The sequence below is a fragment of the Salinicoccus carnicancri Crm genome (assembly GCF_000330705.1).
Lineage (GTDB): Bacteria > Bacillota > Bacilli > Staphylococcales > Salinicoccaceae > Salinicoccus > Salinicoccus carnicancri.
Window position 1 is genome coordinate 173,015 of the sequence record NZ_ANAM01000003.1, and the last position, 55,980, is coordinate 228,994.

The window sequence follows — 55,980 nt, forward strand, 5'->3', positions numbered from 1 at the left end:
GCTGCGGCTAGATCTTCGGTATTGGCTTCAAGTGCCATGGTGGATGCTTCAAAGTCTTCTGAGCCGTCGATGCCGTTCTGCATCGCAACTGCGGCGAGTCCTGCGTGTTCACTGAACAGATGGTTCAGATTGGAACGGAGGTCTGCAGCCGGTGTGGCAGGGTCAGTATTGTTGAACTGATCCGGGAACTGGTCGGCGATGGCTGTAGAGAGGCCTTTGCTGACCATATACATATGGCCGATTGCTTCCCTTTCATACATATACGCTGTTTCATAGTCTCCCATTACATATGCGTCAAATGCACCGATCAGCTGATCGACGTGCATCTGAAGTCCTTCAGCCAGTCCTTCAGCGTCTACGCGTTCTTCAGTGGCGGTTTCAAGGAATTTGGAGAAATCATCGCGGTACTGTGACAGCTGGTTGAGCGCTTCTTCCTTCATCGCTTCATCGCCTTCAGCTGTGCCGTTGACGTAGTCCACGAAGTAGCCGATATGGCTGCTCCACATCTCTTCAAACTGCTGTCCGGCTTCTTCACCGTACACGGATGCGATGGTATCCGAAAGTTCCATCGTGTTCTGCTCCAGTGCTGCGGCCGACTGATCGAAATCCTCAGCACCGTCGGCACCTTTTCTCATCGTCTCGACAGCAAGGAATGCGTGTTCACTCAGCAGATGATCGAGCGTCGACCTCAGATCTGCGGCTTCAGTTTCAACTGTCGGCGTATGTTCCTCTGTGTCGTTTGCCTGGGCCATCCCTGCATTCGAAAATACGAGCAATGCTGCCATGGGAATGACGGCCAGCTTTTTAAAATCCATCCTTCTCACTCCTTTTGTTTGTTTTCACTATGTATACGCATGGAGATTACAAATGGATCACATGATTTCATAAAAAAATTAAAAAATCTCCATTCCAGCCTGTCCAGAACTGAAATGGAGATGATATTTAGAAGTCGGCTGACATGACGATGTCACCCTGAGGTGCCTGGTTCTGGGGGGATGCTTCCACTGTGATTGCAACCGTGTCCCAATCCACATCTTGAGCATCATCCAGTGTGAATACCGTGTATCCTTCACCGCTGTCGTTCGGCACGAGCGTGCCTGCACGGTACGGCTGTTCATCCTTCAGGAGCCATACCTGGTAGACTTCGCCTTCATTGAGATCCGTGAAGTTCTGTGCCTGGAGTACAAGCGTCTGGCTGCCGTTCGTTTCATGCATCGCGATTTTCGCATTCATGCCTTCCGCCTCGGACGTCGGTGCCAGGTTGATCGTCTCACCGTCCTCGAGCAGTGCCTGCGAAAGCGACTCGGTCTGCTGCTGGGCGTTCCACAGATAGATGTTGCCGATCACCGACAGCAGCAGGGCGGCGGCGAGCGGAATCAGCAGTTTTTTATAGAAGCCCGTTTTCGTTCTTTTTTCGTTTTTATATCGCGCAGTATCCCTGTCATCCACCGGGTTTTGCTCCTGTTTTGTATCTTCCGCGAAGATGTTGCCGAGAATCCGGTCTTCCATGCCGTCAGGCGGGTCCAGCTGTTCGGTGTTACGGGCCAGTTCCGCGTTCAGTGCCTCCCATTCGGCCAGTTCAGCCTGGCAGTCGGGGCACTCTTCGAGATGCTTTTCAAATTCCGCTTCTTCCTTCTGGTCCAAGTGTCCGTTGTAATAGTCGATCAGTCGATCGCAGTGTCTGCTATCATTCATTTTGAGTGCCCCCTTTCCGTGCGGGATCCATATTTTCCCTGAGATGTCCGAGCGCGAGCCGCAGCCGGCTCTTCACCGTGCCGAGCGGCACATCGAGTGCTTCGGCAATCTGGGACTGGGAATACGCCTTGAAATAGAACAGCGTGACGATCCTGTGCTGTTCGTCGTTCAGTTTCTGCATTGCGTCATTTATGATTTCACGGTCTTCATGGTGTTCCGCCTGTTTTTCCACCGGTGAATTGAAGTGGTCACTGTCCGGGTTCACATCATCACGTTCATCATATTCATAAGTATCGATCTTTTTACGTCTTGAAATGTCAATCGCAGAATTCCGGGTGATCGTAATGAGCCACGTCGATAATTTCCCCTTGTTTTCGTCGTAGGCCCCTTTCTTCTGCCAGACTTTCATGAAGACATCCTGCACCACTTCCTCGGAGCGTTCATGGCTCGAGGTCATCTTGTAGGCATAGGAATAGAGCAGCTTTTCGTATTTCCGGTAGAGCATTTCCAGACAGGCCTTATCACCTGCCCGGAGACCCTCGTACAGTTCCGAGTCGGTCCTTGTCATACGATTCTCCTTTGTTTGTGCGTCATTCGTCCATTATATATTAATCGGAACAAAAAGGCATGGATGCCGCAGATATTGGCCTCCATGCAATAATCAGCTCTCAGTATCGAGTTCAGTATAGATGACCCAGCGGTTCGGTGTGCCGCCGACGTCGTAGTCATACGGTCCTTCGCATGTAATCAGGTTCAGCAGGCTGTTGTGGGAGTAGCCGAAAATCTTGTCAACCGGCGCCTCGTCCGCATCGAACAGCTCCTTGTCATAGACCGTGAACGTCAGAGTATCACCATCCTCACCGTGGACGATGATCTCATCGCCCGGCTCCAGGGTATGCAGCTGCTTGAACACACCCGGATTCACCGTATCATCAACATGTCCCGCAATCACCGCGTTGCCCGGCGCCCCGACCTCATATCCCGGTTCATACCACGAAGTATCATTAAGCGTATCCGGCACTTCCATCTCACCATTGTCCTTCAGACCGAGATGCTGTACCGGCGCATCCACATCAATCGCCGGAATCTCAATCCGCTCCGGGACGATGCCCTCGCGCTCATCCTTCAGAATCTCCACCTGCTCAGTCGGTATGGTGGAAGGCTGTTCCTCTTCTGTTTCAGGTTCAATACCAGATTCATCTTCCGATGCTTTTTCAGAAGATTCCTCAGCAGTGTTTGTTTCAGATGCGACATCCTCATTCGTATTTTCCGTTTCCTCCCCGGCCTGTTCACCCTGATTGCCGCAGCCGGCAATGACCAAAATCATTGTCAGTAAAAATATAAGTCTGCGCATAACCCGCACCCCGCTTCATTGTTTATCATAAGTTATACAGTATACGCAGGAAAAGGGGAATTGGATCACCTGAGACTGAAATCCCGGGATGATAATCGTGCTTTCATCCCGGGAAGTGATTTATAGGTTTTTATAGTGTTTGACTACATTTTCAACAGTAAACCCCTTTGCTTGAATAACATCTTCACCGGCTCCGGATTCACCGAATGAATCCACACTCATTACTGAGCCGTCTTCTGTAACATATTCTCTCCAGCCCAGTTTCGAACCCAGTTCAATCGAGAGTCTTTTACGCAGTGAAGGAATCAACACTTTATCCTTATATTCTTTGTTCTGGTTTTCGAACAGCTCCCATGATGGCATACTCACGACATTAACTGCTATGCCTTCGTCATCTAGTCTTTTCTGTGCCTCAAGCGCCAGATGGACTTCTGAGCCTGTCGCAATCAGAATGCCCTCGGCCTGTTCTTTTTCAGAGAGTGTGTAAGCGCCTTTTCTGGTGCCCTCGACAATCAGATTGTAATCCTGTTTGAGAACTGGAACATCCTGCCTGCCTAAAGCCAACAGGGTAGGAGTGCTGCTGGATTCTGAACTTATCATCCAGGCACCGATTGTTTCAATGGCATCAGCAGGGCGTATGACATTGATGTTCGGCATCCCTCTGAATGAAGCCAGATGCTCCACCGGCTGGTGGGTTGGTCCATCTTGCCCGACTGCAACACTGTCATGTGTGAAGACGTATGTGACAGGCAGTTTCATCAATGCAGATAACCTGATTGCTGGTCTGAGATAGTCAGAGAACACAAAGAACGTGCTGATATATGGTCTCAAATGGTTGAGGGCCAAGGCATTGCCTATTGTTCCCATTGCGAATTCTCTGACACCGAATTTAATATTTCTTCCCTGGAAATGATTTTCTGCAGTGAAATCAGGGAATTTCTCCAGAGTCGTTTTGTTGGACTTGGATAAATCGGCAGAACCTCCAAGGATGGCCGCATTATCTTCCGCCAAGTGGTTGACTATCTTGTGCGATGCAACCCGGGTGGACATCTTCTCCGTCCCTTCGAATAACTCAGATAGATCTGCAGTAGCTGTATCCAGCTCTTTATCGATGATTTTCAGAAGTGCCGAGTGTTCATCCGGATAGGATTCTTTATAACCACTAAGAAGTGTATTCCACTGAGTTTCTGTCTTGCTTCCTTCATAAGCAATCTCAGCAAAATGACTGTAGACACCATCCGGTACAAAGAAATCTTCATCATGTTTCCACCCATATAGTGCTTTCGCTTTTTGTATAGCGTCTTGGCCAACCGGATCGCTGTGAGCATTATGTGTACCCTCAACATGTTCGACGCCAAAACCAATCGTATTTTTCACTTCGATGATTGTTGGTTTCTCTGTTTCGGATTTTGCTTCGTTTATAGCGGTGTTAACTGCATTCAAATCATGTCCGTCGTCAACAAAAAGATGCTGCCATCCCATACTCTCAAAACGGTTTTTAATGTCTTCTGAGAAAGAATCGGTAACATTGCCGTCCAGGACAACATCATTGGAATCGAAAAGTATAATAAGTTTTCCAAGTTTCAAATGTCCGGCCAGTGAAGCAGATTCGTATGATACGCCTTCCATCAGGTCCCCATCACCACATATACTGTATGTGAAATGATCGATGATATCATATCCAGGTCTGTTGAAAGTGGCACTCAAATATTTTTCGGCCATGGCAATCCCGACGCTGTGACCGATTCCCTGTCCGAGTGGCCCCGTGGTGGCTTCTATACCTTCTGTATGTCCATATTCAGGATGGCCGGGTGTTCTGCTGCCAATTTGTCTGAATCCTTTAAGGTCGTCCAAAGTGACATCATATCCGCTCAAATGAAGTAGTATATAATTGAGTATGGATCCATGTCCGGCGGACAGGACGAACCTGTCGCGGTTAAACCATTCTGGATTTTCCGGGTTGACTTTCAAGTGGTTCTTCCAGAGTTCATAAGCCATCGGTGCGGATCCAAGAGGCATTCCCAAATGGCCGTGCTGGGCCGCTTCCACGGAATCAAGTGCCAAAGCCCTTATGGTATTTATGGATAGGTTACTGATAGATAGGTCAGTTGTATTCTTCATTGTGAATCCCCCTCAGTTTATTTTGCTTCTTCACTGTTGACCTTTTTGTTCCCAAACTTTTTCTGAAGCATGATACTTCCGATGAGAACAAGTACAATCAATGCAATAACGCCAATTTCACCAAGGTACTTGGCGATATATCCGAGTACTATTCCTACAAGAAGGAAATCAGTATCGGAGAAAGTCGTGCTTGCGGCGCCGAGTTCTCCAAGGTATGGAAGGAAGAGCAATGGCAGGAAGGTGATGAGTATGCCGTTCAAGGCGGCCCCTGCGACAGCACCTTTTATCCCCCCGGTTGCGTTGCCGAATACTCCAGCAGTTGCGCCGAGGAAAAAGTGGGGAACAACACCGGGAAGAATAACAACGCCACCTGTCAAAAACAGCGCAAACATGCCGATGACCCCAGCTACGAAACTGACGAAGAATCCGATAAGTACTGCATTTGGAGCATATGGGAACACGATGGGACAATCGAGTGCCGGTTTGGAATTCGGCACAAGCTTTTCGGAAATCCCTTTAAATGCCGGGACGATTTCAGCAAGGATCAGACGGACACCGGACAGGATGATGAATACCCCGGCGGCGAATGTCACGCCCTGAATCAGTGAGAAGACAAGATAGTTGGTCCCGCCGCTGAGTTCACCTTCAACAAATGCCGGGCCGGCAAATAATGCAGCAACAATATATATGACGACCATTGTCAGGGAGATACTGACTGAACTGTCTCTCAGGAAGCTCAGCCCTTTCGGAAAATTGATATCTTCCGTTGAAACAGATTTCTTTTTGAATAAAGAACCGACAGCAGAGGAGGCAACGTAACTGACTGTTCCGAAATGTCCCAGTGAGACCTGGTCGTTGCCTGTAATCTTTTTCATGGTCGGCTGTGCAAGAGCGGGGAATATCGCCATGATGATACCGAGAGCGATGGAACCGACGATGATGAGTGGAATACCTGACCAGTTGCCTACAGTCAGAATTATGGCGAGAAAAGCGGCCATATAGAATGTGTGGTGCCCCGTCAAAAAGATGTATTTCAAGTTTGTCAAACGCGCGATGAGTATGTTGGCAATCATACCGAATATCATGATCAATGCAGCCGTTGAGCCATACTGTTCAAGTGCTATGGAAATGATTGCCTCATTATTTGGTACGACGCCCTGTACACTGAACGCTTGCTGGAACATGCTTCCAAATGGCTCCAATGAACCAGATACGACTCCTGCGCCAGCACTCAGCACGATGAATCCAAGTATTGTCTTTGTTGTTCCCTTTGTAACTTCAGACGATGGTTTTTTCTGAATTAACAGTCCAATAAGTGCGATGATGCCGACAAGAATAGCTGGCTGGCTGAATATATCAACCAATACAGAAAGTAAAGTTTCCATTTATACCCCTCCAGTTTTTTAAGTTTAAAGCGCTCCCTTTTCTTTCAGTTTCTCTTCTATTTTTGTTTTGAGTTCGTCCTTATCCAAAATGTTGTCCAGTACAATAAGTTCACCGAAGCTTGCCACATTATCCGCAAGATCTTTTCCACAGATGAATACATCTGCCATATCCGGCGAGGCTGAACCGAGATCACTATGATCCACTTCGATATGACTCTCATTGATGTCCAGTTCTTTCAATGCTTGTTCAATGTTCATTTCAATCATGAAACTGCTGCCCAATCCGTGACCACATACAACTAAAAACTTCATTTTCAATTCCTCCGATTAACTAAGTATTTTATATATATCTTTTTTGCTTGTTGCTGATAACAGTGCGTTCACAATATCCCGATCACCAAGTTTTGTTGCCAAATCCCGCAGTATATCCAAATGTTGCTCGTTATCCACAGCGGCAAGGACAAATACTAAAGAAGCCTCATGGTCCCCTTCCGAAAAATTAACCGGGGTGTCAAGCTTCAACAGACTTAACGAAATTTCGTTTACTGTTCCGTCCGGCCTTGCATGTGCGATGGCAATCTGAGGGGAAATGACAATGTAGGGTCCAAGTTCATGGACATTCTGTATCATTCTATTTACATAACCTTGTTCGATTTTCCCGGATTCAAGAAGGGGGAAGGAAGCTGTCTCGATGGCAGCCTCCCAGCCGTCTATTTCATCTTGGATCTGTATATTTTTTTCAATCAATACGTCTTTTAACAAAAATATCACCACCTCTACAGTTTGCTGACCTCATTTATATTCTCTATCAATCCCGGCTTCCCGTGGTTCTTGACCCGCTCCATCCTTACTTTGTCCATTAGGATGAAAGAAAGTTGCCTGAGTGCATTCAAATGAATTTTAGGTGAGGTGGTCGCCAGACATATGATATATCTGACAGGGTCATAATCTTCATGTCCAAATCTGACCGGTTCATCGAGTGATACAAAGCTGTATCCCGTCTGATTCACATAATTGAAAGATGAAGCGTGTATTAATGCGATCTGGCTGCCTATTACCATATAGGGGCCATGTATGTTGAACTGTCTGATGATTTCATCTGCATATTCGGGCTGGACAATTGAATCTTCAATCAATGGCTCAACTGTTTTTGAAATTGCTTTTTTCCATGTGTCGGCTGAAACGTTCCACCTGATATGCTCAGCATGCATCAGCTGATTTAGGACAGGGCCGAGTTCCATGGTCTTCTGGACAACAGTTTCTCTGTGGGAATTGATTGCCGAATTCAGTTTGCTCCTGTCATTGCTGTCAAGAAAAGGACTGACATTGATCATTTTTACAGGCTGTTCCTCCATTTGGATTGTACTGATAATGAGATCAAGGTCATGTCTCTCAAAATATGAAGGTTCCAGTTTGGACAGGGAAAGTACTTCGATTATATTAAGTTCCGGATAGTAACTTTCAATCCGTGTTTTTAGTAATTGTGAAGTGCCGATACCACTTCCACAGATCAGTACTATGTTCAAATCAGTGTTTCTGCTCATGTTTTTTCTTTCGATGGAAGAACCAACATGAATGGCGATGAATGCTACTTCATCATTGCTGAATGTCACCTCGAAGGTGTCCTCGAGCAAATGGATATTCGCTTCTATTGCGTAGATGATGTCCGGATATCTGTCGTTAATTTCGCCCAGGAGTGGATTGTCGTTTCTAAAACCATATTTCATCCTGTAGATGGCAGGTCTCAGATGCACAAGCAAACCTTGTATCAGTTCCTTATCCTTATCGATGGTGACACCGATCTGTTGTGTTATATTTCTAAGAAAATAAATGATTGTACTCTTTAAAACATCATCCTCTTCGAATTCAACTGTTTTCTCATTGAATGATTGTCTGGCTCCGAGCAGATGAAGTGCTATATAACCGGTTTCAGAAACCGGCAGTCTGAGATTAAATGTCTGTTCAATTTCTTGCTGAAGAATGGCAGCAATCTCAAACTCTTTTTTTTCACTTAATTTCTCAAATTCTTCCCGGGGCATTACTATTTCATAATCATTTCGGAGACGGTGCAGCGAAATAGCGATATGGAATACCAGTCCGTCAATCGAACTCTGCATCAGAGAATAATTGGCTTTGTTCAATCCGTTTTCAATTGCTTCATAAATCTTGGGAAGCGAGTTCTTTCCCACATATTTCAGGTGTGGCAGTGTTTCAATATGTCTGTAATGCTGAATGAGTATTTCCACATAGCTTTCCCGGAACTTCTGTTCATCACCTTTGATATTGAATCCCTTATTCCGGACATAATTCAGTTCAAGTTTACGTCTCTTTAGCCATTGGTGGATAGATTTCAGGTCATCGACAATTGTTCTGCGTGTGACATTCAAATCGGTTGATAACTTTCCAGAAGAGATAGGGTTCAGTGATTCAAAAAGCATCAATAATATCTGCTCAAAACGCTCTTCTGCAGAATAATATTTAAGATGTTCCTCTGTAACATCAGATACTATCCCGAGTAATTCATCGTCAGCTTTGACTATCACTCCTTTGCCTTTATTTCTGGTGATTCTCACTTCAGGACGCTGAAGCGCATCCTCAATATGTTCCAGATCATATTGGATTGTCCGGTCACTTACATTGAACATTTCCGCCAGGAATCTGACTGAGGTGAAATCCTCCTGCTGCGTTAGATACTTGATGATGCGTTTTTGTCTAGGAGTAAGCATTTGATTACCTCCCTGATTTAATTGTAAGCGTTTCCTAACGTATATGGATGTGTAACCTGTTGCGTATCGGAATCTGAAGAACTTCACATTGAATGTAGTTATTATGAGGTAGCGAAAATTGCATTTCAAATAGTTTTTATATATAAATGATGTGTTGGTAAGAAAAACTGGGAGCGATGATAAAATGAAACAAATAAAACTGCAGATGATAAGAGAAGACCTGGACGATATCCCGGGATATGAACTGCCGGAGGGCTACAGCTTCAAAATGTTCCAGCCGGGGGATGAAAATATCTGGGCGAACATTGAAACGCGGGTGGATGAATTTGATAGTGAAGCGGCTGCGCTTGAGCGGTTCGGGCGCGAATTTGGTGAACACATCGATGAAATGGGCGACCGATGTTTATTCCTCATGGACCCCCGCGGCGAAGCGGTCGGTACGGCGACTGCCTGGTACGGTGACCTGGAAGGGGACGGCAATGTCCGCGGGCGGATCCACTGGGTTGGGATTGTGCCTGAATATCAGGGCCGGGGGTTGTCGAAACCGCTGCTCGGCGGGGCGATGGCGATACTGGCGGGCTTTCATGATGCGGCGTACCTGACATCACAGACGACGAGCTGGCAGGCGGTGAACATGTACCTCGATTTCGGGTTCCGGCCGGTACGGCTGGATGATGGTTACGAGGCGGCGTGGTCATTGCTTGAGGAGAAGCTGGGAAGGGTGATTGGCTATTGAGACAGGATCCGATGCATATTATTCATAATATTTTCACATTTGGCTAAATTTATGATATGTTTCAAATAATATGCAAAAAGGAGAGTTATTTCATATGATGGACCTGATCTATATTATTTTTATCCTTGTACTGACAGGGGCAGTCTATTATCTTTTCCAACAAAATCAGAAAAATGTAAAGCTGGTCAATGATGAAAGAGGCAGAACAGATACGAAGATTCAAACACTTCATCAAGAACAGGATGATAGAGTGCATGAAATAACAGATTTGAAAGAAAAAGAATTGTCTTTGGCTGAAGAGAACGAAAAATTAAAGAAAAAATTAAATTATATTGAAAATACGAATAAGAACAAAGGCGAGCTGATGGCAGCGAGACAGCTGGATGATATTCTTCGGGAATTTAAACGGCAAGGCTTAATATCCCGCTATGACATATTCAATAATGTTCTTCTTTATGACAGTAAGAATCCCAGACAGATTGATCATTTGGCAGTTTGTGATAAAGGTATATATATCATCGAAACAAAGTGCTGGGAAGGCGATATCTACTACAATGTGAGTAAGGACACGCTGAAGAGCAAAAACATGCAGATATTGAACAGATATGTATTCCATGATGATGTCAAAAAAGACTATAAAACATTTGTGCTGAAAACCAACGAAAAAGGATTGATAAGCTATAAAGATTACGGTCATCCTTTTGAGCAGGTTTTGGATACTATTAAAATTTTAAGAAAAGAATTGGAAGAGGCACAGGGTTTAAATGCATTCATCAATGGTATAGTGTATTTCAATTATGAGTCTGGTGGTAAATATACTTTTATAGATGGAACTGCAGAGAGTACAAAAATCAGGGTTGCCAACCAAAAAGAAAACTTGAGAAAGCAGTTTGAAGAAGATTTCACCAGGGTCAGATACTCCCCCATCAATCAGGAAAAATACGGAAGATACATAGAAGCCTTAAAACGCTATGTCTTTAATCAGTAAATAATCTGATATTCAATGATTGTTGTGTAGAACTATAGTCATTCCTGATTATTGGCGTACACTAAAACGTACGCTGTAATTATGGTAATCGGAAAAGTATCTGATGTCCATTTTTTGACACTTCAATAAAAACCGGCATGACAATGGTGTGACTTTTAATTGGAAGCGTTTCAATATGATATAATTCAACCCATAAAGAATATGGGAGTGTGTGTAAATGGGCAGAAGATTGATTGTTTTTTTGAGTTTACTGATGATGAGCGCTGTGTTCGGAGGTGTGGTGCAGGCGCATTCGACAATGGTGTCGTCGAGTCCTGAGGAAGGATCCGAGATGCAGGAGGAAGTGTCCTCCGTGACGATGACTTTCGACTCTGAAATCCAGCAGGAAGAGGAAATCTATCTGGAAAATGCTGATGGTGAGCGTTTCGATTACGAAAATATCACTGTTGAAGGGGAGACGGTGGAACTCACTTTCGCTGAACCGCTTGTCCCGGGGGATTACACTGTCGTCTGGGAAGTCTACGGTGCTGACGGCCACTTGATCAGCGGGGATTACGGATTTACTGTAGCCGGGGATGCACCGGATGAATCTGGAGAATCTGAAGATACAGCGGAGGAACAGACTGAAGAGGGGCAGCCTGAGGAACAGACGGATGAAGTGCCTGCCGAAGAATCGGAAGGTGCTGTTGAAGATGCGGCAGTCGAGGACGAGGGCGGCATGTCCGGTGGTGTGATTGCGCTGATTGCCGGACTTGGTATTGTGGTGATTGCGATGATCATTTTCTTTGCCCGCAGGCGTAAATAGGGAGGACTATTGATGGTTATTGTCTCCCAGCTGCTTTTATACCTGTGTCTCTCCCTGCTGATGGGAATGATGACCGCAGGCGCAATGCCTCGGGGCTGCATGCCGAAGTTCCGTGTGCCGAAGTGGCTGATGATTGCGGCCGCGGCAGGTGTCATCGTCTTCGGGGCGGTGCCGGTATTTTCTATCATTATGAATATGGCCGGCAATCTGTCATTTGCCGGGGCGTTCGGCCAGGTGCTGTTCGGCTTCAATGCCGGGCGGGCCTGGCTGGTCATGTACTTGATTTCCATCGTATTCATCGCGTTTTTCGCTTTTGACATGATGGAGGGGCGTGCAATGGCCCGCGGCGGGGTGGTTCTCATGGTGGCTGTGGCCGTTGCCCAGAGTTTTGCCGGTCATGCCTTCGAACAGGCGGGGCTATGGGGTGTGACGGTGCATGCCGTGCATCTCATTTCGGTTATGGTATGGAGCGGTCTGCTGATGATCCTCGGCTGGTTTACGTGCGGGAGAGTGAAGTGGACCGCTGTGTTATCCTGGTTCACGCCGTTTGCGCTGATCTCCATCATCGTGCTCGCTGTGTCCGGAGTGTTCATCTCGGATGTGGTGACGGCCGGACAGGGCGCGGGCGTCAGCATATTCCGGCGGCTGGCGGATTCTTTGCTGACAGACTACGGCCAGTCCCTGCTGTTCAAGCAGCTGCTGCTCGCGGCGGTGCTCGGCTTCGGGATCATCAACGGCATCCTGTACAGGGCGAAATTGCGGCTTGATCCGGATTTGGAGATCCGGCCGTGGATCAGGGCGGAATCTTTCATAGTGCTGATGATCCTGGCGGTGACCGCCTTCATGGGCGAACAGCCGATACCGAGCCGGCTTGATACAGTCATCGGGCGGGACGGGGTCTCGCCTCTGTTCGCAGCGGTTCATGGAGCGGGCGCACCTGCCGGCACAGGGGTTTCGTTCGGTTTTGATGCAATTGGAGTGCTGCTGATCCTGTTCGCAGCGGTATTCTTCGGCTTCATGCTGTATGCGGCCAGAATGCGGATGCATGCAGTGCTGCCGTTTGCTATGGCCATGTGTTTCGTGGCATCGGCGTATCTTGGAATGATGCTGAGTGTTGTTTGAGAAGCATAGAATGAAGGGTTCCCGGGCATATCGCTGTCCGGGAATTTTTATTGGGCCGATGTTTGGCGGGGCATCGGCCATTGTGGAGGGATTGATGCCCGGCAGACGGGTCCCCCGGCATTAATCCCGACTTTTTAGAGTAATCTGTAAAAATAGTTTTCATTGTTCATGAACACGGCTGAAATTATGATTTCGCTATGTTAAGTTGGCAAGGTATTACATTTAACTTGGCAAAGGGGAGAAAGATATGGAATTTACGAATCAGCCGATACTGATATGGTTTGTTGTCGGATACGGGATATTCATGCTGGCCCTCGGGGTGATCTATTCGAAGAAGATCAGCACGAGTGAGGATTTCATCCTCGCGGGGAAATCGCTCGGACCGGTCGTCCTGATGGGGACGCTGCTTGCGACGTGGGTCGGCAGTGGTTCGGTGACGGGCGGCCAGAACTCACTGGCCTATTCGTTCGGGATATGGCCGGCGCTGATGTCGACGGTGCCGTCTCTGATAGGTATCGGGACGATCTTCCTGATTTCGTCGAAGATCAAGCATTACGGCAAATATACGGTAGCGGAAATACTTGAGGTTAAATACGGGAGATGGGCGAGTGTGCTGGCGGCGCTGATCATCATTCTGGCATTTGTCGGCATCGTTTCCTACCAGTTCCAGGGGCTCGGTTTCATCCTCAACATCTCAACGGGCGTCTCGCCTGAGATGGGCACGATCATCGGTGCGGTCATCATCATCTTCCTGGCATGCGTCGGGGGTCTCATGTCTGTGGCACCGACGGATGCTGCGAGTGCATTCCTCGTCATCATCGGTCTCATATTCGCACTGCCGATCGCTTTGTCTGCCGGCGGCGGCTGGGGAGAGATCACGTCGAACCTGCCGGACAGCCACACGTCATTCACCGGCGGGCTGACTTTCATCCAGCTGATGGGCTACTATCTGCCGACATTGTTCCTGCTGCTCGGTGACCAGAACATCTACCAGAGGATGACGGCCGCAGGCAACGACAAATCGACGAAGCTCGGCACTGCCGGGTGGATCATCGGTCTCGTGATCGTCACGCCGATCATTTCCATCCTCGCATTCATCTCGCGCTCGCTATTCCCTGATATTGAGCCGGGCATGGCATTGATTGCACTGACGAGCATCCTGCCGGTTGCGATCGGCGGCATACTGATCGCGGCGCTGACGGCATTCATCGTCACGACCGGCAACTCATACCTGCTGTCCGCGGCGACAAGCGTCATCTACGACTTCTTCGGCAAATATATGAAAAAGGACATCAGCGACCATCAGAAGCTCGTATATACAAGGGTGCTGATTCCGGTGCTCGGTATCATCTCATTTCTGCTCACGATGTACTTCCCGACGGTGCTGTCCGTCCAGATGTACGCCTACACCGTGTACGGCGCGGGCATCACACCGGCACTGCTCGCCGTGTTCCTGTTCCCGCAGGTCACCAAACAGGCCGGCCTCGCATCCATGGGCACAGGCCTTGTGGCGACACTGTTCTGGGAATTCTTCTACGTGCAGTCGACCGGCATCAACTCGGTCATCATCTCCGTGCCGGCCGCAATCATCGTCCTGATCGCCGTGACCTTGTTTACGCAGAATAAAAACCAGGGGCGAAAAGAGGTGACTGAATGATGGATACACGCCAAAGGATCGAAAGTCTCAGGGAAGTGTTGGAGGCGCGCGGCATTGACGCCGCCGTCGTCTTCAACTTCGAGAACCAGTTCTACTACAGCGGGCTGCGCGCGATTACGTATTCGCGCCCGATCATCCTGATAGTGGAACGGCAGCGGCAGAGTCTCATCATCCCGAGCCTCGAGGAGAACCATGCGAAAGAGAAGACGGATGTCGACCATCTGTATGTCTATCATGAAGTGGCGGGCAAAAGCGGTGATGCGACCGATTACCGGGAACTGTTTGATGAAGTGCTGTCAAAATTGGACCCGGGTGCGACGGTCGGCATCGAATACGGCGCGCTGCCGGCGGACTATATGATGAGGATCCAGGATCAGGGGTTCCCTGTCGCAGATATCGGCGGTGAGATTGTGCGGCTCCGGGCGATCAAGACGGAGGAGGAGATCAACATGATCAGTGAATCCGGAAAGCTGGTCAGCGGGGCGCTCCGCCGTACCATCGAACAGAGTGCCGCGGGGCATTCTGAGCTTGAGATCGACGACTACGGCAACCAGTTCCTGTTCGATGAGGTTTCAAGGAATTATACAGATTCGACACTGGACTATTTCGTCATGTCGCCGTCCGGCGTCCGCCGCACCAACATGCCGCACGTGTTCTCCAACACGAGGAAACTGGAAGCGGGTGACGTCATCATCCACAGCCGCCAGGTGGGGCTCTCCGGCTACCGGGCGGAGTGTGAACGCACATTTTTTGTGGGCGGGCCGACAGAGCGCCAGCGCGAAGTGTTCGAAGTCATGCTGCGGGCACACATCGCAGCACTCGACTTCATCAAAGCGGGCGTGAGGGCCTCGGAAGTGAACGAAGCGGCGCTTTCAGTCATCAGAGAGGCGGGACTCGGGGAATACGTCTCACATCGTACGGGGCACGGCATCGGGATCGGCCAGCATGAGGAGCCGTCGCTCCGGTTCGACAACGACCTCGTGCTCGCGCCCGGCATGGTATTCTGTGTGGAGCCCGGGATCTATGTGCCGGGCGTCGGTGGATTCCGGCATTCGGATACCGTCGTGCTGCGTGAAGACGGGACCGACATCATCACCGAATACCCCCGAGATCTTGAGCACCTGATAATCAAATAGGCATTTGTGATGGAGACCTTGGGTCTCCATCTTTTTTTGTGCTGTGTTGTTGCGGACAGCCACCGGTTTTCATTCCAAATGAAAGTAACTGATCATTATTAATATTAAATTGACAATAACGGGTCATGATGATATATTGTATGAAATCGTTTGCGAGAGAGGGGCAAATCAATGGATATTGTGGAAAGTCTTAAAGGGAAGCTGATTGTATCATGCCAGGCGCTTGCGGATGAGCCGCTGCATGATTCGTACATCATGGGCAGGATGGCATACGCTGTGGCCGAGGGCGGTGCGCAGGGGATCCGGGCGAATTCCGTCGCGGATATCCGGGAGATAAAAAAGCAGGTCGATCTGCCGATCATCGGCATCATCAAGCAGGATTATCCGAAAAGCGGGGTGTACATCACGCCGACGATGAAGGAGGTCGATGCATTGGCCGGGGAGGGCATCGACATCATCGCCCTCGATGCGACGCAGCTGACCCGGCCGGACGGCAGCACGTTCGCTGATTTCTTCAAAAAGGTCAGGGAGAAATATCCGGAGCAGCTGTTCATGGCGGACTGCTCGACTGTCGAAGAGGGCGTCGAGGCGGAAAAGGCGGGTGTCGACTTCGTCGGCACGACGCTTGTCGGCTACACGGATCACTCGAAAGGGGATGTGCCGCTTGAGACGCTTCAGAAAATGCTGCAGTCGGTATCGGCGCCGGTCATCGCCGAAGGCAACATGGATACGCCTGAAAAGGCGGAGCGTGCGCTTGAACTCGGTTCGCATGCCGTCGTGGTGGGCAGCGCAATCACGCGTCCGCAGCTGATTACGAAGAAATTCAGGGACGCAATCGACAAATAGGCATTGGACGGAGGGATTCGTTTGGATTTTGAAAAGAATGAAGTGAAGGCCTCGATCCGGATGGAGCAGGCGAAACGGAACTTCACCAAATCGGAACTGAAGATTTATGATTATATCGATAAAAATCCGGCACAGGTACTGTACCATTCCCTGACTGAGCTTGCGGAAGCCTGCAACGTCGGGGAGGCGACGGTGCTCCGGCTGTTCCGCAAGATCGGCTACAAGGGGTTCCAGAGCTTCAAGTTCTCGCTGGCGAAGGAAGTGGACGCACTCGGGGAAGAGGATGGCAATTCCTATATAAGCAGAGTCAAAAACAGCATGCTCCGCACCCTTGAGGATTCTTCGACTGTCATCGATGAAGTGCAGCTGGATCGGGCGGTCGACATGATCGATTCTGCCAGAGACACCGTTGTCTTCGGTGTCGGATCGTCATCCATCGCAGGGCTCGATATGCAGAACCGGCTGCTTCGGATCGGCAAGAACATTGAAGTGGTGTCGGATCCGCACTCGCAGGTCATGCGCACCGCTTCAATGGGCGAAGACACTGTCGTTGTGGCCATCAGCATCACCGGAAGCACCCGCGACACGGTCGACAGCGTGAAGGCGGCGAAAGACAAGGGAGCACGCATCATCGCCATCACGAACTACACCAAATCACCGCTCACCAAATTCTCGGAGTGTGTCCTCCTGTCATCGGCCAAGGAAAGTCCGCTCGACAGCGGCTCGCTCGTATCCAAAGTCGCCCAGCTGTTCGTCATCGACCTCATCTGCACCGGGCTCTCGATCAGGAACAGTGAGCAGGCGGAGCGGATCAGGCTTGATATCACCGGCAACATCACCGGCAAACTTTATTAGTATAAAAACCCATTTGGAGGTAATGCAATGAAAAATCTGTTTTCAAAGGCGCAGTCGTTCGGCAAGTCATTCATGCTGCCGATTGCAATCCTGCCGGCAGCGGGGCTGCTGCTCGGTATCGGGGGCGCACTGTCAAACCCCAACACGATCGAAGCCTATCCGATACTCGATATCGTCTGGCTGCAAAGTCTTTTCACCATCATGGCATCTGCAGGTAACATCGTCTTCGGTAACCTTCCCATAATATTTGCTGTGGGTGTCGCCATCGGACTTGCCAGGAACGATAAGGGGACGGCCGGGCTTGCGGCAGTGCTCGGATTCTTCGTCATGCATGCAACAATCAATGCAATACTCGGCATCACAGATAATCTGGCGTCGGGTGAGCTCGCCCAGGCCGGGCAGGGGATGTCCGTCGGCATACAGTCACTCGAGACCGGGGTGTTCGGCGGTATCATCGTCGGCATCATGACATCCATGCTGCACAACAGATACTATAAGATAAATCTGCCGCAGTTCCTCGGATTCTTCGGCGGTTCCCGTTTCGTGCCGATCATCACTTCAGTTTCGGCGATGTTCCTCGGCATGCTCATGTATGTGATCTGGCCGCCGGTACAATCCGTCATCTTCAGCGCAGGCGATCTTGTCACGGGGACCGGTGCCGTCGGGACATTCTTCTTCGGACTGATCCTGAGGCTGCTCGGACCATTTGGTCTGCACCACATATTCTATCTGCCGTTCTGGCAGACGGGACTCGGCGGCTCGCTTGAGGTCGCGGGTGAAATGGTTCAGGGCACGCAGAACATCTTCTTCGCCCAGCTGGCGGATCCGAACGTGGAACAGTTCTATGAAGGCACGTCACGCTTCATGTCCGGCCGCTTCATCACCATGATGTTCGGCCTGCTCGGTGCGTGTCTTGCGATCTATCACACAGCCAAACCGAAGAATAAGAAAGTCGTCGGAGGACTCATGCTGTCCGCCGGGCTCACGTCATTCTTCACAGGAATCACGGAACCGATCGAATTCTCATTCCTGTTCGTCGCACCGATCCTGTACGTCATCCATGCATTCTACGACGGACTCGCCTTCATGATGGCGGACATCTTCAACATCACAATCGGCCAGACATTCAGCGGCGGGTTCATCGACTACATCCTGTTTGGAGTACTGCAGGGCAACGACAAGACCAACTTCCTGATCGTCATACCGATCGGCATCGTCTGGTTCTTCCTGTACTACATCACATTCCGCTTCATGATCACCAGGATGAAGCTCAAGACACCGGGACGTGAAGACAAGGATACGGTCCAGACGGTCGATGCGAGTGAAAAGACGAAAGTGCTCGCAGCCGGACTCGGCGGCAAAAGCAACATCGAAGAACTCGATAACTGCGCCACACGCCTCCGCGTCACATTGAAAGACATCGACAAAGTCGACGAAGACGCCATCCGTTCCACCAATCCGAACGGTGTCGTCAAAAAAGGCAATGGCATCCAGGTCATATACGGTCCACAGGTCAGCAACGTCAAAAACGACCTCGAGGAGTATCTGAACCAGGAAGATCCAGATGCAGAGAAATAGATTTATTGATGGGACGGCGCAGCCGTCCCATCTTTTTTAATTTGTGGGTGAGCCTGTGCCATCAGACGGGTTTGGCGGCACAGGCTGGCGGCGCGCATGCCATCAAACGGATTTGGCGGCACAGGCTCTGGACGCGCGCATGCCATCAAACGGATTTGGCGGCACAGACTCGCGGCGCGCATGCCATCAGACGGATTTGGCGGCACAGGCTGGCGGCGCGCATGCCATCAAACGGATTTGGCGGCACAGGCTCTGGACGCGCGCATGCCATCAAACTCAAATTCTTATATGCGTATTTCATGTTTCGGGTTTTCCGAAGTTAAAAACAGGCTATTGAATAAGCGTATATATTATTTAAATGTCAGAGTGTGCAGAACATGGCAAAAGATATGAGCCAGGGAGGGAGTGAAGTCATGGAAAAAGTAACCGTCGGTCTGATTACCGCACCCGGTGTGTCAGAAAGGCTGGGAAGAGATATCATCAATCCCCTGGCGGAGGCAGCCGGTATCATCATTGATGATACCGTGGACTGGGACTTTGATTATAAGACCCACCCGCTCGCCTCATCCTCTGAATTCATCAGTGAGTCCTTCGACAAGGCAGAAAGCATCCGGCGGGACAATGGGTGGGACATGGCAATCGCGGTAAGCGATCTGCCCAGCATATCAAGTGGGAAAGTGGTCGTTTCGGAATTCAACGGAGACAAGAAAGTGTCCCTGATCTCAGTTCCCGCCATCGGCATCATCAGCACTAGGAAGAAACTCCGCAATCTCATCATCCATCATGTGGAGCAGCACTATGATGATGATCCGCCGGGAGGCAAGGGTGCAATCAAATCGAATTTCATGAACCGCATCTCCGTAGTGGATCCGGGAGAGGACGAGGCGAGCAATAACCGCTATATACTCAAATCGACCATCGCTGGCTGGCTTAAACTTGTGGGAGGAATGACCTACTTGAATGAGCCCTGGACGGCGGTCAGCAATCTCAAGACAATCGTGGCGCTGTCATTCGCCACAGGGACTTACATCTCCATATTTTCAACACCCTGGGAGCTGAGCCTCGACTATTCGCTGTGGCGTTTCCTGCTGCTCACGTTCATCGCCATATTCGGAATGACGGGCTGGCTGATCTATGCCCATAATCTCTGGGAGAAGGTATCCACAAAAAACCAGCCTTCCTACCGGTACCTCTATAATTTCACGACGGTGGCGACCCTGCTCGGCATCACCATTGTGAATTATCTCATCGTCTATATGCTGCTCACGGTATCGATAATCATTTTCGTGCCTATGGGCCTTTTTGAAACGTGGACAGAGATCGACCCCGATATAAAATGGATGGATTACCTGAATCTGATATGGTTCTCCTCTTCTGCCGGTGTACTTGCGGGGGCCCTGGGCTCATCTGTCGAGGATGAGGAAAAGATCCATAATGTGACGTATTCCTACAGGCAGATGTACCGCTACAGGCAGATCGAAGAGGAAAATGAAAAGATTTCCAAAGCACGGCAGTCAGAGGAATATGCAGGTCAGGAACAGACCCATGATGAATCAGAGGATGATTGATATGACGATTAGATATGTCGGCATCGTCGCGGCGCCCGGCGCCCCGGATACGATTGCCAGGAAAATAAAAAAAGACTTGCCCGATGCACTCGCAGGCCATTTCGAAGAGGACTTTGACTGGGATGTGCGCATTTATGTAGACCCGCTCACGAATTATGCAGAACTGACGAAGGAACTGTTCCAGAAGACGGATGAGTACTACGGGGATAATGACTGGGACTACACGATATTCATCACGGATCTTCCAATCTATCACAACGACCATATCACCGCTGTCGACATCAATCATAACACCGATGTCGGTGTGGTCTCTCTGCCGGCATACGGCTGGCCGCCCAACAAAAAGGGCATTCTGGATACCATCGTAACGCTCATCACATCGGTCCAGGCCGACAGTGAGAAAGAAAACTCCCGGCCGAATACCGATGAAAGGGGATCCCTGGCCCCTGCATTCAACCGGTACTTCCGGATAAACCGTCTGCACTATGCCAGAGACTACAGTGAGTATACCCGGTCAGAACACTCAATTTATCAGATGAAGGATAACATGAGGGGATATATGCGCCTGATCAGCGGAATGTCATGGGCGAACAACCCTTTCAACATGCTCAGTATTTTAAGCGGTGTCGTCGCCCTCGCCTTTGCGACGGGCACTTTCAGCATGATCTTTTCGACGATGTGGAACCTGAGCAGCGTGTTCCCCACATGGCGGCTGATTGCGGTAACAGCCCTTGCCGTCTTCGGCATGCTGCTGTGGATCATAATATCCCATGACCTGTGGGAAACAAAGAAACAGGAGCGGCAGAGCAGGTTCCTGAGACTGTACAATGGAGCGACGGTCCTTACATTGTTCATATCCATCATATTCTATTTTGCGGTACTCTATATGATGTTTCTGGCAGCCGGGGTCGTGCTGCTGCCTCCGGACTTCATCCTTCGCAATATCGGGGCTGAGGAAGTGACCATCAAATTCTACTTTGAGCTCGCATGGTTCGCAACATCACTTACAACAGTCGTCAGCGCAATCGGGACCGGCTTCCAGAACAAGAGCGTCATCCAGGAAAGCACGTACGGTTACCGGCACAGATTGCGCTCACAGAAGATCGACAGTGAATGATATTGATATGCAGTCATGATGGACATGCTCATAATGAGCACATACATCATGACTTTTTTGTATTTCCGTATTCTATATTTACTCATTGAAAATTGTAGAAATATATAGAATTCATATTGTGCCCGCGACCAATTTGTGATAGATTGTGTGTAAACGTTTACACAGGTGATGCTCAAATGGTGACAATCAAAGATCTGGCGAAAGAGTCCTGCGTGTCGGTGGCTACGGTGTCGCGGGTGCTCAACAGTTCCGGCTATGCAAGCCGGGATGTGAAGCGGCGTGTGCTGGAAGCGGCCGCGAAGCTGGATTACAAGCCGAATGAAGTGGCACGGGCACTGAATACGAGCCGCTCGAACATTGTGGGGGTATTGGTGCCGGACATTACGAATCCTTACTTCCCGAAAGTGATACGTGGAATTGAGGATGCGGCAATCAGGAACAACTACCGTGTAATCATCGGCAACACGGATCATGACGCGGAGAAGGAAATGAAGTACCTTGAGATCTTCCGTCAGAACAATTGCGCCGGCATCATCTCTGCAACGTGGTCGGTTTCAAGGGAACACCGTGCGGACAGCCGGCCGCTCGTCCTTTTGGACCGTGTGGTTGAAAATCATATCTCGATCGAGTCGGATAATCTTAAGGGTGGCCGGCTGCAGGCGGAGCACCTGATCGAAAGCGGGGCAGATAAGGTGCTGGTTGTAAAGGGCAGTTCGGATTACAGCTCCTTCAACAACCGGGCCCTCGGGGCGGAGGAGTCACTCAAGGCGCATAAAACCGGGTATGATACATTACCATATGCACATCTTGAACAGATGCCTGACGAAGCCCGGGAGAACTTTATGCTCAAATTTGGTGGCATCATCTGTCCGAATGACGTGACGGCCTGCAAGGTGCTCAAGTTTCTGGCGACCCGGAATATCCCGGTTCCAGGGCGGGTGAAGGTCGTGGGTTATGACAACCTCGACTTTTCGGAGTATGTGCATCCGGGGCTCACGACTATTGAACAGCCGGCCTATGACCTCGGCAGCAATGCGTTCGATTTGCTCATGGCACTCGCTGCGGGTGAGGCGGTCGAAAGCCGGATCATGGATGTAAAACTGATCAGAAGACAAAGTACATAAAAGGAGTGGCAATTATGGATATCGTAGTAGTTGGCAGCCTGTCGACGGATTTCATCGTGCAGGCTGAAAGAATGCCCCAAAAAGGGGAGACGATTCTTGGGAATGATTTCAGTACGGCCTATGGCGGCAAAGGTGCAAATCAGGCGGTGGCAGCGTCACGGCTCTCAGCAGAGACGGCATTTGTCGGTGCAATTGGCGATGATGGATTCGGTGACACGCTGAAAGATAATCTGGAAGAGAACAATATTTTTTGTGAAAACATGGAAACGTTTGCAGGTGAAGCGACCGGCACGGCGCATATCAATATATACGACAGCGACAACTCGATCATTGTCGTGCCGGGAACGAATGGCCTGCTGACGCCGGAGGTGATTGAGAAATCACACGAGCTCCTGAAAAGTGCCGAATACGTCATGCTGCAGAATGAAATCCCTGTCGAAACAATCAAATACGTCATCGATTTCTGTCATGCGAACAAAGTGAAAGTCATCTACAATCCGGCGCCGTTCATTCCCATGGAAATCGAATATCTAGAAAAATGTACACTCATCACGCCGAACGAACTGGAGTGCAATGCGCTGTTCGGCGAAGATGTTGAAAGTGCACTGGCAGATCACCCGAACCAGCTCGTTGTCACGATGGGCGAGGCGGGCTGCCTGTACCATGACGGGGAAAAAGAAGTCCGCGTGTCCGCCTTCAGGGCGACGCCTGTCGATACCACCGGTGCCGGTGATACGTTCAACGGGGCATTGGCGGCGTTCCTCGTCAGGGGACAGAGTCTCGGTGAAGCCATACGCAGTGCGAACATGGCGGCATCCCTGTCCATCCGGGCGATGGGCGCCCAGGGCGGCATCCCGACTCTCAGCGAGTGGCAGGAGGCGATGGGCGATGTATGACAGCACGGCACAAGTGTTGGCCGGGAACTGATTGGCAGCGTGATTTCGAGTTTATGAGGGAGAAACACCGGAATTTGATGAATGAATTTGTGCAAAGGGTGCTTTCACATCTCCGAATGCAGATCGTGTCCCTGCAACGGTGCTTTCGCATCTCCGAATGCAAATCGTGTCCCTGCAAAGGTGCTTTCACGTCTCCGAATGCAGACCGTATCCCTGCAAAGGGTGCTTTCGCATCTCCGAAAGCAGATCGTGTCCCTGCAAAGGGTGCTTTCGCATCTCCGAAAGCAGATCGTGTCCCTGCAAAGGGTGCTTTCGCATCTCCGAAAGCAGATCGTGTCCCTGCAAGGGTGCTTTCACGTCTACGAATACAGATCGTGTCCCTGCAAAGGTGCTTTCACATCTACGAAAGCAGATCGTGTCCCTGCAGGTATCGATTTCATCCCTGCGTATGAAAGCCGTATCCCCCGGAAATGAGAATACGGCATCATCAGTTACTCGCTGCGGGAACCCTGTCGCTCCCACAACAAAACAGGCATGATGTGCATCCCTGTCAGGGGGGCGCCGCATCATGCCTGTTTTTTTATACCGCAAATAATATCAATCTGCGGCTATTTTCTTCTTGCCGCTGGGTTTGCGCTGTCCTTTATAGATTTTGTACAGTGCGTTCTGAACCGGCGTCTCGACGTATCTGAATATCAGATATGCTGTAAGGATGGTTGCGCCGATGAGCATCACTGTGAAGATTGGATGGGTAAGGCCCATCTCGTGCATTTTGTTGATGATGACATAGCCGATGTTCTGGTGGATCAGATACAGCGGATATGAGATGGTTCCGAAGAACACGAGTACGCGTGAGCTGAGGAACTGCATCCTGTTGTGGATGACCAGGTAGAATGCCAAAACGAACAATGCTGTGAACAATGCGTTTTCCACACTCAGGAAAATAAGGTCGTAACCGATGCACATCGCGATTACTGCGTAGTATTTCAGTTTGTCGCCATGCTGCCAGATGCTGTAGAACATCATGCCGATGATGAACATATGGCTGAAGCTGGCGATTGAGAATTCTCTGATCAGTGCTGTCGTGTCGTTGTCTGCACCCATATGCACAAGCTGGATGCCGACGGAGAATGCCAGCCATGAACAGACAATCCACATGACGTTCTTCTCCACTTTGAAGAAAAGGAGTATTCCCATCAGGATATAGAACGTCAGCTCGACACGGAGTGTCCAGTAGACGCCGTCAACCCTCGGTGCGCCGAGGAAATCCTGGAACATGGTCAGGTTGATGAGTGCCGGCATGATATCGATCTTCAGCTGCTCTATCGGAGCGAGTGATACAATCGTGAAAGTCAGCACAACGGCGAAGATGTATGCCGGATAGAGTCTGAACGACCGTTTGATTGCAAAGTCCGAGACTGATTTCACCTTTAGGATGGACATATAGATTACAAAACCGCTGATGATGAAGAACAGCTGCACGCCGTATTCCCCGAATACGAAGATGTCGCTGAATCCGCCATTGTCGATTCCGAATCTCTCTTCATAACGCGTCGTATAGTGGAACAGGACGACAGCCAGTGCTGCAAGTCCGCGCAACGCATCGATTTCAGTGAACCTTTTTCTTTGAGCCATTGTGGGATCCCTCGTTAATATTAGTTTCCATATTTTTCATATACCCGTTTATAAGAATTATAGAGACCAATATAATACATCTTCAGAAGCATAATCAAACAAAAAGAGTAAATCTGTTGGATTTTGTGGTGGTTTTGTGACAGCGGCCGGTCACCGGCCGCCGGTTTTCATCAATCTATCAGACCTGCTGCGTAGAACGGGCCGTTGACAGTGAGTGTCTCGAGTATTTCCGCGAGTTCTTCGCTCGTTTCGCGGCGGCCGTTCCCAAGCCAGTTGCGGATGAGTCCCATGTGGGCTCCGGTGATGTAGGAGAGGAGATGGTCGATGCCGACGCGCAGCCTGTTCTCATCGATCAGTTTCCTGCTGTGGATGCGGTAGTAGTCGAGCATGTGCGCCCTCACTTTATACTCGAAGCGGCTGCCGCCCTGACTGTTGAAAAGGGCGATGATCTTATCGGCATTTTCATCTATGTAATTGAATGTTTCAGCGGCGATCCGTCGGGGCATGCCGATGGAGAGCGTCTGATTTCCGGCCTCGATACTGCGTGAGAGGATTTCGTAGAGTCCTTCGAGCAGCGCACTTTCATATGAGTCGAGCAGGTCGTCCTTGTCCGCGTAATGCATGTAGAATGTGCCCCGGTTTATGAGTGCCTCCTCTGCGATGTCCTTGATGGTCACGGCTTCGAAGCCTTTGTCCGCAATCAGTTTGGTGAATGCCGCATCGATTGCCCGACGGGTTTTGATTTTCCTCAAATCCTGCTTTTCCATTATTTTTCCCTACCCTTCCAAAATTAAACGACATTTGAATACTGTGTGTCGGATAAAGGACGCATGGCCCCTCATTGATCATTGCTTTTTAAACGACATGGAGTAAAATAAACGACGTGATGTTGATTAAATAATAACTTTAAAGAAGAGGGTTTGCAATGCTTGATGATTTTAAACATATTCTGAAAAAACCGATACTGCTGATTTCGCTGCTTGCGATTGCGACGATCCCGGCAATCTACACTACGATATTTCTCGGTTCGATGTGGGATCCGTATGACAGCATGGACCAGCTGTCCATAGACGTCGTCAATGAGGACACAGGCGCCGAACTCGAAGGGGAGGAGATTGCACTGGGTGAGGATCTCGTCCGGGAGCTCGAGGATAATGACGAATTCAACTGGCGGTTCACCAGTGCGGATGAAGCGGCCAGGGATCTCGGGCGCGGTGAAGTGTATGCTGTCGTGAAGATTCCGGAAAATGCGTCGGAGACGGCCTCGGGACTCCTTGGAAGTGACGCCGGGAATATCGATATAGAAATTCAGACGAATCCGGGATACAATTTCCTCGGTTCCGTCATGGGGGCGAACGCCGGCAATGCGATAAAGGATGAACTCAGCCTGTCGATTACAAAATTGTATACGGAGACGCTGATCGGAAACCTGGATGACATCAGGGCGAACAATGAAGAGCTGCACGATGCCCTCACTGAAATGCAGTCGGGGGTGCAGGAACTTATAGAAGGCAACGGGGAGCTGGTGACCGGCCTCGAACAGATGGACACCGGCATGAACCAATCGGCGGATGAACTGTCCCGTGGCAATGCACAGGTGACGGATGGGCTTTACGAGATGGATGAAAATCTCCGGAATGCGCAAAATCAGGCACCGCCGCAGATGGATGGGCAGCTAGCGGCATTTTCCCGGGGAGTCGGTGAACTGATCACCGCCAATGAAGCGGTGCAGGATGGCATCGACCAGATGGGGCCCGGGGTAACGGATGCGGCAGGGGAGCTTGCCGAAGGCAGTCGTCAGATGAATGACGGACTTACGGAACTTGAGGATGCCCTCGCTGAAATGACAGCCGAAGTCGAGGATGGTCTCGCGGAATTCGATGGGCTGGAACTCAGCGATGACAACGCCGATTTCATCGCCGATCCAATAGCGGTTACTGAAACCGAGGTCACCGAGATTGAAAACTACGGCCAGACGTTTGCGCCGTTCATCGTCGCGGTCAGCCTGTTTTTGGGGTGTATCGCATTCAGTGTGCTGTACCCCGTCAACCGTTCAAAAACGAATTATCGGAATGCCTGGGTGATGACAGTGAGCAAGACGCTGCTGCTGATTACGCATTCGCTCATTTCCACGGGCATCCTCTTCGCAGTGCTGAAGTTTGGATTTGACCTTGCCATCGCCGAACCCGGCCAGTTCTATCTGATCACACTGCTGTGGACACTCGCGGCACTGTCTGTCATCACCGTGCTCGTGTCACTCGCCGGCAATGTCGGGAAATTCATCGCCATCATACTGCTGATTCTGCAGCTGTCCTCAAGCGCAGGCACATTTCCGATCCAGACGGCAGGCAGCATGTATCAGTCGCTGCACCCCGTACTGCCGATGAGTTATGCTGTCACGGCAATGCGGGAAGTCATCTTCGATTTCGAGGCGGTGCTCTCGACACAGTCCACATTCCTATATCTGGCGGTGATCATCACGGTTTCGATACTGCTGTTTGCCGTAATCAACCTGCTGAAATTCAGGTTCCAGAAATTTGAGGATATTTCAAGGGAGATGACCCGGGTGGAATACTGACATTCCATTGTTTAGCTTCCAGTGATTGATGGAATAAAGAACCATATCACTTTATGAGGAGTGGATGATGATGAAACAACCGGAAGATATTGAAATACGGACACTCAAAATCGGGGATGACGGCTCTATCCCGAACAATCCGGACTACCCGCTGCTCGTGTATAAAGATGTGGCTGCAGAAGGTGATGCGGAACGGATCCTGCACGAACATAACTGGCTCGGTTCGTGGCGTGGCAAAGTCTATACAGAGCACCATTACCACAGCAATACACACGAAGTGCTCGTTGTCGACGCCGGGCAGGCGACGCTTCATCTCGGCGGCGGGGCAGGTGAGAAAGTGACGGTGGAAAAGGGGGATGCACTCATCCTGCCTGCTGGTTTCGGCCACAAATATCTTGAAGGGAGTGATGACTTCGCCGTCATCGGAGGATACCCCGGCGGCATGGAGCATGACTTCCTCTATGGAAGGCCCGAAGAACGGCCGCAGAATCTGGAAAACATCAAAGAAGTGCCGCTTCCGGACCAGGATCCGCTGTTCGGTGCGGATGGTCCCCTATTTGAATATTGGAAGTGAAATTAAAAACAGCAGGTTTCTGACCTGCTGTTTTTTTATCGGGTTCACCCGTCTTCCAGCATCAGTGATATATCGGAAGCCGCTTCCTTCAGTCTTTTGATATAGTCATCAACCTTATCCCCTTTGATTCTGAATATCGGGCCGGCTATCGACAGGCCGCCGATGATATATTTGCCGCCCCTCAGTATAGGGGCGGAGATGCCGATCGCGTTTTCATCGACTTCTGATGAAGTGACGGCATGACCGTTGTTTTTTATCTCCTCAAGTTCTTCTCTGAGTGCAGGTTGTCTGTCGCCGGGTATGTCGGATTCTATCAGGAACTGCCGGTGCCGGGCGGGGAGGTGGGCCAGCAGTATCTTGGATGATGCTCCTTTGAATATATCGAGCGTCTGGCCTTCCACATAGGAATACTTGAGATTGTATATGCTCTCCAGATGGGCGAGTACTTTGACTTTGGCGCCCCTGACTACTGTCAGATTGACGGATTCCCCGGTTTCCTTGTTGATTTCCTGCATGATCGGCATGGCCATCGAAATCAGTTCATCGAATGAATCATTCTTGATTCTTGAGATTTCATCGGCAAGCCATCCCGGTGCGTAGGTCCCTTTGCCGACTGCTGTGAGCAGTCCCGATTCAGTGAGATTTTTGATCTGTCTGTACAGCGTGCTGCGAGGCACGCCGGAGACTTCCAAAATCAGGTCGATATGCAGCGGGCTGCCATATTCATGGAAAAGGTGAAGCAGTTTGAAATTCATGAAAGCGCCTCCTTAAATCCCATTATATTGGATTTTTAATTTGTCTTAATATTCAACATACTATAGGATTCTTAATATAATATCAATGGGGAAGGGGAAATGGTATGAGTACCAATGTCATTTTGTTTGTCACTATCGCAGTTGTGCTGTCAGGAATCGTAATATTTTCTTATATTCTGGGACGCAGGAAGCAGGGGATTGAAAACTGGTATGTCGGTGGCCGGTCACTCCCCCTGGTAGTACAGATTGGAACGCAGTTTGCCACAGTAATGGGGGGCGCAACCATTGTCGGGCTGGTCGGAAATGCCTACACGGACGGCTGGTCGACTTTGACATACGGTGTATTGACGATGATCGGTTTCCTGCCGTTCCTGCTGATGGCCAGGTGGCTGAGGAACAGCGAATTTGAAACGATGCCAGATATCATCAGAAAAGTATATGGCAAGAATCCGGCGCTTTCGGTACTGACCATTCTGTGCACGCTCATTGTGCCATTCGGCTGGATGATTACACAGCTTGTCGGCTTCGGCAAAATATTTGCCACGATCACCGGTGTGGATGCACCGGTCATGGTAACCATATTTGCAGTGATCAGTCTTGCGTTCGTGCTGCCGGCCGGGATGACTTCTGTGGCATGGACGGACTTCATATTCGGCTGTGCAATGGTCGTCGGGTCTGTCATCGCTTTTTTCATTGCGATGGACCTCGGCGGCGGTTTCCAGACGATCATGGAAACCACACCTGGAGAAATCTCGGATTTTCCCGACGGTCTGACGGCTGTGGGGATGGGGACGATAGTATTCTGGATATTCGGCGTCATGCCGGGTAACCTGACCAACCAGCAGCTCTATCAGAGAATCTACTCCGCAGACAACGCGCGGAATGCCACGATTTCAGTGGGGGTGACGGCGCTTTTATTTGCGGTGGCGACTTTCTGGTCTTCAACAATCGGTCTGACTGTCAGGGCGTTGAATCCAGCACTTGATAATCCGGAAAATGCCACAGGATGGTTCCTGGCACAGACTCCGGACTGGTTCCTGGTGATGTTCGCAGTATTCATCGTGGCAACGATCATGTCCACATTGAGCAGTGCGGTCCAATCCGTTGTTGTAACCATGACGAAAGACATCTACACGAACTATATCAATCCAGGAATAGATGAGAAGAAACTTGTGTCGGTATCAAGATACGTCTCCGTGGCAGTTTTGGCGGCGGCGGTCACATTGGCCATCTTCTATCCGCAGGCTCTCGGCTGGATTGTGGCATCATTCGCCTATTCAGTGTCTGCACTGCTCGTGCCGATCCTGGGCGGATTCCTGCTGAAGGATAAAAATATACTCGATCATCGTGCGGGCATCGCGAGCATTCTGGCAGGGATTCTCGGCTCGGCAATTTCACATGCTGCGGGGTCGGATCTATATGTGATGTACGGGCTGTTCGGATCATTGATCGGACTGGTTGTCATGGTCCTGTTCAACAAATCGGCAAAGGAGAATTGATATGAAATTTGAAAAAGTTGTGAGAGGCAGAATAGTGACGCCGGCTGGAGAATTCCCGGGGGAAATCGGCATAAGTGATGGAGTGATTGCAGAAATTGCTGAAGGCCGGGACACACTTGAAGCAGATGAAATTCATGATTTCGGGAAGGACTTTGTCTTCCCGGGGTTCATAGATACCCATGTCCATTGCTACAGCAATCCGAACGAGGGCATCAGGAGGGCGTCGCAGGCAGCTGCCAGAGGCGGCATCACCACATTTTTGGATATGCCGTATGATCTGCCTAACCCGGTTTCAAATGGTGATATACTGAAGGAGAAGATAAAGACCATCAATGATGAAGCGGTGATGGATATCGCACTTTGGGGGACGGTCCCGAAGGAGGACGGGCCGCAGGTGGTGGCGGAACTTGCGGATCTCGGTGTGGCAGCGTTCAAACTCTCCACGTTTGAAACGGATCCGTATCGTTTTCCGCGCATATCGGATGCGGATATTCTGGAAACGATGAAACTGACTGCTGAAAAAGGCCAGGTCATTGCATTCCATGCCGAAAATGATGAACTGCTGACACAGTATATGGATAAGGCACAGGCGGAACAGAATATTGAACCGATCTATCATAACCTGACACGTCCCCCGGTCACCGAAACGACAGCTGTAATCAAATTGCTGGATATGGCTTCGTGGGCGGATGCCAAACTGCACATCGTCCATGTGAGCCACGCCAGAAGCATCGATTATATCAATTGGTTTAAATCCAACGGGACGAATGTCACAGCTGAAACCTGCTATAACTACCTGCTGCTTGATACAGATGATTTGAAGGAACACGGCCCGAAAGCAAAGATCAATCCGCCTTTGAGAGATCCGCATGAAGTTGCGGCACTGGAGGAGAAGGTGATGGAAGGTGAAATCGACTTCATTACCTCGGACCATGCACCTTGGCAAAAGGAGCATAAAACAATCGGGAATGAAGACATATTCAAGGCGAAATCGGGAACCCCTGGACTCGAAATCATGATTCCATTGCTTTTCGATCACCTTGTGGGCCGGAAATCCATGTCCCTGAACCAGTTTGCAGAGCTGCTGGCCACTGCACCGGCAAGACGCTTTAATCTGGGCCGGAAGGGTTCGATTGAAAAAGGCAGGGACGCTGATCTTACCATCCTGAAGGATAAGACCCGGTGGATCATCGATGAGGATGACTTCATATCTGTTGCGGACGTCTCCCCGTATCATGGACATGAAGTGGACAATCGTGTAGAAGCGGCTTTCGTCAGGGGAAAAGTGGTTTATACCCATGAAGACGGTGTGACTGATGAAGTATCCGGCCGCTTTGTCAGGCCGGATGAAGGGGGTGGTCAAGGATGAATATAAACAGGCAGAGGCTGCTTTCCATGCTTGAAGAGGTAAACAGGATCAGTGCAGAAGGCGAAGGTGTCACTCGCCTTGCCTATACGGCGGAGGAAGATGCGGCACTCGACTGGTTCGTGGAAACATGTGATGCACATTCGATCGAGACCCGCCGGGATGCGATGGGGAATGTATTCGGAACTGTCGGCAATTCATCGGGGGACGGGGGCATCCTGATCGGTTCGCATCTTGATACTGTCAAAGAGGGCGGGAAATATGACGGTGCGCTGGGTGTCGTTGCCGGCCTGGAAGTGCTGATGGCACTGAAGGAAAACGGTGAGCGCCTGGACCGCCCGGTAACAGTGGCTGCGTTCAGGGGGGAAGAGGCCAATATTCTGGGCGGGACGTTCGGCAGCCGTGCGTTTTGTGGATTGGTCGGGTTCGATGATACATTTATGGAGAAATTGGAGCAGACACCGTTCACAGAACGGGAGATCAGGGAGTCTGCTGGTCATGAAGGTTACAGTGATTACCTGGAACTTCATATAGAACAGGGGAAATCACTTGAGAACAGTGGGACGGAAATTGGTATCGTTGACGCGATTGCGGGGATAAGAAGGCTGGATGTGACGGTTTATGGTGAAGCTGCCCATTCCGGGACGATGGCGATGGGCGAGCGGGATGATGCACTTACCCATGCTGCGGGACTGCTGCTTGAATTCGAGAGGATCGTCAACTCTTTTGGTGCCCCTTACGTGGGTACAGTGGGCACATTCTCAGTCCATCCGAACCTGGCGAACGTTGTTCCCGGCAGAGTGGATTTTGTACTCGAAGTGAGAGGTCCCGAAATTGACATGATGCGCCGGATTACAGAGCAGTTTACAGAATATGCTGAAGCAGGTCACAACGTGAAGATAAGTGAGAATGTGGAAAAACCCCCGTCCGCTTTGTCAGACGTGATCATCGAATATGGAAAATCCGTCTGCCGCGAAGCGGGGGTCAGATATGAAGTCATGATGAGTGGCGCCAACCATGATGCCAATTCACTGTCCAGTGTCATGAATTCAGGGCTCATCTTCATCCCGTGTCTGAACGGTGTGAGTCACAATCCGGGTGAATATGCTGCCCCCGAAGATATTGTAAGAGGAGCGGAGGTGCTGCTCGGGACAGTGATGAAGCTTCAGGGGAATAATTGTGGTCAATAATATGAATCACACTCTTTGCGACATGATGCCACTACAGTTTACAGTGCGATAAGATAATTTTTCCTGAGATTCGAATATATTCGAATCTCAGTTTTTTCATATTACTGCTGAAATTGATGCCGTGTTGGTATATGCTGTGCATATGATAGATTGAGTGCGGAGGGAAAATATGGAACAGGACGATTTCAATGTTTCCAGTGAAAGTGTCATCAGGAATGCGATTCAGGAGATGATTCTTGCCAATGAGTTGAAGCCGGGGGACAAACTGCCGAGTGAGCACACGCTTGCTGATGAGTACAAGGTGAAGCGTATCGTGGTCAGGAACGCCTTCGTGCAGCTGGAGAAGATGGGTCTCATCGACAGCAGGCAGGGGGTCGGGCGGTTCATCAAGGAAAGGCGGCCGGTCATCGGGCTGGATATGTCGGGCCGGCGGAGCTTCTCGGACAAGATGAACGAACAGGGTGTGCCTTATGAAAGCCGGGTGGTTTTTGCTGGATACGCGGCGGATGAGGAACAGGAGAAGTACCGGGAGGTAATCGGTGCAGGCGGGGACACTGCAATTTACAAAGTCGCACGGCTCAGGATTGTCAATCATGTGCCGTGTGCAATCCATATGTCGTATATCCGTGAGGATGTCGTCCCGCGTATTGACGGGGAACGGGACCGGCTTTCCTCCATGTTCGATTACTACAGGGAGAATGGGATCGTCAATCTGCGGTCGATGGATACGGAGGTCCATGCGGCTTTCCCGACACTCGCGGAGCAGAGGCACCTCGAGTGCCAGGAACTCGTGCCGCTCATCGTATACGAGTCACGGACGATGGATGAAGATACAGGCAGGATAATAGAACAGACACGGATTCTCTATCGCAGTGATCTGTTCAGGCACTCGCTCGGATCGGTGAATTAGCAACGACAAAGCGTGTAATCGTGCCTCTCCCATCCGAATTTTAACATTGCGTATTCAACATCAGGATGGACAGTTATAAATAATATTCAAGCTTGCCCTGACAAAACAGAATTGTAAAAACTTGGAAGTTATTTTTGGCTGAATGCGATATTCAGGCCGATGAGTGCGAACAGAGATCCCTGCACGAGGTTTATCTTTCTGTTTATGGTCGGATTTTTACGCAGCAGGTTTCCTGCTTTTCCGGCAAACAGACTGATCAGAACAAAGATCACCAGTGAGATGATCAGGAATAAAAAGCCGTACACCAGCATTTGGACAGGGACGCTGCCGCTATTGTAATTGATGAACTGAGGGAAAAAGGCCAGGAAGAATAAGGCGACTTTCGGATTCAACAGGTTCATGATGATGCCTTTTTTGTATAGCGCCCGGCAGTCCAGGGAATCCTCGGCTTCAAGGTCGAATTTTCCGCCCTTGTCCCTGAAAGCCTTGTATGCAAGGTATAAAAGATACGCTGCGCCTATATACTTTACGACATTGAAAGCCAGAGTCGAGTGGTAGATGACGGCGGACAGTCCGATTGCAGTGGCAGTGGTGTGGCAGAGTATGCCCGTACAAAGTCCCAGGGTAGTATAGATCCCTGCGTTCCTGCCTTTACTTATGCTCTGGGCAAGGACGAAAAGGTTATCCGGTCCGGGGGCGATTGTCAATACGATGGCCGCACCCAGAAAGGAAACGATAGTCAGAATTTCCAAAATCATCACTCCCCATCAGTTTATATTTTCTCAATATTAACACATATCAGGCGGGATAGACATCTCGTAATTTTTTTTAGACAGAGTACTATGATAGTATAAGTTTCAAAAGATGGGAAAAGGGGAGATGGAGATGAAAGTTGGAAAAGTCGCCGTGATCGGAGCAGGAAATGGAGGAATCACTGCAGCTGCCGATCTCACAAACAGAGGTTTTTCAGTTTCACTGTTTGAGTCACCCGCATTTTCCGAAAATCTCGAAGGAATCAGAAAAAGGCGTGGAATAGTGCTTCAGGATGGAAATGGAGAAAAGTTCATCGATTTTACGGATGTCACCACGGATATTGAAGAAGCAGTGAGGGACGCTGAAATCATCATGCTGACGGTTCCAAGCTTTGCGATTGAGAATATCGCCGGGCAGCTTGCACCCATCGTTAAAAAGGGCCAGGTCATACTTTTAAATGGTGCAGGCTCGATGGGTTCCGTAAGATTTGTGAACCGGGCAAAAGAGGTGGGAATTGAAAGGGCATTCGATATAGCAGAGACGAACTCACTTACATACGGTACGCGTGCATTTCCGGACGAAGCGCGTGTGGAAGTTTCACTCTATGCGAAGCGGATTTTCCTTGCTGCCTTTCCGTCATCCCGGACCGGACGTATCCTTGAAATTTGTTCGGAGCTGTACGAATGCTTCATACCGGCGGAAAGCGTGTGGCATGCGGCACTTGAGAACGGTAATCCGGAAGTGCATCCCGGCCCGGCGCTATTGAACGCCGGACGGATAGACCACTCAAAAGGAGAGTTCTGGCTGTACAAAGAGGGGATCACGGAACACACAATCAAGCTTCTCAGGGCGATCGAGCGGGAACGGATGGCAATCGGCAGCGCTCTCGGCTACAATCTCGAAGATGCCGTACAGAGCCGAGACGGCAGGGGATACTTCGAGGATGACGGGCGGAGCCTGCAGGAACTGTTCAATACAAGTCCGGTCTACACGAAGATCAAAGGTCCCGTGTCAATCGACTCCAGATATTTCACCGAAGATATTTCGAACGGACTCGTACTATGGTCGAATCTCGGGAAGCTTGCCGGTGTCGGGACACCGAATATTGATGCGGTAATTACACTCGGCGGGACTTTATTGGCACAGGACTTCCGTCAGACCGGACTGACCCTGGACAAACTGGGATTTTCCGGCATGACGTCCGCGGAAATACTGGAGAGCGTCTGATCGACAAAAAGGGGTGGATGTATGAAGAGGGAACCAACATTTTTTGAATCGATTTCGTGCTTTATCGTACTGGGGGCCGTCATTGGAATCGGATTCGGGTATTACGGCATCCCGATCCAGCCGCTTCTGCTTGTGGCGGCTGCCTATGCAGCACTGATTGCTCTCAGGATCGGTGTTTCCTGGAAAAAGATGGAGGAAGGCATCATCAGAAGGTTGAAAACGGCGATGCCTGCTATTTTCATACTTTTCTCGGTGGGCATCATCATCGGTACGTGGATCTACTCCGGCACAGTGCCGATGCTCATCTACTACGGGCTGCAGATTATCAGTCCTACATATTTCCTGGTGACATCATTTGTCATCGTTGCGGTTGTTTCTGTCGCGACAGGCACTGCCTGGGGTTCCACTGCGACAGCGGGCGTGGCACTGATGGGCATCGCAGCAGAGCTTGATGTTTCACTTGCCATGGCGGCGGGCGCCGTCATTTCAGGCGGTGTGTTCGGGGACAAGCTCTCACCGCTGTCCGACACGACCAACCTCGCACCGCTCGTCGTCGAAGTGAACCTTTATGAACACATCAGGCACATGCTCTGGACGACGGTACCCGCTTCAATCACCGGTCTGATCGTCTGGTTTTTTGTGGGAATAAACACCGATTACTCCAGTGCATCCACCGGCAATGTTGAAGGGCTGCTGGCCGAACTGGATATGATATACAACTGGAACGTGTTCATGCTGATCCCCTTTGCCATCATCCTGTGGGGCGCATTCCGGAAGAAGCCCGTCGTGCCGATGATGCTGCTGTCATCCGTTGTGGCTGTCGTCATCGGCATGCTGTCAAACGGCTTCACACTGGTGGACGGCATGACGTCAATGGCGGACGGATTCAGCGTGGCGATGATCAATGCGCCCGGAGTTGATCCGGATGCCCTGTCGGAAAATGTCACTTCATTGATTGTACGGGGCGGCATCTTTTCCATGACGACCATAGTCGTGACGATCTTCTGCGGGTATGCATTTGCCGGCATCGTCGAAGTGGCGGGATGCCTGGATAAGATACTGTCCACATTCTCAAAGGTGATCGAAACCACATGGAAGCTTGTCGGTGTAACCATCCTCGGGAGCATCATCATCATTTTCACAGCAGGCGTCGCCTCGATTTCAATCATCATGGTCGGCGTGCTGCTGCAGGACGCCTATGCAAAACAGGGATTGCACGCGAAGAACCTTTCAAGGACTTTGGAGGACTCCGGCACCATGCTGCTGCCGTTCGTCCCCTGGGGTGTATCCGGTCTGTACTATCTGGAAGTCCTGGGCGTCAGTGTGGCAGATTACTGGATCTGGGCGATTCCATGTTATCTGTGTGTCGTATTCGCCATGTTCTATGCCGGTACGGGGATCGGCATAGCGAAGTCCGAAGGACAGGCAGCCGTTAAGAGTGAGTAGAATAAATGATTCGCTTGAAAGTGGAATCTCCTGACATTTGTCAGGAGGTTTTTATTTTGGGGGAAATCCACTTTTGCCACAGGGACATCTGCAGTTTTACAAAATCTGCTTTTTGCAAAATTAAATAATCAAATCGGCTGAAAATGTGCATATATATAGTGAGGGGATTTTTATTTCAAAGGAGGGTATTTATGTTTGTTACTGACAGGAGGAAATCTGCCGGCCATGCGCATCTGGAAATCCTGGGGAAGCGGGCGGCGCTTGACGGGAGGGAGAAACGGAGCCTGGATAGGTACAGGTCGGGGTATGAAGGTGAGCTGGAGTACGACCGGGTGTTCGATGAAGTGGGGCATGAACCGATGTATGTTTTCCGCGATATATGGCTTGGTATCGGTGATTCGAAGGTCCAGCTGGATGCACTGATTGTTGCTGACAACCTGCTGATCGTGAATGAAATCAAGAATTACAGTGGTCATTATTTTTATGAAAATGGAATCTGGAAAGTCAGGAATCAGCAGATTTCAGAAGATCCGGTCAGTCAGATTTCGACCGCCGCCAATAAATTGCTGCGCTTACGTTATGAATCCGGGGTTCAGTTTGAAGTGCAGAAGGAGATCGTGTTTGTCAATCCCTATATGATACTCGGTCCGACCGATTATAAGAATGTGGAGCTTTTCGTCATGCGGAACCGGTTGAAGCAGTATTTCCGGAATTTCCATAACAATACTTTCGGCATGTCGGCAAAAGTCCTTGCGGAAGAAGTTGCCAGACATATCATCAGTCCGCCGCATCCTGCACCAAGTGCAGACATCAGCCGGGTGAAACTCGGGATGAGCTGTTACAAATGTCAAAGTTTTGATGTTTCGAAGAAGCGGTTCTGGTCCGAATGTCGGGAGTGCGGATATACAGAACCATTTGAACGGCTCGTTGTGCGCTCGGCAATTGAGTTTTCAGTTTTGCTGCCGGACGAGAAGGTGACCTGCCGGGGTATCCATGAATTTCTGGGGAAGTCTGTCAACTACCAGACCGTTCAGCGGAGATTGAGCCGTTATTTTGTGAAAAAAGGGGATTCCAGGAAGAGTCATTATATTGTGGAAGGGTGTGATCTGAAGAAAATCCTCACTGGCGCGAATTATGACTCAGCTTATGAACAGGACATTGAGTACATGTCAGAGAAGCGCGGGGAGATATTCCGGAAGTATTTGAAGGTGTGATTCCGAGTACGCGAAAGGCGCGTATCACATCTACGAAGCGGGATCGAGTACGCGAAAGGCGCGTATCACATCTACGAACCGGAAACGAGTACGCGAAAGGCGCGTATCACGTCTACGAACCGGAAACGAGTACGCGAAAGGTGTGTATCACATCTACGAAGCGGAAACGAGTACGCGAAAGGTGTGTATCACATCTACGAAGCGGGATCGAGTACGCGAACGGCGCGTATCACGTCTACGAACCGGAAACGAGTACGCGAACGGCGTGTATCACATCTACGAACCGGAAACGAGTACGCGAAAGGCGTGTATCACATCTACGCACCGGAATCGAGTACGCGAAAGGTGTGTATCACGTCTACGAACCGGAAACGAGTACGCGAAAGGCGCGTATCACGTCCACGAAGCGGGATCGTATCCCTGGAACATTCCTCTTACAGCTCAAAACAAATAATATATATGTACATAGAGGGCGGATGACCATTTTTGAGTCATCCGCCCTTCATGTTCTAAACAATTCTTTTACATACTTTACAGAGTCTTAAACGTCACTCACTTGGCAACAAGTTAGAGTGTAGTCAAGGAGGTTGAGTTGATGAAGAAAAAACGGTGGTCGCAACTATTTATAAAGTTTGGAAGAGATGAAGCGATACAATTTTTTGATAAATACCACAGCACAGTGCCTTTTGACATCATTTCAGAACCGACGGAAGGTCTGACTATGATCAAAGTAAGGGAGCATGCGAAAAACAGCCTTTTTTACATGGGTGAGATGCTGGTGACTGAAACGAAGGTCCGGCACGGGGAGACGGTCGGCCTGGGCGTGGTCAAAGGCTCGGATGAAGAGTTGAGCATGGCGGTCGGGTTCATCGACTTGTGCTTCAATCTCGGTCTTCTGATTGATGAACTTGAAGATATACTGGATGCATTGGAAATGAAAGAGGATATATATATCGAAAACAGGACGAAAGAGATTTTGAAAACCAAAGTCGATTTCGACATGATGACGGAGTAGGGGGACGGCTTATGACGACAATGGTCCATAATACGCAAAAGCATTACCGGGAGCTGGTGGATCTGTTCAGCAGACCGGGGGAGGTCAGGATTTCAACATTCGATACGCCGAACTTTACGAGTTTTTCAGATGCAACACTGGCGACGGTACTGACTTTATTCGACAATGAAATTTCTTTCCACACGCCGGAACAAAAGGATTACATCGAGTTCCAGACGCTGACAGGCGGGCGATATTCGGAAGATCTTTCTGAAGTCGATTACGCCGTGATCAAAGAACACGACCTGACGGGAGAGCTCATGATGACGATAAAAGCAGGTACACTCGCTTCTCCTGAAAAATCGGCCACACTGATCATCGAAGTGGACTCGATCGGTGAGGGGCAGAAGTATTCACTCAAAGGTCCCGGCATCAAGACTGTCAATGAGATAGAGATGACATTCGATCCGAAATGGATGGAGCTCAGGACGGAACTCTGCAGCGAATTTCCGCTCGGTATCGATCTGATCCTGATCGACCGGCACAACCAGCTGGCAGTGATTCCGAGAACGACGATTACGGAGGTTATATAGATGGGCTATGTAGCAGTCAAAGGCGGTACGAAAGCGATTCAGGCATCCGTTGATGTGTATAAGAAGAAAAAACACATTTCCGGGATGGACATCAGCACAGAGCATGTAAAGGCGAATATGAACCAGCTGATCGACCAGGTGATGTCTGAAGCGAGTATGTACGACAGAAATCTGGCGTCACACGCCATAAAACAGGCCGAAGGTAATATGGAAGAAGCGGTGTTCCTGCTCCGTGCCCATCGTTCTACACTGCCGCGGCTTTATTATTCCACTGTGACGAACACACGTGAGATGTTTGTGGAACGCAGGGTGTCGGCAAGTTTCAAGGATATACCGGGCGGGCAGATTCTGGGTGCATCCCCGGATTTCACGCACAGGCTGCTGGATGATGGAATCACTTACGGCAGTGTGGAAACGGAAGGCGGCATCCCGGATGAGTACAATTACAAGCTGGATGATCTGCCGAAGGTGATCGATTACCTGGAGTCGGAGGGGCTGTTCACAAAGGAGGCTGAAGATAACACGACACCGGATGATATTACGAAGCATTCCATTGAGTTTCCGAGTTCCCGGAGCCAGCGGCTGCAATCACTGACACGCGGACAGACCGGTGCGGTGACATCACTTGGATATGTGGAGATCAGGGGATACGGCTATTCATCCCATCCGAATATCGGAGAAGTCAGGGTCGGTCAGCAGCCGGTCCATATCGATCCGGCGGGTGATGGTGACGAATATTATATCGGTGACGTCGAACTGACGGAAGTTGAAGCATTCATGCCCGCAGATGATGCTGAAACTTCAGGGGAAGGGGCGCATGAAAAGACGTTCAGGATCGGCTACGGACTGACGTTCGGTCAGAATGAGACGAAGGCGATTGCAATGAGTGTACTGGACTACAGTCTGAGCAACCCTGTGCCGTCATCACCGACGGCAGATGATGAATTTGTCCTGCTCCATATCGATTCGGTCGAATCGACAGGGTTCATCTCCCACTTGAAGCTGCCGCATTATGTAACATTCCAATCCGTATTGGACCGGGTCAGACAGACGAAAGGAGACAGGGACTGATGAAGCAGAATTATGCCTTTTTAGATGAGAACTCCAAGAAGGAGATCAGACGCAAGACGCTGAAAGCCATCGCGATTCCGGGTTATCAGGTACCTTTCGCATCAAGGGAACTTCCGATTGCCCGGGGCTGGGGGACGGGCGGTCTGCAGCTGACGCTGTCTCTTGTCGGTCAGTCGGACACTGTGAAAGTGATCGACCAGGGATCGGATGAATCGGTGAATGCGGTGAACATACGCAAGCTGATACAGGATACAACCGATGTCAAGGATACGATCCATACGGATGAGGCGACACTCATCCAGTCGAGGCACCGCATCCCTGAAGTGCCGCTCCGGCCGTATCAGATCCTGGTGCTGCAGGTGCCGCTTCCGGAACCGCTCCGGCCTGTGGAGCCGTCGGAACGCATCACGAAGATGCTGCATGCTGACAGGGAATACAGCGGCGCGTGGCTGCGGCTGTTCGAGCAGATCATGAAATATGGTTCAATTACGGATGATGCGGATTACCCCGTACTTGTGAACGGCCGTTACGTGATGGCCCCGAGCCCGATACCGCGGTTCGACAATCCGAAAATGGAAAACAACGATGGGCTGATCCTGCTCGGGGCCGGGCGTGAGAAGAAAATCTATGCGGTGCCCCCCTACACGAAAGTGACGTCGCTCGCATTCGATGACTATCCGTTCGAAGTCGAATCCTTCGATGATATTACATGCCGTGAGTCCGGATTGACGGGTGTGTATATGGATGAACTGGTGGATGAAGAGACGGGTGAGACGTATTACGTTGCGAACGATACGAGCTTCATGCTTGAAGAAATGAACAAGGAAGGGTCTGTGAGATGAGCAAACAGGGAAATATAGCGCTAAGTGTAAAAAATGTCAGCAAGCTTTACGGAGATGGGTGTGCCTACTGCGCAGCACCTGATGCGACGCTGGATAAGAACATCTGTCCGGAGTGCCGTACAGTCCATGCATGCAGGGATGTATCCTTCGATCTCCATAACGGGGAAATCCTCGGCGTCGTCGGTGAGAGCGGCAGTGGGAAGAGTACACTGATGAAGATGCTTTATTTCGACCAGGAGGCATCACACGGGACATATCACATTGATGATTTCGACAGCAGTGAATCGAGCGTGTTCGGATTGTCCGGCCAGGCGAAGCGGAAGATCCGCAATGAAATTCTCGGCATGGTGTACCAGAATCCGGTATATGGCCTCAAGATGGACTTTTCATCCATGAGCAACATCGCTGAGAAACTGATTGCGGCCGGTTCGAGAAATGTAGGTGAAATGACCGGTACGGGTGACCATTTTCTCGATAAAGTGAACATTCCGCTGAACAGGAAATTCGATCCACCGGCCAACTTCTCGGGCGGTATGCAGCAGCGGGTGCAGATTGCGAAGGCGCTGTCCAACTATCCACCGGTGCTGCTGCTTGATGAGGTCACGACGGGACTCGACTTATCAGTACAGGCGGATGTCCTTGAACTGATAAAGGAAATCCAGCGTGAAATGGGCATCAGCATGGTCGTCGTCTCTCATGACCTGGCGATCATACGCATGCTTTGTGACCGCACGATGGTCATGCTGAACGGGGAAGTAATCGAAGCGGGAATAACAGACCAGATACTGGAAGACCCACAGCATGCCTACACGCAGCAGCTGGTCTATTCAATCCTATAGGAGGACGGGAATTTGAAAGCAATCATTAATGGAAACGTCATTACAGAAACTGAAATCATGGAGAATGCAGCAGTCTTCATCGACGGGCAGTTCATCGTGGACATTCTCCCGATGGACGAGGCAGGTGCGGAACTGCTGGGGGTGAATGAAACCATCGATGCCAGAGGGGGCTTTGTTGCACCGGGGTTCATCGATATCCATTCGGACTACATCGAGGGTATCGTGGCGCCGCGGCCGACATCCCTCATGGATGTCAACATCGGCATCCGGGAATCGGAGCGTATATTAAGCTCACACGGCATCACGACAATGTTCCACTCACTGTCCATATACCGGGAGGATCTCTTCGGCCACAAGCCGATAAGGGAGCCGGAGAATGTGCAGAAGCTGATAGAAGCAGTGGCGCGTACGCATGGAGAGAAGCATCTGATCCGCCATCGGCTGCATGCGAGGTTCGAACTCGACGCACTGGAGCAGCTGCCCATACTGAAAAGCCATATTGAAAAGGGCAATGTGCACCTTCTCAGCTTCATGGATCATACGCCGGGGCAGGGGCAGTACCGCAACATGGCGGTCTACAGGGAGACGATGAAAAGCTACCAGAACATGAGTGATACCGAAATTGAACAGAAGATGCTGGACAAGCTCGATTACGAACATATCAGCTACGATGGTATGAAGGAGCTCGCGGAACTTGCACATTCCAAAAACATTGCGGTTGCCTCCCATGATGATGACTACATCGAACGGATCGATTTCAACGAGCGGCTGGGCACGACAATCAGCGAGTTCCCAATAACAATCGAAGTGGCGAAGTACGCCCATGACCTGGGACAGCACACCATTGCCGGGGCACCGAACATCATGCTCGGCGGTTCGCATTCGGGGAACCTGAACGCAGCGGAGGCGATTTCAGAAGGCTGCATCTCGATACTCTGCAGCGACTATTATCCGGCGGCGATGCTGCATTCCGTGTTCAAGCTGCACAGGGAATACGATCATCCGCTTGAAGAAGTCATCAAGCTGATTACACTGAACCCGGCAGAGGCGGTCAACATGGACCATGAAATCGGCTCGATCCGGATGGGCAAGAAGGCGGATATCAATGTGATCCAGTTCAACGAAGGCTATCCGGTCGTAACGGAATGCATCGTGGACGGCGCTGTCATATCCAGATACCATTACCGAGTGGACGAGGAGGCCTAGAAATGCTGAGTGTTGAAAACATTACAAAATCATTTACAATACACCATCTTGACCAGACGAGGAAGGCGATTGATGAGATCAGCCTGCATGTGAACAAAGGTGAATTCCTGGGAATCGTCGGCCGCAGCGGCAGCGGGAAAAGCACGATACTCAAAAGCATCTATGGCACTTATATGCCTGAGTCGGGTGCCATCATGTATCATTCGAAGGACAACGGGCCGGTGAACATACTGGAAATCAATGATTATGAGCTGATAAAACTGCGCAAAAGCGAAATCGGCTATGTATCCCAGTTTCTTAAAGTGATGCCTCGGACGACGAGCCTGGAACTTGTAACAGGGTCACTGCTTGAAATGGGGGAGGAAAGGGGGAGTGCCTTAAAGCAGGCAAAGGAGGCGCTGCGCCACTATGATATCCCTGAATCCCTCTGGGACAACTACCCGAATACATTCTCAGGCGGCGAGAAGCTCCGGCTCAATATCGCACGCGCGACAGTCAAGGCACCAAGACTCCTATTACTCGATGAACCGACGGCCTCACTCGATAATGACTCCAAAGTCAAAGTCCGTGAGGCGATTGCCAAACTGAAGGCGGAGGGGACGACACTCGTCGGCATATTCCATGACCTGGAGTTCATGGACGGACTGTGTGACAGTGTGTTCGACATGACGGACAAGACGCTGAGGCATGTGCAATGACACGAATCGACCTGCACGTCCACAGCAGTCTGTCGGATGGCTCTGATTCATACAGGAAAGTTCTTGAGACAGCCAGGGAGAATGATGTGGAAATTCTGAGTTTTGTCGACCATGACATTACATCCACCTACCGGCCTGCATCATTTGTTGCGAGGGAATTCGGCATCCGGCTGATTCCCGGGATTGAAATTTCGGCCTACGACTTCAAAAGGGAACGCAAAGTGCATGTGCTGGGATACAACTATGACCCGGATGCCGGGAATATCCATAAACTGACAAAACCGCTGCTTGCGCGCCGCCATGCGCATTCGATCTGGCAGATCGGGCAGATTCGGAAATACGGCATCGATGCAAATGCGGAGCGGATCATTTCAAGGCTCATCCATGGTCAGACAATCTACAAACAGCACATCATGGAAGATATTACGGATGCGCCCTATATGTCGGAGGAATATCAGAATCTCTACAGGAAGCTGTTCAAAGGTACGGGTCCTGCAGCCGGGGATATCGAATACATCGATGTCAAAGAAGCGATACGTGCCATAAAGGCGGATCATGGCCTTGTCGTGATCGCCCATCCGGGACAGCTCGACAGCTACGACATGATAGAAGAGTGTGTGGACCTTGGAATCGACGGCATCGAGCAGTTTCACCCGGATCATGGACCTGAAGACATCAAACGTGCGGGCCGGATGGCAAAAAGACATGGCCTGTTCACCACCGGCGGCTCAGATTACCATGGGCACTTTGGCGCACAGGTGAACGTCGGGATTGATAAGGGTTTATTAACAAACGATCCTTTTGATGAAGTTCCGGATAAGAACTGTTAAGTATGTGTAAATCATGTTTACTGTCAGGAAGAAACAACGTTTAATGGGGAAGTAATAAAAATTAAGGAGTTGTATGAACTTATGAAAAAATGGTTGTTGGGTCTGGCATCTTTATCTCTTGTACTATCGGCGTGCAGCAATGATTCCGGCGGCAGTGAAGCGAGTGCGGACAGTGAGTCCGGTGGTGATGATACGCTGACGATGGTATGGTATCCGAACGAGTCGGGCAATGAACTCAAGGATGCACGGGATGAAATCGGCGGCATCATCGAAGAGGCGACAGGTAAGACGGTGGAACATGAGCTGACGACCGACTACGCGATTGCGATTGAAAGCCTTGTGAATGACAATGCAGATCTCGCTTTCACAGGTGCTGAAGGCTACATCCAGGCAAAAGAGCGAAACGATGCCATCGAGCCGATGGTCGTTCCATCCGGGGAGAGCGGCACACTTGATGACGCAATGTATCACAGCTGGTTTGCAGCACTGCCTGAGAACATGGAGCAGTATGAGACCGGCGATGGCGAATATGGCCTCGATAACTTTGCGGACAAGAAGTTCTCATTCGTATCGGCATCCTCCACTTCCGGATTCAAAGTGCCCGGGTCGACACTTGTAGATGAATTTTCAGGTCAGGAAGGATATGACAACCTGACGACCGATAACATATCTGAGAACGGCAACCTTTTCTCCGAAGTGATGTTCGGCAACTCCCACCAGGGCTCAGCTGTGAACCTGCTGACGGGCAAAGCCGATCTCGCAGCCTTCTGTGACACATGCCTCGGGAACTATGTTGAACTTTCAGAAGGGGAGGAAAACACACCGGGGGCCATCTATGAAGTATCAGAAGATGCAGCTGCACCTTTTGAGAACCTTGCAGGTGAAGAGTTCGGCATCCTGTCGGCAACTCCTGTACTGAATGCACCGTTCGTTGCCAACACCAATAATCTGGGTGAAGAGGAAATTGCCAAGATCACCGAAGAACTGGCTTCAGAAGAAACGGCAGCGAACGAAAAGATTTTCGTCCCTGAAGATCAGGAAGGCGGACTGTTCACGAAATCCGCAGATGAGAGATTCGTTGAAGTTGAAGATGAGTGGTTCGATCCGGTCAGGGAACTTGGACAATAAGACGCATCAATTCCTGGGGGCGGAGGCGGATGCCTCCGCTCTTTTATATGAAAGGTGATTTTCAATGGTATTGAAGACAAAGGAAAGGCAACAGCTGGCAGGACAGGAAAAGAAGGCGGACGACATCGTCTTCCCTTTCGACAGTGACGAACACAGGCCGCTGGATACAAAAAAAGATGATGCACCGGTAATCATGGAAATCAGCAATATCGACAAGGCATATTCAGGTGATAAAAAAGTGCTCAACGACATTGCTTTCGATATCAGGCAGGGTGAAGTCCTGTCCATCATCGGGCCGTCGGGTGCGGGGAAGTCGACACTGCTGCGGGTCATCAACCGCATGATTGAACCTTCCCGGGGCAGCATCACATTCCAGGGCGAGGATACGCTTTCGATGAAAGGCAGGAAACTCCGCAGCATGCGCACGGACATCGGCATGATCTTCCAGCACTACAACCTCGTAGACCGGTCCAGCGTGTTTGAAAATGTGCTGCACGGACTGCTTGGGTATAAGAACAGCCTGCAGGGGATATTCTCCCTTTACACTGAAGCGGAGAAGCAGCGGGCAGTCGAGATCATCACGGAACTGGGCATTTCAGAACAGCTCTACAAGCGCTGTGATGAACTGAGCGGCGGGCAGAAGCAGCGGGTCGGCATCGCACGGGCGCTGATCCAGGACCCGAAGATCATATTGTGTGACGAACCGATTGCTTCTCTCGACCCGAACGCCTCCAGGACCATCATGGAATACTTGAGGCGGATTTCCCGCGAGCGGGGCATCACGATCGTCGTGAACCTGCATCAGCTGGATGCAGCCAAACAGTATTCTGACCGCATCATCGGCCTGAATGGCGGCCGCATTGTATATAACGGTAATCCTGACGACATAGATCCCGACACCATCAGTCGCATCTATGGGTCAAAGCTTGATGAACTGATTGTGGAGTAGGTGGATGGATATGGATAAAATGAATATTCAGCATGCAGGCGACGTCAATATAATACGGAAGAAGCATATGAAGCTGTTTTTTGCAGGTCTTGTCATCATCGCTCTCGTCTTCGGCGCAGGAGCTGTAACGAATTACAATCACATCGAAGGTGTCATGTCGATTCCGGCAGCATTCCAGTGGCTTTTTGCCAATATGCTGTTCAGCGGCAGCACACTGTCCAACCTGCCGAATGTACTGCGTCTCCTTTGGGAAACGATTCTGATTTCAATAGTGTCGACGACGACAGCGGCAGTGTTTGCCGGCATTTTCGCAATCATGGGGTCAAAACTCACGGCTGTGAATCCCGTATTGATGTATGCGGCCAAACTGACTGCCTCTGTTTCACGTAACATACCGGTCGTGGCGTGGGCGCTGATCCTTGTCATCAGTTTCGGTACGAACGCAGCCACCGGATTTCTGGCACTGTTCTTTGCGACATTCGGCTTCCTTGTGCGTGCATTCATCGAAACAATCGATGAGGCATCGAAGGATACCGTGGAGGCATTGAGGGCCACCGGTGCAACATATCCGCAGGTCATCGCCAAAGCGGTCATCCCTGAAGCGATGCCGCAGATGTTCAGCTGGATGCTGTTCATGATCGAGACCAACATCAGAAGCGCAACGCTCGTCGGTCTGCTGACGGGGACGGGCATCGGCTATCTGTTCGACCTGTACTACAAGCAGCTGAACTATGAAATGGTGTCGCTGATCACCCTCGCAATCGTCATCGCGGTGCTGATCATTGAATGGATGTCGAATCTCATCAGAAGGGAGATACTGTAATGGAGCATGCAATAGAGAAGGATGGAAAAGGCCGCATCAAGATCAGCCGGTTAAACGGCGGGCAGCAGAAATTCAGGCTGCTGATGATCGGGACGGCAATATTCACAGTCATCGGATTCTTCCTGCTCGACTACAGCGGCCTTCAGCTGTGGCCGGCAATTACAGGTACGCTCGGCAACCTGAAAATGATGTTCCTTGAGCCGCAGCTGAACCAGGTCGGTTTCGGTTCAGCGATGTATCAGGTACTTGTGACACTGTCACTTGCATTCCTGTCCACCATCCTTGGTGCGGTCATTTCAATCTTCCTCGCCTTCGGGGCAGCCGTGAACCTCTCCAGACCATGGATCAGCCGGTCGATCAAGGGATTCATCACGGTGATCCGCGCTGTGCCGACAGTCCTCTGGGTATTGATATTCGCCATTGCAGCCGGTCTCGGTGCAGTGGCGGCAGTCATCGGCATGCTGTTCCATTCGGTGGCATATCTGGTGAAGGCCTACTCCGAGGCATTCGAGGAAATCGACGAAGGAAAGATCGAGGCACTGCGTGCCACAGGTTCAAGCTATGCACATATCCTTTTCCAGGTCGTCGTACCCCAGACGAAGTCGTTCTTGATCGCATGGACATTCCTCAGGTTTGAGATAAACTTCGGTGTCGCCGTTGCAATGGGCGCAGCAGCAGGCGCCGGCGGCATAGGGTATGAGCTGTTCATGTCAAGCTCATTCTACTATGATATGAATGAAGTCGGCATGATCACATACATGATACTGATCGTCGCTGTGATATTGGAGCTCGCTGCGAATAAGCTGAAGAATGCGGCGTGATAGTAACAGAAAAAGCCACCCGGGACGGGTGGCTTTTTTACTGTGGAGAAGAATCTGTGCCATCAAAAAAAGCCGGCGAAATAGATCGCCGGCCTTTGGAGTTTATTCAGCAGACCGAGTCGTTCGACTTCGGCACGGATAGTCCGAAGAGCGGGCGCAGGTACAATGCGAGGAATGTGCCGCCGATTGCCATGATGCCCCAGATGTATCCGTGGAGGCTGAATGATGCGATGCCGCCGAAGTATGCGCCGATGTTGCAGCCGAACGCCAGGCGTGCGCCGTATCCCATCAGCAGTCCGCCGATGACGGATGCGAAGAAGTTGCCTTTTGTGACCTTGGTGAATTTGAACAGTCCGCCTGCAGCGGATGCGATGAATGCACCGAGGATCACGCCGAAGTTGAGCACTGTTGTCGAATCCGCGAAAATGGAGGACTGCAGTGCCATTGCGGATTCACCCTGCCAGTATCCCCAGCTCGCAACGTCGATGCCGAAGAACTGGAGCACTTTTGAGCCCCACAGCGCAAATGCTGAAGTGATGCCCCACGGCTGACCGCGGGTCATGAGTGTGAGTGCGTTCAGCACCGCGAGTGCGACGGCAGCTGCGAACAGCGGCCATGAGCCCCTGAATATCCTTTTCCATCCTTTGGCTGAAGGCAGTGGTGCGACCTTGGGTGAATTGCGCTTTTTCTCGATGAAGATCGTAACCGCGGCAATCGCCCCGAAGATCAGCAGGGATACAACCCACGCGCCACCGTAGCCGAGTCCAGTGGAGGTTGCGAGTGATACCGGTTCTGTCGCCGGCAGGTCCTCCGTCCAGAACGGCAGGTGGTAGGCACCGATCGTTGCCCCGATGATGAAGAACAGGAGTGTGACGAACATTACGGTCCGTCCGCCGCCGATGGCGTACAGTGTGCCGGACGCACAACCGCCGCCGAGCTGCATGCCGATGCCGAATATGAAAGCACCGACGATGAGGCTGACACCGACCGGTGACACATAGCCCGCGACTTCCCCGCCGAAGAACGACAGACCGAAGGCCAGTATCGGCGCGAACAGAGTTGCCGCAACCGCAAGCATCATCATATGGGCGCGGAGTGCCTGGCCGTTGCCGACAGACATCAGGCGCCTGAATGCGGAAGTGAAACCGAACCGCGCGTGGAACAGTGTGTAGCCGAGCAGCAGGCCGAGGAGAAGGAGTACGGGCTGCATGGCTGATTGTGTTACAGCCAGATATATTGATAGAACAAGGCTGACCAGTATCCCGCCCGCTATCAGTGTTTTCTGCGGTGCATCCAGTGCCGGTGACCTGCGTACCGGATCCTTCTGTTCACTGACAGGCTGGACTGGCTGAGCATGGCTGACCATATATTTAACCATCCTTTTCTTAGTAATTTGATATGATTTTAATATTATAGTAATTTGCCAGGAATAAGTCAATGGAAAGGGCTGTATCAGGCCCGCAAAACAGTTGCCGGGATATTAAAGCATAAAATTTTGAAAGAGCGCTTGCAAATCGTAACAGTTACGATTATAATTTTAAAACGTAAGCATTACGATTTGAAAAGAGGAGGATTTTATGTTCAGGAGAAGTTTATGGTTTTTATTGGCGGGCGCTGTCTTTGCCACCGCGGCCTGCAGCACGGCATCTACTGAGGAGGATGGCGGTGAAATGAAAGTATATACGACGGTATTTGCACTCGAGAGCCTTACGGAGCAGATCGCAGGGGATAATGCGGAGGTCCGGTCTATCTATCCGAATGGGGCGGATATACATAGTTATGAGCCGACGCAGAGGGATATGATGGATTACGCAGAAGGCGACCTTTTCGTTACGACGAATGAAGGGCTTGATCCCGTTGCCGGAAAGATTTCTGATGTGATAGGCGATGACACTGAAGTATTGGAGGCAGCCGGTGATACGGATCAGCTGCTTGAAAATACACATTCGCATGATCACGGGCACGGGGAGGACCATGATCATGGTGACATGGATCCGCACGTCTGGCTGGATCCGGTCTTAAGCATTGAGATGGCGGAGGGGGTCAAGGATAAGTTGAGTGAACTCGACCCTGACAATGCGGAAGAATATGAGGAGAATTTTGAAAACGTCAAGTCAGACCTTGAACAATTGGATCGGGAATTAAACGCCGTGACTGAAAACAAGGCAGTTGAAAATGTGTACATTTCACATGAATCGATTGGCTACCTTTCGGACCGCTATGGTTTTGTGCAGCATGGTGTATCCGGGATGAATAATGAAAATCCGACGCAGCAGGAAGTGATCGACATGCTTGAAGGACTGAAGGCAGATGGTTCGAAATATATACTGGTCGAGCAGAATGTTCCGAGCAAAGTGACCGATATCATCAGCGACAGGGGCGGGGTCGAACAGCTGGAATTCCATAACCTTTCCGTGCTGATGGATGAGGATGACCCGGACGCTGATTACCAGTCGCTGATGAGGAGCAATATCGGAGCACTGGATAAAGCGCTCAACGATTATGATGAAACGGAAGCCCGGAAGAATGAAAGCGGAGCACCGGAGGAACATGGTCATGATCACGACCACGATCACAATCATGACCACGAAGTTGATGAGGATGTATACAACGGCTATTTCGATGATGAGGATGTAGAAGACCGCAGTCTTTCCGACTGGGAAGGGGAATGGCAGTCGGTCTATCCATATCTGAAAGACGGTACCCTGGATGAGGTATTTGAACATAAGGCGGAAGACGGCGATATGACAGAGGATGAGTACAGGGAATACTATAAAACGGGCTATGGGACGGATACAAGTCGGATCGATATAGAGGGAGATCAGATCACTTTCCACACAGATGGCGGGCGCCATACAGGCAGGTACGTCTACGACGGATATGAGATTCTTGAATATGAAGCGGGCAACAGGGGTGTGAGGTATCTGTTCACCCTGGAAGATGGTGCGGATGAAGGGCTGCCACGGCATATCCAGTTCAGCGATCATGGCATAAGCCCGATGGACAGCGGCCATTTCCATATCTACATGGGAGATGACAAAGAGGCGCTGCTCTCTGAGATGGAACACTGGCCGACCTATTACCCAAAAGAAATGAGCGGTGTTCAGATAGCGGATGAAATGATGCATCATTAATTTTCCGGCACATAATCGTTTGACTTTAAACTGCTGAGACTTCATTCTGTAGTCTACTCTTATTATCAGAAGGAGCTGTTATTTTGATGAATCAAAATAATGCAGGAAAAATGGGTATACTGAATGTCATCATGGTTGCGGCCGGAATTTTATTTGCAGCGGTTTCAGCACTGGCCGGCACGAATGTGGCACAGGCGGATGAAGCGGAAAATATGGAAACGGACACGCCTGAAAGTGTGACTGAGACGCTGGGCCAGGAGACGCAGTCGATATACATTGATGCCAGCGTACAGAGTGATCATGATGCCGGAGGGACGAAAGTATCGGGGGAGACGGTCCCCGGGGCTGAAGTGACGGTCGTATATCCTGGAGAAAAGGAGTCGACTGCCAGGGCTGACGGGAAAGGACAGTTCACAATGGACGGGCTGCCCGGGCTTGAAGACGGTGATGAAGTGCAGGTGAAGTCTGCAAAAGACGGCCGTACGTACGAGATATTCTTCAATTATAAAAACAGTTAATAAATTCCATTCATCATATAATTATATAAACAGTGAAATCAGTTGACTTTTATGAAGGATGCATTTAAAGTGGCAGTACAGTAGTTATATGTGAATTTGCAAGCCGGATGGGTTCCAGTCCCGTCCGGCTTTTTGTGTACAATGATGATGTAATAATACCCTGAGAATAAAGTTGACGGACAATTCTGTAAACGCTATCCTTGATATAACTCAAGGGAAAAGGGGTTAGTACATGGATAAAAAATTGCGGAGGAAAGTACTGGTGGCCAGCCTTATCGGGTCATCGATCGAATGGTTTGATTTCTTTCTTTATGCGGCTGTTGCGACAATCGTATTCAACAGCCAGTTCTTCGTAACCGAGGACCCGGTGGTCTCCACGCTCCTCGCCTATTTCGGACTGGCACTGTCATTTTTCATCCGGCCGTTCGGCGGCGTGGTCTTCGGTCATATCGGTGACCGGGTCGGACGCAAGAGGACACTCATCATCACCCTCAGCATGATGGGGGTTGCGACAGCATGTATCGGCCTGCTGCCTACATATGCCCAGATTGGAATTGCGGCACCACTGCTCCTCATGCTGCTCCGGCTGATCCAGGGGCTCGGCATCGGCGGTGAATGGGGCGGCGCACTGCTGCTTGCAACGGAGTATGCGCCGAAGGAGCAGCGTGGATTCTTCGGGAGTGTGCCGCAGATGGGCATCACCATCGGTTTGGTGCTTGCCTATACGAGCTTCTTCATATTGACGGGTCTGCTTTCAGATGCGGCATTCGCAGCGTGGGGCTGGCGCATTCCGTTCGTGATGAGCCTGTTCCTTGTCGGATTCGGGCTCTGGATCCGCAAGGATCTGGATGAGACGCCGGCGTTCCAGGAGGCAAAGAAGACGCAGACTGTACAGAAGGTACCGCTTGTCGAGACATTCAAGCGCCACCCGAAGGAAGTGCTCATTACATCATGTGCAAAGTTTGTTGAAACGGGGCCGTTCTATATATTCACGACGTTCATCGTCGGTTACGGAACGAGCCAGCTTGATGTATCATTCGAATTCATGATGATTTCGATCGTCATTGCAGCGTTCCTGACGACGCTCATGATTCCTGTCATGGGCAGACTGTCTGACAGAGTGGGGCGCCGGAAGATGTTTCTTGTCGGTTCGGCAGCGATGCTCGTGTATGCATTTCCATACTTCATCATTGTCAACACCCACCAGCCGGTGCTTGTGATCATCGCAACACTGATCGGCCTGACCATCATCTGGCCCCCGATCACGGCAGTGCTGGGAACGATGTTCTCGGAGGCATTCTCACGCGAAGTCAGGTATACCGGCGTGACGATCGGATACCAGATCGGGGCTGCAGCAGCCGGTGGTACCGCACCGCTCATCGCCCAGTTCCTGATGAACCAGTTCAACGGTTCCAGCGTGCCTGTGTCGCTCTATATCATCATGACCGCAGTCGTATCGATGGTGGCAGTATGGGCGATCAAAGGGGTGCAGGCCCAGGACCTGGAATACGCCCGGGACGAGGCGGCGCGCTCCGGACATGATGACGGGGTGCGGCCGGCGTCTGAAACAAATGCATAGAAGGAGACAGTTATGATTACTCTTACAGATGAACAGATACAGGAAAAATATTCAATCAGTCATGCCATCCGGGATGTAGAAGGCATTTTGCGGGACTACAGGGAAGGTGCCATTGTGCAGGCGGTGCGTACCGTGCTGCCGGTGGATGATGAGAGCTCGATGCTCTACATGCCATGCATCAGCACAGCATCGAAAACCTCGATCATCAAGACGGTTTCCATCTTCCCGGTGAATAAAGACCTGCCGACCACGCAGGGAAACATCCTTGTGACCGATCTCGAAGACGGGCGGCACAAGGCGACGATGGAGGCCTCCTATCTGACACGGCTCCGGACGGGGGCGATGACAGCGATTGCGACAGATAAGCTGGCACGCCGCGATGCGACAGTACTGGGGGTCATCGGGACGGGCAACATGGCGTTCGAGCAGGTGCTCGGCGTGACCGAAGTGCGCCCGGTGGAACGGATCATTTTATTCAACAGGACAGAGGCCAAGGCGCGTGACTTCCGCCGGAGAATTGAGTCGTTCGGTATCAAAGCGGATGTCGAAGTGGTGGGGGATGTGTCTGAAGTCGTTCGGGCGGCCGACATCATCAACTGCGCCACACAGTCCACGGTGCCCGTTTTTGACGGGGAAGATCTTAGAGCCGGTACACACGTGAACGGTGTCGGTTCCTTCAAGCCGTCCATGCGCGAAATGGACAACGAGACGATTGCCAGGGCGGATCAGCTCTATGTTGACGATCTCGAAGCCATCCAGGAAGAGGCGGGGGAACTCATGCACGCCGTCGATAACGGCATCATCGCCTGGGAGGATGTGCGCGGATCACTCGTGGAATTCTTCGACGGAGATTATCTTCGCCGGGATGACACGGAGGTTACACTGTATAAATGTGTCGGTGCCGGCTACTTCGATCTCGCCGTTGCCGGCGGCGTGATGCGTATGTTCTCAGAATAATAGTGAGGAAATGCAAAACCGTTCGTGCGGTTTTGCATTTTTTTGTCAAGTTGACAGAGCTTGCAGGAGCGTGCTTGAATGTCTGCTTTTCGCGTATACGGTTGTGTTTCGTGGATGTGATACGTGTCTTTCGCGTATACGA

At 50.6% G+C, this 55,980-nt stretch carries 52 protein-coding genes (1 of these 52 running past the window's edge); 38 read left to right on the top strand and 14 right to left on the bottom strand.

What is annotated here, in order from left to right; translation table 11 throughout:
• The 9 genes from C792_RS0104260 to C792_RS0104300 all read right to left on the bottom strand — a co-directional run.
• On the bottom strand, positions 1-815 hold the 5' portion of the coding sequence (locus tag C792_RS0104260; protein ID WP_017548209.1) for a hypothetical protein. It extends 466 nt beyond the left edge of the window; 815 of the gene's 1,281 nt are visible here — the first part of the coding sequence; its start codon is at positions 813-815; the stop codon falls past the left edge of the window.
• A 127-nt stretch (positions 816-942) separates the two neighbouring features.
• A complete protein-coding gene (locus tag C792_RS0104265) occupies positions 943-1,695 on the bottom strand; it encodes an anti-sigma factor (protein WP_017548210.1) in 753 nt (250 codons plus the stop codon).
• Positions 1,688-2,263 (bottom strand): RNA polymerase sigma factor, encoded by a 576-nt coding sequence (locus C792_RS0104270; protein ID WP_017548211.1) that lies wholly within the window; start codon positions 2,261-2,263, stop codon positions 1,688-1,690. The genes C792_RS0104265 and C792_RS0104270 overlap by 8 nt, the downstream gene beginning before the upstream one ends.
• 93 nt (positions 2,264-2,356) lie before the next feature.
• Positions 2,357-3,049, bottom strand: a complete 693-nt coding sequence (locus C792_RS0104275) for a class F sortase (protein ID WP_017548212.1) — start codon at positions 3,047-3,049, stop codon at positions 2,357-2,359.
• A gap of 120 nt (positions 3,050-3,169) precedes the next feature.
• Entirely contained in the window at positions 3,170-5,170 is a 2,001-nt protein-coding gene (gene tkt / locus C792_RS0104280; RefSeq protein ID WP_017548213.1) for a transketolase, read from the bottom strand.
• Positions 5,171-5,187: 17 nt separating this feature from the next.
• Positions 5,188-6,555 (bottom strand): PTS ascorbate transporter subunit IIC, encoded by a 1,368-nt coding sequence (locus tag C792_RS0104285; protein ID WP_017548214.1) that lies wholly within the window; start codon positions 6,553-6,555, stop codon positions 5,188-5,190.
• A 24-nt stretch (positions 6,556-6,579) separates the two neighbouring features.
• Positions 6,580-6,867 (bottom strand): PTS sugar transporter subunit IIB, encoded by a 288-nt coding sequence (locus tag C792_RS0104290; protein ID WP_017548215.1) that lies wholly within the window; start codon positions 6,865-6,867, stop codon positions 6,580-6,582.
• Positions 6,868-6,882: 15 nt separating this feature from the next.
• Positions 6,883-7,317 carry a PTS sugar transporter subunit IIA gene (locus C792_RS0104295; protein WP_017548216.1) on the bottom strand — a complete coding sequence of 145 codons (435 nt, stop codon included), beginning with the start codon at positions 7,315-7,317 and terminating at the stop codon, positions 6,883-6,885.
• Between the two features lie 14 nt (positions 7,318-7,331).
• The gene (locus C792_RS0104300; protein WP_017548217.1) at positions 7,332-9,281 is read right to left on the bottom strand and encodes a BglG family transcription antiterminator; all 1,950 of its coding nucleotides are present in this window, start codon (positions 9,279-9,281) and stop codon (positions 7,332-7,334) included.
• Positions 9,282-9,465: 184 nt separating this feature from the next.
• Here C792_RS0104300 and C792_RS0104305 point away from each other — a divergent pair, with 184 nt between their 5' ends.
• The 13 genes from C792_RS0104305 to rbsK all read left to right on the top strand — a co-directional run bounded on the left by C792_RS0104305 (position 9,466) and on the right by rbsK (position 23,709).
• On the top strand, positions 9,466-10,017 hold the full coding sequence (locus C792_RS0104305; protein WP_017548218.1) for a GNAT family N-acetyltransferase: 552 nt from the start codon (positions 9,466-9,468) through the stop codon (positions 10,015-10,017).
• Positions 10,018-10,111: 94 nt separating this feature from the next.
• A complete protein-coding gene (locus C792_RS0104310) occupies positions 10,112-11,005 on the top strand; it encodes a nuclease-related domain-containing protein (protein ID WP_017548219.1) in 894 nt (297 codons plus the stop codon).
• Between the two features lie 217 nt (positions 11,006-11,222).
• Positions 11,223-11,810 (top strand): copper resistance CopC family protein, encoded by a 588-nt coding sequence (locus C792_RS0104315; protein ID WP_017548220.1) that lies wholly within the window; start codon positions 11,223-11,225, stop codon positions 11,808-11,810.
• 12 nt (positions 11,811-11,822) lie between these two features.
• On the top strand, positions 11,823-12,932 hold the full coding sequence (locus C792_RS0104320) for a copper resistance D family protein (protein WP_017548221.1): 1,110 nt from the start codon (positions 11,823-11,825) through the stop codon (positions 12,930-12,932).
• A 247-nt stretch (positions 12,933-13,179) separates the two neighbouring features.
• Positions 13,180-14,589 (top strand): sodium:solute symporter family protein, encoded by a 1,410-nt coding sequence (locus C792_RS0104325; RefSeq protein ID WP_017548222.1) that lies wholly within the window; start codon positions 13,180-13,182, stop codon positions 14,587-14,589.
• Positions 14,586-15,725, top strand: coding sequence for a M24 family metallopeptidase (locus tag C792_RS0104330; RefSeq protein WP_017548223.1), 1,140 nt, complete (start codon positions 14,586-14,588; stop codon positions 15,723-15,725). Before C792_RS0104325 ends, C792_RS0104330 begins: the two co-directional genes overlap by 4 nt.
• 171 nt (positions 15,726-15,896) lie before the next feature.
• On the top strand, positions 15,897-16,571 hold the full coding sequence (locus tag C792_RS0104335; RefSeq protein WP_017548224.1) for an N-acetylmannosamine-6-phosphate 2-epimerase: 675 nt from the start codon (positions 15,897-15,899) through the stop codon (positions 16,569-16,571).
• 21 nt (positions 16,572-16,592) lie between these two features.
• Positions 16,593-17,426, top strand: a complete 834-nt coding sequence (locus tag C792_RS0104340) for a MurR/RpiR family transcriptional regulator (protein WP_017548225.1) — start codon at positions 16,593-16,595, stop codon at positions 17,424-17,426.
• Positions 17,427-17,453: 27 nt separating this feature from the next.
• Positions 17,454-19,004: a PTS transporter subunit EIIC gene (locus C792_RS0104345; RefSeq protein ID WP_017548226.1), complete on the top strand. Its 1,551-nt coding sequence runs from the start codon at positions 17,454-17,456 to the stop codon at positions 19,002-19,004.
• 413 nt (positions 19,005-19,417) lie between these two features.
• Positions 19,418-20,572, top strand: coding sequence for a hypothetical protein (locus C792_RS0104350; protein ID WP_026090217.1), 1,155 nt, complete (start codon positions 19,418-19,420; stop codon positions 20,570-20,572).
• A gap of 1 nt (position 20,573) precedes the next feature.
• Positions 20,574-21,689, top strand: coding sequence for a 5,10-methylene-tetrahydrofolate dehydrogenase (locus C792_RS0104355; RefSeq protein ID WP_156811638.1), 1,116 nt, complete (start codon positions 20,574-20,576; stop codon positions 21,687-21,689).
• A gap of 176 nt (positions 21,690-21,865) precedes the next feature.
• A complete protein-coding gene (locus C792_RS0104360) occupies positions 21,866-22,813 on the top strand; it encodes a LacI family DNA-binding transcriptional regulator (protein ID WP_017548229.1) in 948 nt (315 codons plus the stop codon).
• Between the two features lie 14 nt (positions 22,814-22,827).
• The gene (gene rbsK, locus C792_RS0104365) at positions 22,828-23,709 is read left to right on the top strand and encodes a ribokinase (protein WP_017548230.1); all 882 of its coding nucleotides are present in this window, start codon (positions 22,828-22,830) and stop codon (positions 23,707-23,709) included.
• Between the two features lie 597 nt (positions 23,710-24,306).
• Here the strand turns inward: rbsK and C792_RS0104370 are convergent.
• Positions 24,307-25,344, bottom strand: coding sequence for an acyltransferase family protein (locus C792_RS0104370; RefSeq protein WP_017548231.1), 1,038 nt, complete (start codon positions 25,342-25,344; stop codon positions 24,307-24,309).
• 170 nt (positions 25,345-25,514) lie between these two features.
• Positions 25,515-26,111: a TetR/AcrR family transcriptional regulator gene (locus tag C792_RS0104375; RefSeq protein WP_017548232.1), complete on the bottom strand. Its 597-nt coding sequence runs from the start codon at positions 26,109-26,111 to the stop codon at positions 25,515-25,517.
• Between the two features lie 158 nt (positions 26,112-26,269).
• Here C792_RS0104375 and C792_RS0104380 point away from each other — a divergent pair, with 158 nt between their 5' ends.
• Both C792_RS0104380 and C792_RS0104385 read left to right on the top strand, forming a co-directional pair.
• Entirely contained in the window at positions 26,270-27,922 is a 1,653-nt protein-coding gene (locus tag C792_RS0104380; protein ID WP_017548233.1) for a YhgE/Pip family protein, read from the top strand.
• Between the two features lie 67 nt (positions 27,923-27,989).
• Entirely contained in the window at positions 27,990-28,496 is a 507-nt protein-coding gene (locus C792_RS0104385; RefSeq protein ID WP_342661872.1) for a cupin domain-containing protein, read from the top strand.
• 44 nt (positions 28,497-28,540) lie between these two features.
• Here the strand turns inward: C792_RS0104385 and C792_RS0104390 are convergent, their stop codons facing one another.
• On the bottom strand, positions 28,541-29,251 hold the full coding sequence (locus tag C792_RS0104390; RefSeq protein WP_017548235.1) for an IclR family transcriptional regulator: 711 nt from the start codon (positions 29,249-29,251) through the stop codon (positions 28,541-28,543).
• 104 nt (positions 29,252-29,355) lie between these two features.
• On the opposite strand from C792_RS0104390, the gene C792_RS0104395 reads away from it, so the two are divergent.
• The 4 genes from C792_RS0104395 to C792_RS0104410 all read left to right on the top strand — a co-directional run bounded on the left by C792_RS0104395 (position 29,356) and on the right by C792_RS0104410 (position 34,216).
• Positions 29,356-30,750 carry a sodium:solute symporter family protein gene (locus tag C792_RS0104395; RefSeq protein WP_017548236.1) on the top strand — a complete coding sequence of 465 codons (1,395 nt, stop codon included), beginning with the start codon at positions 29,356-29,358 and terminating at the stop codon, positions 30,748-30,750.
• Between the two features lies 1 nt (position 30,751).
• Positions 30,752-32,119 carry a dihydroorotase gene (locus C792_RS0104400; RefSeq protein WP_017548237.1) on the top strand — a complete coding sequence of 456 codons (1,368 nt, stop codon included), beginning with the start codon at positions 30,752-30,754 and terminating at the stop codon, positions 32,117-32,119.
• On the top strand, positions 32,116-33,306 hold the full coding sequence (locus C792_RS0104405) for a M20 family metallo-hydrolase (protein ID WP_017548238.1): 1,191 nt from the start codon (positions 32,116-32,118) through the stop codon (positions 33,304-33,306). Before C792_RS0104400 ends, C792_RS0104405 begins: the two co-directional genes overlap by 4 nt.
• Before the next feature lie 169 nt (positions 33,307-33,475).
• Positions 33,476-34,216, top strand: a complete 741-nt coding sequence (locus tag C792_RS0104410) for a GntR family transcriptional regulator (RefSeq protein WP_017548239.1) — start codon at positions 33,476-33,478, stop codon at positions 34,214-34,216.
• 128 nt (positions 34,217-34,344) lie between these two features.
• On the opposite strand, the gene C792_RS0104415 is transcribed toward C792_RS0104410, so the two are convergent.
• The gene (locus C792_RS0104415) at positions 34,345-34,968 is read right to left on the bottom strand and encodes a LysE family translocator (RefSeq protein WP_017548240.1); all 624 of its coding nucleotides are present in this window, start codon (positions 34,966-34,968) and stop codon (positions 34,345-34,347) included.
• Positions 34,969-35,101: 133 nt separating this feature from the next.
• Between C792_RS0104415 and C792_RS0104420 the strand changes: the two genes are divergently transcribed.
• From C792_RS0104420 to C792_RS0104490, 15 genes are all read left to right on the top strand, one after another.
• Positions 35,102-36,196 (top strand): NAD/NADP octopine/nopaline dehydrogenase family protein, encoded by a 1,095-nt coding sequence (locus C792_RS0104420; protein ID WP_017548241.1) that lies wholly within the window; start codon positions 35,102-35,104, stop codon positions 36,194-36,196.
• A 21-nt stretch (positions 36,197-36,217) separates the two neighbouring features.
• A complete protein-coding gene (gene nhaC / locus C792_RS0104425; protein WP_017548242.1) occupies positions 36,218-37,642 on the top strand; it encodes a Na+/H+ antiporter NhaC in 1,425 nt (474 codons plus the stop codon).
• 191 nt (positions 37,643-37,833) lie between these two features.
• Positions 37,834-38,856: a nuclease-related domain-containing protein gene (locus C792_RS0104430; RefSeq protein ID WP_017548243.1), complete on the top strand. Its 1,023-nt coding sequence runs from the start codon at positions 37,834-37,836 to the stop codon at positions 38,854-38,856.
• Between the two features lie 595 nt (positions 38,857-39,451).
• Positions 39,452-39,871, top strand: a complete 420-nt coding sequence (locus C792_RS0104435) for a phosphonate C-P lyase system protein PhnG (protein WP_017548244.1) — start codon at positions 39,452-39,454, stop codon at positions 39,869-39,871.
• 11 nt (positions 39,872-39,882) lie between these two features.
• Positions 39,883-40,443, top strand: coding sequence for a phosphonate C-P lyase system protein PhnH (phnH, locus tag C792_RS0104440; protein WP_017548245.1), 561 nt, complete (start codon positions 39,883-39,885; stop codon positions 40,441-40,443).
• Positions 40,444-41,514: a carbon-phosphorus lyase complex subunit PhnI gene (locus C792_RS0104445; protein ID WP_017548246.1), complete on the top strand. Its 1,071-nt coding sequence runs from the start codon at positions 40,444-40,446 to the stop codon at positions 41,512-41,514.
• Entirely contained in the window at positions 41,514-42,356 is an 843-nt protein-coding gene (locus tag C792_RS0104450; protein WP_017548247.1) for an alpha-D-ribose 1-methylphosphonate 5-phosphate C-P-lyase PhnJ, read from the top strand. Before C792_RS0104445 ends, C792_RS0104450 begins: the two co-directional genes overlap by 1 nt.
• On the top strand, positions 42,353-43,195 hold the full coding sequence (locus C792_RS0104455) for an ATP-binding cassette domain-containing protein (protein WP_017548248.1): 843 nt from the start codon (positions 42,353-42,355) through the stop codon (positions 43,193-43,195). The genes C792_RS0104450 and C792_RS0104455 overlap by 4 nt, the downstream gene beginning before the upstream one ends.
• Positions 43,196-43,207: 12 nt before the next feature.
• Positions 43,208-44,401 (top strand): phosphonate metabolism protein PhnM, encoded by a 1,194-nt coding sequence (phnM, locus tag C792_RS0104460; RefSeq protein ID WP_017548249.1) that lies wholly within the window; start codon positions 43,208-43,210, stop codon positions 44,399-44,401.
• Positions 44,402-44,403: 2 nt separating this feature from the next.
• A complete protein-coding gene (locus C792_RS0104465; protein WP_017548250.1) occupies positions 44,404-45,099 on the top strand; it encodes a phosphonate C-P lyase system protein PhnL in 696 nt (231 codons plus the stop codon).
• Positions 45,096-45,929: a PHP domain-containing protein gene (locus C792_RS0104470; RefSeq protein WP_017548251.1), complete on the top strand. Its 834-nt coding sequence runs from the start codon at positions 45,096-45,098 to the stop codon at positions 45,927-45,929. Before C792_RS0104465 ends, C792_RS0104470 begins: the two co-directional genes overlap by 4 nt.
• A gap of 81 nt (positions 45,930-46,010) precedes the next feature.
• Positions 46,011-47,057 (top strand): PhnD/SsuA/transferrin family substrate-binding protein, encoded by a 1,047-nt coding sequence (locus C792_RS0104475; RefSeq protein WP_017548252.1) that lies wholly within the window; start codon positions 46,011-46,013, stop codon positions 47,055-47,057.
• A 64-nt stretch (positions 47,058-47,121) separates the two neighbouring features.
• Entirely contained in the window at positions 47,122-48,006 is an 885-nt protein-coding gene (gene phnC, locus C792_RS0104480; protein WP_017548253.1) for a phosphonate ABC transporter ATP-binding protein, read from the top strand.
• Positions 48,007-48,010: 4 nt separating this feature from the next.
• A complete protein-coding gene (locus C792_RS0104485) occupies positions 48,011-48,829 on the top strand; it encodes a PhnE/PtxC family ABC transporter permease (protein WP_017548254.1) in 819 nt (272 codons plus the stop codon).
• A complete protein-coding gene (locus C792_RS0104490; RefSeq protein WP_017548255.1) occupies positions 48,829-49,650 on the top strand; it encodes a PhnE/PtxC family ABC transporter permease in 822 nt (273 codons plus the stop codon). The genes C792_RS0104485 and C792_RS0104490 overlap by 1 nt, the downstream gene beginning before the upstream one ends.
• Before the next feature lie 106 nt (positions 49,651-49,756).
• Here the strand turns inward: C792_RS0104490 and C792_RS0104495 are convergent, their stop codons facing one another.
• Complete coding sequence (locus C792_RS0104495) at positions 49,757-51,016, bottom strand: YeeE/YedE family protein (RefSeq protein ID WP_017548256.1); 1,260 nt, start codon at positions 51,014-51,016, stop codon at positions 49,757-49,759.
• Positions 51,017-51,227: 211 nt separating this feature from the next.
• On the opposite strand from C792_RS0104495, the gene C792_RS0104500 reads away from it, so the two are divergent.
• The 4 genes from C792_RS0104500 (at position 51,228) to C792_RS0104515 (ending at position 55,838) form a co-directional block, all read left to right on the top strand.
• Positions 51,228-52,784: a metal ABC transporter solute-binding protein, Zn/Mn family gene (locus C792_RS0104500; RefSeq protein ID WP_017548257.1), complete on the top strand. Its 1,557-nt coding sequence runs from the start codon at positions 51,228-51,230 to the stop codon at positions 52,782-52,784.
• A gap of 83 nt (positions 52,785-52,867) precedes the next feature.
• Positions 52,868-53,302, top strand: coding sequence for a hypothetical protein (locus tag C792_RS0104505; protein ID WP_156811640.1), 435 nt, complete (start codon positions 52,868-52,870; stop codon positions 53,300-53,302).
• A 232-nt stretch (positions 53,303-53,534) separates the two neighbouring features.
• Complete coding sequence (locus tag C792_RS0104510) at positions 53,535-54,881, top strand: MFS transporter (RefSeq protein WP_017548259.1); 1,347 nt, start codon at positions 53,535-53,537, stop codon at positions 54,879-54,881.
• Positions 54,882-54,893: 12 nt separating this feature from the next.
• Entirely contained in the window at positions 54,894-55,838 is a 945-nt protein-coding gene (locus C792_RS0104515) for an ornithine cyclodeaminase family protein (RefSeq protein ID WP_017548260.1), read from the top strand.
• Positions 55,839-55,980: the final 142 nt, after the last annotated feature.

Coding starts and splice junctions, on each gene's coding strand:
- C792_RS0104265 (WP_017548210.1), bottom strand. CDS start 1,695: ATGAATGATAGCAGACACTGCGATCGACTGATCGACTATTACAACGGA.
- C792_RS0104270 (WP_017548211.1), bottom strand. CDS start 2,263: ATGACAAGGACCGACTCGGAACTGTACGAGGGTCTCCGGGCAGGTGAT.
- C792_RS0104275 (WP_017548212.1), bottom strand. CDS start 3,049: ATGCGCAGACTTATATTTTTACTGACAATGATTTTGGTCATTGCCGGC.
- tkt (WP_017548213.1), bottom strand. CDS start 5,170: ATGAAGAATACAACTGACCTATCTATCAGTAACCTATCCATAAATACC.
- C792_RS0104285 (WP_017548214.1), bottom strand. CDS start 6,555: ATGGAAACTTTACTTTCTGTATTGGTTGATATATTCAGCCAGCCAGCT.
- C792_RS0104290 (WP_017548215.1), bottom strand. CDS start 6,867: ATGAAGTTTTTAGTTGTATGTGGTCACGGATTGGGCAGCAGTTTCATG.
- C792_RS0104300 (WP_017548217.1), bottom strand. CDS start 9,281: ATGCTTACTCCTAGACAAAAACGCATCATCAAGTATCTAACGCAGCAG.
- C792_RS0104305 (WP_017548218.1), top strand. CDS start 9,466: ATGAAACAAATAAAACTGCAGATGATAAGAGAAGACCTGGACGATATC.
- C792_RS0104310 (WP_017548219.1), top strand. CDS start 10,112: ATGATGGACCTGATCTATATTATTTTTATCCTTGTACTGACAGGGGCA.
- C792_RS0104315 (WP_017548220.1), top strand. CDS start 11,223: ATGGGCAGAAGATTGATTGTTTTTTTGAGTTTACTGATGATGAGCGCT.
- C792_RS0104320 (WP_017548221.1), top strand. CDS start 11,823: ATGGTTATTGTCTCCCAGCTGCTTTTATACCTGTGTCTCTCCCTGCTG.
- C792_RS0104325 (WP_017548222.1), top strand. CDS start 13,180: ATGGAATTTACGAATCAGCCGATACTGATATGGTTTGTTGTCGGATAC.
- C792_RS0104330 (WP_017548223.1), top strand. CDS start 14,586: ATGATGGATACACGCCAAAGGATCGAAAGTCTCAGGGAAGTGTTGGAG.
- C792_RS0104335 (WP_017548224.1), top strand. CDS start 15,897: ATGGATATTGTGGAAAGTCTTAAAGGGAAGCTGATTGTATCATGCCAG.
- C792_RS0104345 (WP_017548226.1), top strand. CDS start 17,454: ATGAAAAATCTGTTTTCAAAGGCGCAGTCGTTCGGCAAGTCATTCATG.
- C792_RS0104350 (WP_026090217.1), top strand. CDS start 19,418: ATGGAAAAAGTAACCGTCGGTCTGATTACCGCACCCGGTGTGTCAGAA.
- C792_RS0104355 (WP_156811638.1), top strand. CDS start 20,574: ATGACGATTAGATATGTCGGCATCGTCGCGGCGCCCGGCGCCCCGGAT.
- C792_RS0104360 (WP_017548229.1), top strand. CDS start 21,866: ATGGTGACAATCAAAGATCTGGCGAAAGAGTCCTGCGTGTCGGTGGCT.
- rbsK (WP_017548230.1), top strand. CDS start 22,828: ATGGATATCGTAGTAGTTGGCAGCCTGTCGACGGATTTCATCGTGCAG.
- C792_RS0104370 (WP_017548231.1), bottom strand. CDS start 25,344: ATGGCTCAAAGAAAAAGGTTCACTGAAATCGATGCGTTGCGCGGACTT.
- C792_RS0104375 (WP_017548232.1), bottom strand. CDS start 26,111: ATGGAAAAGCAGGATTTGAGGAAAATCAAAACCCGTCGGGCAATCGAT.
- C792_RS0104380 (WP_017548233.1), top strand. CDS start 26,270: ATGCTTGATGATTTTAAACATATTCTGAAAAAACCGATACTGCTGATT.
- C792_RS0104385 (WP_342661872.1), top strand. CDS start 27,990: ATGATGAAACAACCGGAAGATATTGAAATACGGACACTCAAAATCGGG.
- C792_RS0104390 (WP_017548235.1), bottom strand. CDS start 29,251: ATGAATTTCAAACTGCTTCACCTTTTCCATGAATATGGCAGCCCGCTG.
- C792_RS0104395 (WP_017548236.1), top strand. CDS start 29,356: ATGAGTACCAATGTCATTTTGTTTGTCACTATCGCAGTTGTGCTGTCA.
- C792_RS0104400 (WP_017548237.1), top strand. CDS start 30,752: ATGAAATTTGAAAAAGTTGTGAGAGGCAGAATAGTGACGCCGGCTGGA.
- C792_RS0104405 (WP_017548238.1), top strand. CDS start 32,116: ATGAATATAAACAGGCAGAGGCTGCTTTCCATGCTTGAAGAGGTAAAC.
- C792_RS0104410 (WP_017548239.1), top strand. CDS start 33,476: ATGGAACAGGACGATTTCAATGTTTCCAGTGAAAGTGTCATCAGGAAT.
- C792_RS0104420 (WP_017548241.1), top strand. CDS start 35,102: ATGAAAGTTGGAAAAGTCGCCGTGATCGGAGCAGGAAATGGAGGAATC.
- nhaC (WP_017548242.1), top strand. CDS start 36,218: ATGAAGAGGGAACCAACATTTTTTGAATCGATTTCGTGCTTTATCGTA.
- C792_RS0104430 (WP_017548243.1), top strand. CDS start 37,834: ATGTTTGTTACTGACAGGAGGAAATCTGCCGGCCATGCGCATCTGGAA.
- C792_RS0104435 (WP_017548244.1), top strand. CDS start 39,452: ATGAAGAAAAAACGGTGGTCGCAACTATTTATAAAGTTTGGAAGAGAT.
- phnH (WP_017548245.1), top strand. CDS start 39,883: ATGACGACAATGGTCCATAATACGCAAAAGCATTACCGGGAGCTGGTG.
- C792_RS0104445 (WP_017548246.1), top strand. CDS start 40,444: ATGGGCTATGTAGCAGTCAAAGGCGGTACGAAAGCGATTCAGGCATCC.
- C792_RS0104450 (WP_017548247.1), top strand. CDS start 41,514: ATGAAGCAGAATTATGCCTTTTTAGATGAGAACTCCAAGAAGGAGATC.
- C792_RS0104455 (WP_017548248.1), top strand. CDS start 42,353: ATGAGCAAACAGGGAAATATAGCGCTAAGTGTAAAAAATGTCAGCAAG.
- C792_RS0104465 (WP_017548250.1), top strand. CDS start 44,404: ATGCTGAGTGTTGAAAACATTACAAAATCATTTACAATACACCATCTT.
- C792_RS0104470 (WP_017548251.1), top strand. CDS start 45,096: ATGACACGAATCGACCTGCACGTCCACAGCAGTCTGTCGGATGGCTCT.
- C792_RS0104475 (WP_017548252.1), top strand. CDS start 46,011: ATGAAAAAATGGTTGTTGGGTCTGGCATCTTTATCTCTTGTACTATCG.
- phnC (WP_017548253.1), top strand. CDS start 47,122: ATGGTATTGAAGACAAAGGAAAGGCAACAGCTGGCAGGACAGGAAAAG.
- C792_RS0104485 (WP_017548254.1), top strand. CDS start 48,011: ATGGATATGGATAAAATGAATATTCAGCATGCAGGCGACGTCAATATA.
- C792_RS0104490 (WP_017548255.1), top strand. CDS start 48,829: ATGGAGCATGCAATAGAGAAGGATGGAAAAGGCCGCATCAAGATCAGC.
- C792_RS0104495 (WP_017548256.1), bottom strand. CDS start 51,016: ATGGTCAGCCATGCTCAGCCAGTCCAGCCTGTCAGTGAACAGAAGGAT.
- C792_RS0104500 (WP_017548257.1), top strand. CDS start 51,228: ATGTTCAGGAGAAGTTTATGGTTTTTATTGGCGGGCGCTGTCTTTGCC.
- C792_RS0104510 (WP_017548259.1), top strand. CDS start 53,535: ATGGATAAAAAATTGCGGAGGAAAGTACTGGTGGCCAGCCTTATCGGG.
- C792_RS0104515 (WP_017548260.1), top strand. CDS start 54,894: ATGATTACTCTTACAGATGAACAGATACAGGAAAAATATTCAATCAGT.